The organism is Anabaena sphaerica FACHB-251, assembly GCF_014696825.1.
Taxonomy (GTDB): domain Bacteria; phylum Cyanobacteriota; class Cyanobacteriia; order Cyanobacteriales; family Nostocaceae; genus RDYJ01.
This window is the reverse complement of the sequence record NZ_JACJQU010000014.1, coordinates 1-57671: the sequence shown is the minus strand read 5'-3', so window position 1 is coordinate 57671 and position 57671 is coordinate 1. Positions and strand designations below refer to the sequence as shown.

The 57671-nt window shown below is 39.7% G+C and carries 51 protein-coding genes (1 of these 51 running past the window's edge); 26 read left to right on the top strand and 25 right to left on the bottom strand.

Features of this window, described 5'->3' with window-relative positions; genetic code table 11:
* From pth to psbH, 3 genes are all read right to left on the bottom strand, one after another.
* Positions 1-113 carry the 5' end (the start) of an aminoacyl-tRNA hydrolase gene (gene pth / locus H6G06_RS19695; RefSeq protein ID WP_190563183.1) on the bottom strand. Its footprint begins 523 nt before the window's first position, so the window shows 113 of its 636 coding nt (coding positions 1-113); it begins with the start codon at positions 111-113; its stop codon lies beyond the left edge, outside the window.
* Between the two features lie 20 nt (positions 114-133).
* Positions 134-406, bottom strand: a complete 273-nt coding sequence (locus H6G06_RS19690; RefSeq protein WP_190563181.1) for a TatA/E family twin arginine-targeting protein translocase — start codon at positions 404-406, stop codon at positions 134-136.
* A 147-nt stretch (positions 407-553) separates the two neighbouring features.
* Positions 554-757, bottom strand: a complete 204-nt coding sequence (psbH, locus tag H6G06_RS19685) for a photosystem II reaction center phosphoprotein PsbH (RefSeq protein ID WP_190563179.1) — start codon at positions 755-757, stop codon at positions 554-556.
* A gap of 255 nt (positions 758-1012) precedes the next feature.
* On the opposite strand from psbH, the gene psbN reads away from it, so the two are divergent.
* On the top strand, positions 1013-1150 hold the full coding sequence (gene psbN / locus H6G06_RS19680; protein WP_190563177.1) for a photosystem II reaction center protein PsbN: 138 nt from the start codon (positions 1013-1015) through the stop codon (positions 1148-1150).
* 277 nt (positions 1151-1427) lie between these two features.
* Here psbN and H6G06_RS19675 read toward each other — a convergent pair whose 3' ends face one another.
* The gene (locus H6G06_RS19675; protein WP_190563175.1) at positions 1428-4583 is read right to left on the bottom strand and encodes an alpha-mannosidase; all 3156 of its coding nucleotides are present in this window, start codon (positions 4581-4583) and stop codon (positions 1428-1430) included.
* Between the two features lie 284 nt (positions 4584-4867).
* Between H6G06_RS19675 and H6G06_RS19670 the strand changes: the two genes are divergently transcribed.
* Positions 4868-6334: a hypothetical protein gene (locus tag H6G06_RS19670; RefSeq protein ID WP_190563173.1), complete on the top strand. Its 1467-nt coding sequence runs from the start codon at positions 4868-4870 to the stop codon at positions 6332-6334.
* Between the two features lie 91 nt (positions 6335-6425).
* On the opposite strand, the gene H6G06_RS19665 is transcribed toward H6G06_RS19670, so the two are convergent.
* Entirely contained in the window at positions 6426-7490 is a 1065-nt protein-coding gene (locus H6G06_RS19665) for a DUF6765 family protein (protein ID WP_190563171.1), read from the bottom strand.
* 141 nt (positions 7491-7631) lie between these two features.
* On the opposite strand from H6G06_RS19665, the gene H6G06_RS19660 reads away from it, so the two are divergent.
* A complete protein-coding gene (locus H6G06_RS19660) occupies positions 7632-8558 on the top strand; it encodes a leucine-rich repeat domain-containing protein (protein WP_190563169.1) in 927 nt (308 codons plus the stop codon).
* A 262-nt stretch (positions 8559-8820) separates the two neighbouring features.
* Here the strand turns inward: H6G06_RS19660 and H6G06_RS19655 are convergent, their stop codons facing one another.
* The gene (locus H6G06_RS19655) at positions 8821-10326 is read right to left on the bottom strand and encodes an FAD-dependent oxidoreductase (protein ID WP_190563167.1); all 1506 of its coding nucleotides are present in this window, start codon (positions 10324-10326) and stop codon (positions 8821-8823) included.
* Between the two features lie 1054 nt (positions 10327-11380).
* Entirely contained in the window at positions 11381-12304 is a 924-nt protein-coding gene (locus H6G06_RS19650) for a lysophospholipid acyltransferase family protein (RefSeq protein WP_190563165.1), read from the bottom strand.
* A gap of 210 nt (positions 12305-12514) precedes the next feature.
* On the opposite strand from H6G06_RS19650, the gene H6G06_RS19645 reads away from it, so the two are divergent.
* The 7 genes from H6G06_RS19645 (at position 12515) to H6G06_RS19615 (ending at position 20130) form a co-directional block, all read left to right on the top strand.
* Positions 12515-13402 (top strand): alpha/beta hydrolase, encoded by an 888-nt coding sequence (locus H6G06_RS19645; protein WP_190563163.1) that lies wholly within the window; start codon positions 12515-12517, stop codon positions 13400-13402.
* Positions 13403-13525: 123 nt separating this feature from the next.
* A complete protein-coding gene (locus H6G06_RS19640) occupies positions 13526-14386 on the top strand; it encodes a Tab2/Atab2 family RNA-binding protein (protein ID WP_190563161.1) in 861 nt (286 codons plus the stop codon).
* A gap of 197 nt (positions 14387-14583) precedes the next feature.
* Entirely contained in the window at positions 14584-15897 is a 1314-nt protein-coding gene (locus H6G06_RS19635) for a TldD/PmbA family protein (RefSeq protein WP_190563159.1), read from the top strand.
* Positions 15898-16049: 152 nt separating this feature from the next.
* A complete protein-coding gene (locus H6G06_RS19630; RefSeq protein WP_190563300.1) occupies positions 16050-16277 on the top strand; it encodes a COP23 domain-containing protein in 228 nt (75 codons plus the stop codon).
* A gap of 72 nt (positions 16278-16349) precedes the next feature.
* Positions 16350-16583 (top strand): hypothetical protein, encoded by a 234-nt coding sequence (locus H6G06_RS19625; RefSeq protein WP_190563157.1) that lies wholly within the window; start codon positions 16350-16352, stop codon positions 16581-16583.
* Positions 16584-16839: 256 nt separating this feature from the next.
* On the top strand, positions 16840-17487 hold the full coding sequence (locus H6G06_RS28050; RefSeq protein ID WP_338422965.1) for a WD40 repeat domain-containing protein: 648 nt from the start codon (positions 16840-16842) through the stop codon (positions 17485-17487).
* 21 nt (positions 17488-17508) lie between these two features.
* Entirely contained in the window at positions 17509-20130 is a 2622-nt protein-coding gene (locus H6G06_RS19615) for a chloride channel protein (RefSeq protein ID WP_190563153.1), read from the top strand.
* A 331-nt stretch (positions 20131-20461) separates the two neighbouring features.
* Here the strand turns inward: H6G06_RS19615 and H6G06_RS19610 are convergent, their stop codons facing one another.
* Entirely contained in the window at positions 20462-20671 is a 210-nt protein-coding gene (locus H6G06_RS19610; protein ID WP_190563152.1) for a hypothetical protein, read from the bottom strand.
* Positions 20672-20910: 239 nt separating this feature from the next.
* Between H6G06_RS19610 and H6G06_RS19605 the strand changes: the two genes are divergently transcribed.
* From H6G06_RS19605 to H6G06_RS19590, 4 genes are all read left to right on the top strand, one after another.
* Positions 20911-23070: a Tex family protein gene (locus H6G06_RS19605; protein ID WP_190563150.1), complete on the top strand. Its 2160-nt coding sequence runs from the start codon at positions 20911-20913 to the stop codon at positions 23068-23070.
* Positions 23071-23209: 139 nt separating this feature from the next.
* Positions 23210-23539 (top strand): 2Fe-2S iron-sulfur cluster-binding protein, encoded by a 330-nt coding sequence (locus tag H6G06_RS19600; protein WP_190563148.1) that lies wholly within the window; start codon positions 23210-23212, stop codon positions 23537-23539.
* 309 nt (positions 23540-23848) lie between these two features.
* Entirely contained in the window at positions 23849-24235 is a 387-nt protein-coding gene (locus H6G06_RS19595) for a phage holin family protein (RefSeq protein ID WP_190563146.1), read from the top strand.
* Between the two features lie 99 nt (positions 24236-24334).
* Positions 24335-24523 (top strand): YqaE/Pmp3 family membrane protein, encoded by a 189-nt coding sequence (locus tag H6G06_RS19590; protein ID WP_190563144.1) that lies wholly within the window; start codon positions 24335-24337, stop codon positions 24521-24523.
* Positions 24524-24571: 48 nt separating this feature from the next.
* On the opposite strand, the gene H6G06_RS19585 is transcribed toward H6G06_RS19590, so the two are convergent.
* A complete protein-coding gene (locus H6G06_RS19585; protein ID WP_190563142.1) occupies positions 24572-25369 on the bottom strand; it encodes a hypothetical protein in 798 nt (265 codons plus the stop codon).
* Positions 25370-25975: 606 nt separating this feature from the next.
* Positions 25976-28792, bottom strand: coding sequence for a cation-translocating P-type ATPase (locus H6G06_RS19580; RefSeq protein WP_190563140.1), 2817 nt, complete (start codon positions 28790-28792; stop codon positions 25976-25978).
* Positions 28793-29388: 596 nt separating this feature from the next.
* Here H6G06_RS19580 and H6G06_RS19575 point away from each other — a divergent pair.
* On the top strand, positions 29389-29586 hold the full coding sequence (locus H6G06_RS19575; RefSeq protein ID WP_190563138.1) for a hypothetical protein: 198 nt from the start codon (positions 29389-29391) through the stop codon (positions 29584-29586).
* A gap of 57 nt (positions 29587-29643) precedes the next feature.
* On the opposite strand, the gene H6G06_RS19570 is transcribed toward H6G06_RS19575, so the two are convergent.
* A complete protein-coding gene (locus H6G06_RS19570; RefSeq protein ID WP_190563136.1) occupies positions 29644-30402 on the bottom strand; it encodes a Uma2 family endonuclease in 759 nt (252 codons plus the stop codon).
* A gap of 220 nt (positions 30403-30622) precedes the next feature.
* On the opposite strand from H6G06_RS19570, the gene H6G06_RS19565 reads away from it, so the two are divergent.
* Genes H6G06_RS19565 through H6G06_RS19550 form a run of 4 tightly spaced genes read left to right on the top strand, consistent with a single transcriptional unit; the run spans position 30623 to position 33992 of the window.
* Positions 30623-31333: a hypothetical protein gene (locus H6G06_RS19565; RefSeq protein WP_190563134.1), complete on the top strand. Its 711-nt coding sequence runs from the start codon at positions 30623-30625 to the stop codon at positions 31331-31333.
* 3 nt (positions 31334-31336) lie between these two features.
* The gene (locus H6G06_RS19560) at positions 31337-31978 is read left to right on the top strand and encodes a hypothetical protein (protein WP_190563133.1); all 642 of its coding nucleotides are present in this window, start codon (positions 31337-31339) and stop codon (positions 31976-31978) included.
* Positions 31975-32244 (top strand): ABC-three component system middle component 6, encoded by a 270-nt coding sequence (locus H6G06_RS19555; protein WP_242039783.1) that lies wholly within the window; start codon positions 31975-31977, stop codon positions 32242-32244. The genes H6G06_RS19560 and H6G06_RS19555 overlap by 4 nt, the downstream gene beginning before the upstream one ends.
* Complete coding sequence (locus tag H6G06_RS19550; RefSeq protein ID WP_190563131.1) at positions 32241-33992, top strand: ABC-three component system protein; 1752 nt, start codon at positions 32241-32243, stop codon at positions 33990-33992. The genes H6G06_RS19555 and H6G06_RS19550 overlap by 4 nt, the downstream gene beginning before the upstream one ends.
* A 173-nt stretch (positions 33993-34165) precedes the next feature.
* On the opposite strand, the gene acs is transcribed toward H6G06_RS19550, so the two are convergent.
* Positions 34166-36136 (bottom strand): acetate--CoA ligase, encoded by a 1971-nt coding sequence (acs, locus tag H6G06_RS19545; RefSeq protein ID WP_190563129.1) that lies wholly within the window; start codon positions 36134-36136, stop codon positions 34166-34168.
* Positions 36137-36585: 449 nt separating this feature from the next.
* Between acs and H6G06_RS19540 the strand changes: the two genes are divergently transcribed.
* The 3 genes from H6G06_RS19540 (at position 36586) to H6G06_RS19530 (ending at position 38841) form a co-directional block, all read left to right on the top strand.
* Positions 36586-37278, top strand: a complete 693-nt coding sequence (locus H6G06_RS19540; RefSeq protein ID WP_190563127.1) for a hypothetical protein — start codon at positions 36586-36588, stop codon at positions 37276-37278.
* Positions 37279-37344: 66 nt separating this feature from the next.
* Positions 37345-37767, top strand: a complete 423-nt coding sequence (locus H6G06_RS19535) for a hypothetical protein (protein WP_190563125.1) — start codon at positions 37345-37347, stop codon at positions 37765-37767.
* Positions 37768-38091: 324 nt separating this feature from the next.
* Positions 38092-38841 carry a TerC family protein gene (locus H6G06_RS19530; RefSeq protein WP_190563124.1) on the top strand — a complete coding sequence of 250 codons (750 nt, stop codon included), beginning with the start codon at positions 38092-38094 and terminating at the stop codon, positions 38839-38841.
* A 95-nt stretch (positions 38842-38936) separates the two neighbouring features.
* Here the strand turns inward: H6G06_RS19530 and ndk are convergent, their stop codons facing one another.
* Positions 38937-39386, bottom strand: coding sequence for a nucleoside-diphosphate kinase (gene ndk / locus H6G06_RS19525; RefSeq protein WP_190563296.1), 450 nt, complete (start codon positions 39384-39386; stop codon positions 38937-38939).
* A 271-nt stretch (positions 39387-39657) separates the two neighbouring features.
* Between ndk and speA the strand changes: the two genes are divergently transcribed.
* Positions 39658-41670, top strand: a complete 2013-nt coding sequence (speA, locus tag H6G06_RS19520) for a biosynthetic arginine decarboxylase (RefSeq protein ID WP_190563122.1) — start codon at positions 39658-39660, stop codon at positions 41668-41670.
* Between the two features lie 70 nt (positions 41671-41740).
* On the opposite strand, the gene H6G06_RS19515 is transcribed toward speA, so the two are convergent.
* The 3 genes from H6G06_RS19515 to H6G06_RS19505 form a co-directional block, all read right to left on the bottom strand.
* Positions 41741-42910, bottom strand: coding sequence for a nucleotidyltransferase family protein (locus H6G06_RS19515; RefSeq protein WP_190563120.1), 1170 nt, complete (start codon positions 42908-42910; stop codon positions 41741-41743).
* A gap of 111 nt (positions 42911-43021) precedes the next feature.
* Entirely contained in the window at positions 43022-43837 is an 816-nt protein-coding gene (locus H6G06_RS19510; protein WP_190563294.1) for a segregation/condensation protein A, read from the bottom strand.
* Between the two features lie 102 nt (positions 43838-43939).
* The gene (locus tag H6G06_RS19505; RefSeq protein WP_190563118.1) at positions 43940-45034 is read right to left on the bottom strand and encodes an AI-2E family transporter; all 1095 of its coding nucleotides are present in this window, start codon (positions 45032-45034) and stop codon (positions 43940-43942) included.
* A 176-nt stretch (positions 45035-45210) separates the two neighbouring features.
* On the opposite strand from H6G06_RS19505, the gene pdxH reads away from it, so the two are divergent.
* The gene (gene pdxH, locus H6G06_RS19500; RefSeq protein ID WP_190563116.1) at positions 45211-45855 is read left to right on the top strand and encodes a pyridoxamine 5'-phosphate oxidase; all 645 of its coding nucleotides are present in this window, start codon (positions 45211-45213) and stop codon (positions 45853-45855) included.
* Between the two features lie 35 nt (positions 45856-45890).
* Here the strand turns inward: pdxH and H6G06_RS19495 are convergent, their stop codons facing one another.
* From H6G06_RS19495 to H6G06_RS19470, 6 genes are all read right to left on the bottom strand, one after another.
* Positions 45891-46616, bottom strand: coding sequence for a Uma2 family endonuclease (locus H6G06_RS19495; protein ID WP_190563114.1), 726 nt, complete (start codon positions 46614-46616; stop codon positions 45891-45893).
* Positions 46617-46828: 212 nt separating this feature from the next.
* Positions 46829-47671 (bottom strand): DUF3153 domain-containing protein, encoded by an 843-nt coding sequence (locus H6G06_RS19490; RefSeq protein ID WP_190563112.1) that lies wholly within the window; start codon positions 47669-47671, stop codon positions 46829-46831.
* A 40-nt stretch (positions 47672-47711) separates the two neighbouring features.
* Positions 47712-48233: a tetratricopeptide repeat protein gene (locus H6G06_RS19485; RefSeq protein ID WP_190563110.1), complete on the bottom strand. Its 522-nt coding sequence runs from the start codon at positions 48231-48233 to the stop codon at positions 47712-47714.
* Between the two features lie 157 nt (positions 48234-48390).
* Entirely contained in the window at positions 48391-49281 is an 891-nt protein-coding gene (gene argB, locus H6G06_RS19480; RefSeq protein ID WP_190563108.1) for an acetylglutamate kinase, read from the bottom strand.
* Positions 49282-49364: 83 nt separating this feature from the next.
* Positions 49365-49931, bottom strand: coding sequence for a shikimate kinase (locus H6G06_RS19475; protein WP_190563106.1), 567 nt, complete (start codon positions 49929-49931; stop codon positions 49365-49367).
* A 40-nt stretch (positions 49932-49971) separates the two neighbouring features.
* A complete protein-coding gene (locus H6G06_RS19470) occupies positions 49972-51558 on the bottom strand; it encodes a helix-turn-helix transcriptional regulator (RefSeq protein ID WP_190563103.1) in 1587 nt (528 codons plus the stop codon).
* A gap of 399 nt (positions 51559-51957) precedes the next feature.
* On the opposite strand from H6G06_RS19470, the gene H6G06_RS19465 reads away from it, so the two are divergent.
* Positions 51958-52182: a hypothetical protein gene (locus tag H6G06_RS19465; protein WP_190563101.1), complete on the top strand. Its 225-nt coding sequence runs from the start codon at positions 51958-51960 to the stop codon at positions 52180-52182.
* Between the two features lie 29 nt (positions 52183-52211).
* Here H6G06_RS19465 and H6G06_RS19460 read toward each other — a convergent pair whose 3' ends face one another.
* The 3 genes from H6G06_RS19460 to H6G06_RS19450 all read right to left on the bottom strand — a co-directional run bounded on the left by H6G06_RS19460 (position 52212) and on the right by H6G06_RS19450 (position 56013).
* On the bottom strand, positions 52212-52880 hold the full coding sequence (locus H6G06_RS19460) for a LapA family protein (protein ID WP_190563099.1): 669 nt from the start codon (positions 52878-52880) through the stop codon (positions 52212-52214).
* Between the two features lie 136 nt (positions 52881-53016).
* On the bottom strand, positions 53017-53637 hold the full coding sequence (locus H6G06_RS19455; protein ID WP_190563097.1) for a UbiX family flavin prenyltransferase: 621 nt from the start codon (positions 53635-53637) through the stop codon (positions 53017-53019).
* Between the two features lie 21 nt (positions 53638-53658).
* A complete protein-coding gene (locus tag H6G06_RS19450; protein WP_190563095.1) occupies positions 53659-56013 on the bottom strand; it encodes a ribonuclease R family protein in 2355 nt (784 codons plus the stop codon).
* Between the two features lie 752 nt (positions 56014-56765).
* On the opposite strand from H6G06_RS19450, the gene H6G06_RS19445 reads away from it, so the two are divergent.
* Complete coding sequence (locus tag H6G06_RS19445) at positions 56766-57545, top strand: hypothetical protein (protein WP_190563292.1); 780 nt, start codon at positions 56766-56768, stop codon at positions 57543-57545.
* Positions 57546-57671: the final 126 nt, after the last annotated feature.

Here is a 57671-nt window from a genome sequence, read left to right as displayed (position 1 = left end):
ACAGCCGCAAAGCCAATATTATGGCGCGTTTGGTCATACTTAGCCTCTGGATTCCCCAACCCGACTATTAGCTGGGGAATTACCAAAGCTGGTTGGTTAACAGCTTCTGTCATTTTTGCTATACAATATTTTCCTAGCTCGTGGCAGAGGAACCAGCATTATCCTGCTGCGATTTAGCAGATTCAATTTGCTTAGGTTCAATTTCAGCCGTAGTTTTCACAGTTTGTTCCAATTGTTCAGCTTCCCGCTTGAACTCATTTTGGAATTCATTGGAAGCTTCTTGGAAACTGCGAATGGTTTTACCCAAACTGCGACCAATTTCTGGTAGTTTCTTGGGGCCAAAGATTAATAGCGCCACTACCATAATTACAGCCATTTCTGGCAGACCGATCCCAAATATATTCATTTCAACCCGCCATAAATCTTGACATTACATCTGTAGTTTAATCAATAGTTAGGCTTGATTTCGTCATCACAACCGACAGTAATCAAAAACCCGGACAAGCCGGGTCTATGGTAACTTGTGATCCAAGTTATGATGGCTGTACAGCAGTTAGCCGCCTAGACTGCGCCAATCAACAAGTACATCCTGAATTAACAGTGACTTATTGTAAACTTGCAGAATAATTAGCAAAAACACGAAAAATAACGCCATAAAAACACCCATTAAAGGTGTTGTACCCCAACCCGGAGCTACTTTACCATACTCAGCGTTTAAGGGTCTGAGGATATCTCCCAACCTAGTCCGTTGTGCCATAGTTCACCTAAAGTTGCCAAAGCTTTTTTAATCTTCTTTTACATTCCCAAGCCCTACTAACAGGGTTTGGATTTTTGGACTGAACTTTACTGTGTTCGGGTTGCCCCACTTACAGGTCTGACAGTTCTTATTTATCCGTTCTATATATTACCATTTACTTCGTCCCCACCTGCCTGATATATCGTTACTTATGCAATTTAGTTTAAGTTTTGTAATATTCTATAAACATAGCTCTCATAATATAACCCTAAATTTATGGATTTAGAACCCGGTTTAGTGCTTGGTGTTTCCTTCTGTGCCATTCTGGTTGCCATCACTGGCATGGCAGTTTACACCTCGTTTGGACCACCAAGCAAGGAATTAGGCGATCCTTTTGAAGATCACGAAGATTAGAAACGTTATTAATTTGACTTAAGGTGGGCTATGCCCACCCTTCGGGAATTAAAAATTTGTCAGAATCAGGATGTCCAGGATTTGAGGATGTACAGATGTTATTGAATGGTTGTTTGTTGTGAGTTGGGGATTTTGATAATTAAAATATTCAGATCCCCGACTTCTTTGATTAATATTATCATTTATCAACATCAATTATCTCACAAATCAGGGATATTTGATCAAAAAATAAAATCCTGTACATCCTTTAATCCTGGATATCCTGATTCAGACAATCCTAAATTTTTGATATGATTTCAAAAGTCGCAATTTTCCAAGGTGCGATTTTTTCAACTTCTTCATTTACCTTCCTTTCCAATAAATCAACTGCTCTTCCTAACCTAAACAAATCACTTTCTAAACCTAACTCTGCTGTTTTTCCGTGACATTCATAAAAGCGGATAATAAATTTTTGTGGATGATCTTCACTGGGTTTTAAAGCCATTACAATTAAATGATCTGCTGATAACTTGAGAAAACTTTTATTTTGAGAAATACTAATTTCAGATGTTTGAATTTCTGGATTTACTAACACCTGTAATGGTACATTCAACTCATAACCTTTTTTAACTGTATCTGCTTCTTCCCAACTACCGACGTGAGGGTATAAACTGTAAGTAAATTCATGTATTCCTCTATCAGCTTGAGAGTCTGGCCAGTTTGAACTTCTGAGAAGTGTTAAACGGAGTTGATTGGTTTTTGCATCGTAACCATATTTACAATCATTGAGAAGACTAACTCCGTATTTTCCTGTTTCTGTGTCTGCGCTTAAATCTGCCCATCTTAAAGCGGGTACTTCCCATTTTGCTTGTTCTGCGGGTGTTTGGGGATTTGTGGAACGACGAATAGCACCGCAGGGAATTTCATAAGTTGCAAATTCGGCGTTAAGATTGAGAGGAAATGCTGTTTTAACTAATACTTGATTTTCTTGCCAATTTACAGTATTCTTAATTTTAAGAATTGGGGAAGCGGTTTGTAAAATGTAATCTTGAAAAAATTCCGATTTCCCAAGTTGACGAACTACCCGCAAACGTTGTTGTATTTTTCCATGTTCTAGCCATTGAATTGATTTTAATTCTGTTGGAGGTAGAGGTTTTGTGATATAATTGGGGTCGATATTCCACGCGTCCCAATATTGTCCACTATCTTCAAAAGCTTGAAGTTGGTTTCCCGCAGCGGTTAAAATTTCCCGTTGTTGGGTTTTGTCAAAAATGCTTTCTAAGTCTCCGGTTTCTGGGTTGACTTGAACTCGCAAATATTCATTTTCTAATTTCCAGTTTTGGGGAAGTTGGGAATTTTCAATGTTGGGATTTTCAGATGTAGGAGAAAGCCAATATATTTGATATCCTATGGATGGAACGGTTGCGAGAAATAATAGAGAGTTTTCGCTTTGTTGCGATGGAAGTTGGTTTCCGTCAAAGTCGTAAATTTCCCATGTTAGATTATTTTGAAGTAAGGTAACGCTGACGACTTCGCAACGTTCCCAGTTGAGAGAGTTAAAAATTATGACGGGTATGCTGTTGGGGTGCGGTGGTTGTGGTAAATTGATGTGAGATGCGATGATCGCTCTTAAAGATTCATCTAATATTGTCGTTCCCACTTTTTCGACTGCTTCCCATTCCGGTAAAGCATCTTCGTAAACTTGAGTAATGGAAGAACCAGGAAGAATATCGTGAAACTGGTTAAACAAAACTTGTTTCCAAGCGGTTTCTATTTCTGCTTGGGGATATGTTACCCCACAGAGAACAGTTGCGAGAGTTGCGAATAACTCAGCTTGATATAATAGATGTTCAGATTTTCGATTCCAGCGTTTTTGATCTGCGTGAGTAGTATAACATCCGCGATGAAATTCTAAATATAGTTCATCTTCCCATATTGGCAGATTTTGGGGCAGATTTTGGGGCAGATTTTCCGACTGGGATTTTATTTGCTGTAAATAATTTTCTGCGGTTGTAAATTCCAACTTAGGAAAAATGGGAGAATGTTCCCAGCGTCGTGCTACTTCTAGCATATCACGACTTGGACCACCACCATGATCACCGACACCAGGAAGCCAAAACGCATCATTTAAACCTGTTTGAGTTTTCCACTCACACAGATAATTAGCCATTTTAACCGGGTCGATAGTTTCGCCGATCAGGGCAGACATATAACTTAATATTTGACTACCATCGAGCGATCGCCACCAAAATAAACCATAATCAAACTTAGTCGTATCATTCCAGCGTAGCTTTTGGGTGACAAAAAACTCAATTCCCGCATTCACCAAAAACTGGGGTAACGTCGCACAAAAACCAAAAGTATCAGGAACCCAAACCACAGAAGAGACTTTCCCGAACTTCTCTAAAAAATAACGCTGACCATATAATAACTGACGAACAATAGACTCACCAGAGGGTAAATTTAAATCTGGTTCTACCCAAAAACCACCCAAAACTTCCCATTTACCCGATTTTACCTGATTTTGAACTTCTCGAAATAGATCAGGACGGTGTTTTTCAACCCAAGCATACAAAGCTGGTGTAGTATGACAGAATATTAACTCTGGGAAATCTTGTTGTAAATTTAAAACCGACTCAAAAGTATTTTGTGCTGCTTTCCAAGTTTCCTCAACAGTCCATAACCATGCTAAATCTAAATGAGCATGACCCAATAAAAAGATTTTATAATTTTGAACGCAGATGAACGCAGATGAACGCAGATAGACTTCTCGTATTTTCAGCAGAAAACTTTTCCAACCTTCTTCTTTTTCTTCCTTCGTGTCCTTCGTGCCTTCGTGGTTTATTGCATCTTCCAAACCTGCAACAAAACCAGCCAACCTTTCCGGTGCGAACTGCTGCAAAAACAGATGAACAACTGCCAACTCATCAGCAACAAAACCAGCATCAGGAAGATTATAATCTGTAGACTCGTAAATTACAAGCGATCGCACCAAAGCCCCATCACAATGTCCTGGACTCACCAACCGCACAGCAACAAAAAACTCATCTCCAGGATTCACCCCTTGACTTAGAAGCACTCTCGGTGAACAATCAAATAAATCACCTGTTAATACCAACTTACCATTAACGTAAACTTCCGCAGCATCAGCCCACCAGACCAAAGCCAACCGCAAACATAACCCAGTTAAAGGATAACCTTGTAAATCTTCGGGAACAACGAACTTTTGGGTTAACCATAGAACCTGATTTCCACCTGTCCAAGCAATATTTCCTTTTTCATTTACCTCTACAGATTGCCAATCAGACAAATCTGAGTTTATCACCTCAGTAATTCCCCAGTCAACTCGGTGATAAAGCCAAGAAGATTGGCTATTAAATTGACAACAAGAGCGTAATTTGTCAATTGTTTCTGATATAAATTGGGTATGGCATGGAGATAGAGGAAAAGTCATAAGCAATAAAGATTAACAATTAATGTAAAAATTGGATTTGGGTTTGGGATTGTCTAAATTAAACTTACTTGAGCTTATTTTCCATTATCATGATGTTATATCAAGTCCGGCTCATTAGTGATAATATCTGTTTTCCTCTTATCTTACCTATTCCCTATTCCCTATTCCCTGCCCCAACAGATATGATAAATATTCAAACGGACTTGATATCACTGACCAACGTTAACTAACAGTTTTGTGGGAGTCTCAAAACTCAAGAACATTCAAACTAACAAATTTCTACCATGTCTTCTGGTTCCTCTAGTCGTTATCAAAGTAAAGTATTTAACTTTATCAACCAGCATTCTCAGCGGTTGACTCAACAGTGGGAAAACACCATCCGACATTTGCAAGTTGCTACAAAATGGAGTGTGGAGGCGCTACTTTACCCACTTTACCAGATGTTTCAGCCAGATGAACTGGCGGGTAAAAGGCTACAAACCAAAGCCCCAAAAACCCAACTACAGTTACAACCAGAAACTCCCCCACCTGCTGACGCACCTATTCAGCACGTCTTAGAGTTAGTTAAAAATCTACCATCTGCTGCTGCTTCGCAAACACAAACTTTACAAAATGTCAACCCTTTAGGTTTCTTGGGTGATACATGGAGAGAAGTCGCTACCCGTTTAGGGTGGTTAAAATCTCATACTTCTGAGACTCCACAGCCAGAAAATACCCTACAATACCATATACCAACGGTACAGGGAATTGCTGTCAAATTGGAAAATCGCAATTTGGTACTTGTTAGCGACAATAACAAAGTTTTGGATGTTTTGACAATTCAACAGCAGGGAAAATTAGCCGATAGCATTAATAGTGAAGTAGCTGAATATTGGCATTCTTTAAAGTTAGCCGAAGTCAAAAAAGAGCAGGAATTATTACCAGAAATTGATCGCATTTTGACCAAGCTAACTTGTAATACTAATCCCAGTATCATAGATTTACCTGAAAGCAGGGTTAATTTAAATATACAATCTTATCCTGGTAAGTTTTTGGCATTTATAGATACAGCTTTAGCTAATTTAGAAGCTCAGGCTTTAGTGCCTGTACAACAAAGCACCCAGGAACTTATTAAAATTGCTCAAACTCAATTAGATATATTTATTTATGGTAGAGAACAAGTAGAAGCTAGAGGAGATATTACAGTTAATGCTGATGGTTTGGAAAATCGAACTTTGGATATTTCAGCATTAATTGAAGCCGCAATCAATTACTTTTTTGGTGGTAGGAAAATCCAAAAACTAGAAGGGAATCCAACTTCCCAAAAACTACCAGGTAAACCTGTCAATAGGGTTTATCAAAATAGTCAGTTGCAAACAGCAGATTTAATGACAGATTCTTGGCTAAGTTGGGGTGATTTATTTGGGAATTTAGAAATTAATGCTGATGATGCAAATTTGCGTTTAACTGCTAATTCATTGACAAAGGAAGATACTCAGCAAGAACTATTACCCAAGTCAGGACGGCGTTTATTTAAACGTAAACAATCAACCAAAGAAACTCCTCATTCCCCTATTGAAAATGAGAGAGAAACGGAAAAACATCAAAATCAATTACAACCAGATTGGATAGAAACGACTGCAACATTTTTAGGTTATGAAAGACACCCCTTAGAGCAAATTTTAGCATGGTTAGATCATGTGATGCTCTGGATAGAAATGATATTTATGAACATGATTTATTTCTTTAAAGGATTGTTACAGGTGAGGTAATTTTAGATCCCTCTCTATCTTCAGATCCCCGACTTCTACCAGAATGTTACATTTAATAAACATAATTTTTCAAAGAAGTCGGGGATCTATTTCAAGCTACACAAATTCCATATTGGGGTAGTAAATCATGAATAATGTAAAATTGATGTGCTTGTAAAGCATCGTGAAAGAGTTTCCAATTGCTGACCAAGAAACTGGGATGATAGGGAAAAATTTCATTATCTTTGTCAACGGGGCTTTCAGTTCCCAAAGCGAGGTATTTCCAGGAACCTTTACCTTTAGGAATATAGTTAATATTAGCTGCACCAAAACTGAATTTACCTCGTGCGATCGCATTTATCCATTTTTGATGACGTACACTACCTTTAGCATCTTTAATATTTTCCAGCATAAAGGCAATTAAACTTTTATCTGGTTCTGGCAAACCTGGTACAATCGCATCAGGATCACCTTTTAAATAACGCTGCATAGCCTTACACATATTATCCGCAGCTTCTAGAAAATCTTCAGGATTATTACGTTTAATGTTTTCACCCCTACCGTTAATATAACCCCAACGTAAAAACGGCTTATCAGGATGACTCAAAACTGCACCATGTCCTAAAGGTAAAGCCTCACTGACAAAATAATTCTTCAATCTATCCATCAAATTACGATCAGGTTGTTCATTTTCATCAAGTAGTTTTTTCGCTTCATTTACCCGATGATTAACACCAGCAAAACCTTGATGCGCCCAGGTATCAACATAAACGTGCATTGTAATACCCAGACGATGTAAACTATAAGCACTTTCACGACGTTGAATACACTCTCTCACCATCTGCTGTGCAACATCACTGTTAGGACGACAAATCAATTTTTCAATAAACTTCCCTTCCGGGTCTTCACCTGCTGGTTTTCCGCCATTTCCTGGTAAAAAATGAAAAGGAATCCAAACATGATGAATTGCTAACTCCTGAAAGTTGCGATAATCTAACATTTTGTGGGCAGAACTGATGCGGGTAAACATCGCACCATTATCGAATCGGATTAAACCGCTGTTGATAGCATCATCTACGTACTGGGCGCAGTAAGCAACGATACCAGCCTCTTCGTGGTCAAAACCCGCTAGTCGCGCTACAACGTAGGTGACACCATGATGAAAGTCTATTTGCATCTTGAGACAGTTATGAGTTAGGGAATTTACGTATAGACTATAACGATTTGGGTACAGTTGCGTAAATTTTTACTTGATGGCGGTTCTCAAACTGCAAGATTTGTTTGGTAAAATCCAGTCATCAAGGTTCGGTAATTGTTTATGGCTGATGCAAAACTACTACAGATAATTAAACAAGCAGCAAGAGATGGTGTAACAGAACTTGACCTCAAAAGTAATCAACTCGAAAGTCTACCAGCGGAAATAGGACAACTCACCAACCTTCAATCCCTCAACCTCAGAAGCAATGAACTCAGCAGTCTACCAGCGGAAATAGGACAACTCACTAACCTTCAATCCCTCAACCTCAGTTACAATGAACTTGAAAGTCTGCCAGAGGAAATAGGACAACTCACCAACCTAGAATCCCTCAACCTCAGAAGTAATGAACTCGAAAGTCTGCCCCAGGAAATAGGACAACTTACCAACCTCCAAGACCTCTGCCTCAACAACAATTACTTCAGAAGTCTACCAGAGGAAATAGGACAACTCACCAACCTCCGATACCTATTCCTCAGTGAAAATCAACTCAGAAGTCTGCCAGGGGAAATAGGACGACTCATCAACCTCAAATGCCTCTATCTCAATAACAATAAACTCAGCAATCTGCCAGGGGAAATAGGCCAACTCACCAACCTCCGATACCTATTCCTCGACAACAATTACCTCAGCAGTCTACCATCAGAAATAGGCCAACTCACCAACCTCCAAGACCTCCACCTCAACAACAATAAACTCAGCAGTCTGCCAGAGGAAATAGGACAACTCACTGACCTCCAATACCTTGACATCGGTGAAAATGAACTCAGCAGTATTCCACCGGAAATAGGACAACTCTCCAACCTGCAAACCCTCTACCTCTTTAAAAATGAACTCAGCAGTATTCCACCGGAAATAGGACAACTTTCCAACCTGCAAACCCTCAATCTCAGTGACAATCAACTCAGCAGTCTGCCACCGGAAACAGTCGAACTTACCAATCTGAAATACCTCCAGATCAACAACAATCAACTCAGCAGTCTACCATAATAAAAAATAGGATATCCAATATGAAAGTGCTTAGGTTGCGTGGTAATTAATCTAGTCACTATTACAAATCTTGCTCATCCTGTTTTTAGTATTCCAGCAGAAACTATCAAAGGATTTTTGGAAGCCTAATAAATCACTTTGTTTATCTCTAAAACAAACTTTCAAATACTGTTTTATAGTAAATTATCCATTGGGTGAATTACATCTCGGAACCTCACCCCCAACCCCCTCTCCGTAAACAGAGAGGGGGCTACTGTTTCCTCTATAACTTAGTTAAATCTTTCACTGTCGGTCCATGCAAAACTTCCCCATTACAACTGAAACGCGAACCGTGACAGGGACAGTCCCAACTTTTTTCGGCGCTGTTCCAAGCAACAACGCAACCCAAGTGAGAACACACCGCAGAAACAGCGTGTATTTCTCCTTTTTCATCGCGGTAAGCAGCTACCTTCTCACCATCGACAGTGACTAGTTTTCCTTCACCAATTGCTACATCTGACAGAGATTTATTCAATCCTTTGAGGCGATCGCCTACCCAGTGTGCGCCAACTTCTAAGTTTTGCTTTATACCTTGTGGGCTAACAAAAGGAGTGGCACGGGTGGCATCGTATAAATCTGCCGCAGGATTTTCAATGCCTAAAATATTATCTGCAAGTATCATTCCTGACAGGGTTCCTTGAGTCATACCCCATAGACTAAACCCAGTTGCTACAAAGGTATGCTTGCTTAAGGGAGTTAATTTTCCCACGTAAGGTATCTTATCAAAAGATACAAAGTCTTGGGTAGACCAACGATAGTCAATGGACTCAACACCAAAGCGAGAACGGGCATAATTTTCTAAATCTAGATATTTTTCCTCAGTATTTTCCACTGTTCCCACTTTATGTCCACCACCACCAACGAGTAGCAATAATCCACCATTGACAGGAGTAGTACGAATGGAATAGTATTTTTCCCCTGAACCTATGTACATTCCTTGAGGTGCTTTATCTTCCGCAATACGCGCACCAATTATATAAGAACGTTTAGGGTAAGTTTTCGCAAAAAATAATCCCTCATCGGTAATAGGGATATTAGTTGCGACTATGACATCTTGTGCCTGAATAATTCCCTTGTTGGTAATGACTTGGCAAAGATTATTTTCCTCTACCTTCTCTACTCTTGTATTTTCAAATACGTAACTTCCATTACCAGGAATCTGCTTGATCAGGTGTAACAGGTATTTGCGAGAGTGAAATTGTGCTTGGTTGTCAAACTTAACAGCACCAGCAATAGGGAAAGGTAGGGAAGTTTCACGCACAAATGTGGCAGGTAATCCTATTTTTAGTGCTGCTTCTACTTCTTTTTCAATGTCTTTGAGATTCTCTTCGGTTTCAGCGAAAGTATAGGCACTTTGACGACTAAAGTCACAGTCAATTTGTTCTTCTCTAACCGTTTTAGCAACAAATTCTAGTGCTGCTTGGTTGGACTTTGCATATATATGTGCTTTTTCTTCACAATGATTTTTAATTAAATCTGCATAAATCAATTGATGAAGCGAGGTAATTTTGGCTGTAGTATGACCGCTGACACCAGTAGATATTTGTCGCGATTCAATTATTGCTACAGTTTTACCTGCACGTTTCAGTAATGTAGCAGCAGTGATTCCCGCAATACCAGCGCCGACAATTGCAACATCTACCGTTAGATTATTGCTAAGTGGTGGAAAATTCGCTGTGGGTGTTGAATCAATCCAGTAAGAAATGTGTTTTCCTGATAGACTAGGCATATTTTTCTGGGATACTGTTGGATAAATGCGATACTTTGATGACAGGACTAGTCTTTAGGAACAAGACTGAAAAATTTAGTTTTGCTGACTACTAATTTAGTCGCATTTTTGTGTGGAAATTCTAATTTATAGAAACAATTATTTTCTTTTATAGATGTTTGGGGATGGAAAATAAAACTATCTTACGGTTAATGTTGACTAAAAATTCGGAAGATATATTAGTCTTAAGGTATAGATGGAGCATTTCTTGATCTAATTTTCATAAAATCAATATAATGGTTTTGAGACAAAAACGAGTCCATTGAGCATCAATACTGTTCGGTTAAGGATTTTAGTAGGTTGGGTTGAACAAAGTGAAACCCAACAAACCCTTGTAAATGTTGGGTTATGCCTTCGGCACACTGCGTGTATGCTTACAGCACACTTTGCGAACACGTAGTGTTCCGAAGGGATAAGTTCCATTGCTCCGCGAACGTTCACGTTCCACAACCCAACCTACATAATTTCATTGTCTTGAGCTTAACCGACAAGTATTAGACCTCTCCGGAAATATGGTAGAGACGTTCCGGCGGAACGTCTCTACAAGGGTTTCAAACCACGCACATTTAATTACCGGAGATGTCTATTGCATTGAGCATGATTGCTTTGATTAAGTCTCCTGTATTGATTTTTTCCCATTCTCCATTAAGAATATATAATAATTGATTTTTTCTACAATTACTGTTTCATCAATTATTACGCTACTATTCCCAAGTAATCCAAGTTTTTACTCTCAAACTCTACTTTTTAATAATCCATATTTTTAGTTCAAAATGTGGGTTTCACTTTTTCTTTTGCCCCCTAATTCATTGAGGGATTGGAGGGTTCAAGAGCCTGTGAGGCAACTCTACAAACAAGAGTGAGATTGAATTTAAATAGTCCAGGACTTATGCAACTGGCATAGTTAGTAGGGTGCATTAGATGTCACAAATCTGTTTAATAACAGGATTTATGCAGTCTGATACACCCTACAAGAGATGTTTGATCTGACACTGCCATAAGTCCTACAAGCAAATCACCACAGCATCCGATTCAGGAAATGCTGTAACAACTTTATCCCTTGTGGTTCTTGATAATCTCTAGGCAACAAAGCCTGTATCGCTTCTTGTAATGCTTCCGCAGCTGTATCTATTTCTGGACGCTTTGGCCTAGTAGTTGCAGAAAAATATAAAGGTTCACCCACCCGAATTGTTAACTCTTTCCTCAAAAATAAGTCATGAGTACCAATTAATGCTATGGGGACAATTGGTACTCCAGCCCGCAACGCATAAATTACAGTTCCGCGTTTCAGGGGATGTAAATGACCCTCAGCAGTTCCCAGTCTACCTTCGGGAAAAATCATCAACCCATCCCCACTGGCTAAAATTGCCGCAACAATGCGGTCTATGCGGCGGATTGTGTGGATATCTCCACCAGGATTAACGGTATCTTTAATAACTTGAGCAAGTTCCTGTAAATCATCTCGTCCGGCTTTAGCAGCAGCAATAACAGCCTGTTCTTCTCCCCAAATGCGTTCTAAAGGGATGACACCACCTGCAAAACCTAAAATCAGGCGTTTCCACCATTTGTTATAGAGAGTGCGGGCATCACCGAGAATATAATAATGGGGCTGAGTAGGTATTTCTGCGAGTAAAACTAAGGGGTCGATGTGGTGAAGATGGTTAGCAGCTAAGATTGCTGGTGTGGGTGGGATATTTTCAATGTTTTCAACTTTGACACGGAATAGAGAATGAATGAGCGATCGCAACACACAACGTCTGATATTAGCATTAACTCGCGGTTCCCAATGTTCCTGATCAATAGCCGATAGCCCATTGAGAGTAGTTTCTATAGTATGACGAATAGTGCGATCGCTCGCCGCCCCCACACCTTCCCATACCCGCTTAATAGCCGCCTCCGTCACAGGTGGTAAATTTTCTGATCCGTTAGTATTTTCCATTTCGTGCTTTAACAACAAAATAAGGAGTTCAAGGAGTCAGGAGTTAAGGAGGAAAGAATTTTGAATTTCCTGTCACCTGTCACCTGTCACCTGTCACCTGTTACCTGTCACCTAAATTTCTGTAATTCCTCCCACAGTTAGAAGCAATTTTCCCTACAATGTACGTTGATAGGCTAATAGCTTGCTGGGAAAGTAGGTAAAAAATTAACCATGAAAATTTACCACAGCGTAGGCACGTTTAAAGGTGTTGGGGGACTTGACCTGTATTATCAAAGCTGGAATCCAAGGGGTAAAATCAAAGCGATATTAGTTTTGGTACATGGACTTGGAGGACACAGCGGACTTTACAAGAATATAATCGAGCATTTGTTACCTCAGCAATATGCTGTTTATGGCTTAGATTTGCGTGGTCATGGACAGTCACCCGGTCAAAGAGGTTACATCAATACTTGGGCTGAGTTTCGTGATGATGTGCGAAACTTCTTACAAATGATTCAAAAACAGCAACCAGGATGCCCAATTTTCCTTTTTGGTCATAGCATGGGCGGAATGATTGTCTTAGAATATGTTTTGCGTTATCCAGAAGATACATCTGCATTACAAGGAGTAATTTCTGTTGCACCCAGTATTGGAGAAGTGGGAGTATCACCTGTGCGCGTGCTATTAGGAAAGATGCTTTCGCGGGTGTGGCCTCGTTTTTCCTTAAATACCGGACTTGACGCAGATGCTGGTTCACGAGATCCGCAAATTGTAGCCACCTACGCCAAAGATTCTTTACGCCATACCCGCGCCACAGCCCGTTTTTCTACAGAGTTCTTTACTACACTAGCGTGGATTAATGCCCATGCTCATGAATGGAAAGTACCGCTGTTGATTTTGCATGGTGGTGCTGACAGGGTGGTTTTACCTGGAGGCAGCGAACTTTTTTACCAGCGTGTGACTTACTCAGATAAGCTACGCATTGAATATCCAGGAGCCTATCACGATTTACATTGTGATATTAATTATTGTGAGGTGCTAACTGATTTAAGTAGTTGGATGGAAAAACATTTACCTGCTGAAGTGGGACAGTTAGAGGTGGTAATGAGTAACGAGTGATGGATCATATTCCCAACCCAAAATCCAAAATCCAAAATCTAAAATTGCCACGGTTAATACTCCTGTAGATTGGTAGAGTGGAAACATAACAAAAGATAAACTCGCCAGATTTCACCGCATAACATGGGCAGTATTTGGGAACTCGATTTTTACTCTCGTCCGATTTTGGACGCAAATCAAAAAAAAGTTTGGGAAATCTTAGTGTGTGAAAGTCCTGTGGATGTCCGCACTAAAACAGATTCCTTGTTTCGCTATGCTCAATATTGCCCTAGTAATCAGGTAAATTCGGGTTGGTTGCGGACAGCATTACAGGAAGCTATCAATAAAGCTGGGGAAGCACCCATCAAAATACGCTTTTTCCGTCGCCAAATGAATAATATGATTACTAAAGCCTGTCAGGATGTGGGTATTCCTGCTTTACCTAGTCGGCGCACTTTAGTTCTCAACCAATGGCTACACCAGCGGATGGAGGAAGTGTATCCCCAAGAATCAGGATATCAAGGGGGGGCTAATCCTTCAGTGCGGTTAGATAGACCTTTACCCCAACGTTTACCAGATGCTTTGGAAGGCAAGCAATGGGCATTTGTGAGTTTAGAAGCAGGGGATTTTGCGGATATGCCAGATTGGGAAATAGGGTTTGGTGAAGCTTTCCCCCTCGATTTAGCCCAATTATCGCCAGAATCTCGCATTCCGGGGATTTTGATTTTCTCACCTAGAGCTTTACCCATTGCTGGGTGGATGTCTGGTTTGGAAATGGCTTATTTGCACTTTGACACTAAGCAAGGAGACAGACTGATTTTAGAAACCGGTGCAACGGAAAGCTGGGTTGTGGCAAATATCAGAACACCCCAACTTCTCAAAGAAGCTCAAGGTTTTGAACAAGCAAAGCAACAAGCTAATGGTGTGCATTTTGTTGGTGTGCAGTCCGATCCCCAAGCTCAATCTTTTGCAGGTTTTTGGCTGTTACAAGAGGTGAATCTGTAAGAAGAGGGAACAGGGAACAGGGAACAGGGTGCAGGGGGCAGGGTGCAGGGTGCAGGGGGCAGGGAGATGATTTTTCCCAATTACCAATTACCAATTACCAATTACCACGAAAATTACAACTGTTGATCCACGCTGATGGGATAATGGCTAGGTCTATCTAGGCTTTACAATCCAAAATCCACAATTGATCAAGGAAAATGGGTTCTGCAAATTTGTCACAAGATACACTAGCGGAACAGCTGCTAGAACTTGCCTTAAAATCTGGCGCAGAGGCTGCGGAAGTGTATCAGTCGCGATCGCTTTCTCGTCCTGTGTTTTTTGAGGCCAACCGCCTGAAACAACTAGAAACCAGTCAATCTGAAGGTACAGCATTGCGACTATGGCGAAACGGCCGTCCTGGACTAACTGTGGCTTACGGTTCTGTAGATCCGCAAGGGATGGTAGAACGGGCATTAGCCCTCAGTCAACTTAATCAACCGGAACCTGTAGAATTGGTGACTAACTCCAAGCCATCCTACCCGGACTTGGGAAAAGCTGTACCAGTAAAGATACTCATAGAATGGGGTAAACAGGCGATCGCTCTCATTCGTGATGTCTATCCTGATGTTCTCTGTAACAGTGACTGGGAATGTGATGTTGAAAATACTAGATTAATCAACAGCAAAGGTTTAGATTGTCACTATAGTGATACTACTCTCAGCTGCTATATGTCCGCAGAATGGGTCAGAGGTGATGATTTTTTAAGTGTTGCTGATGGACAAACCCAACGGGGTGAACTCGATCCCTATAGAGTAGCTCACCAAATTTTACAGCGATTAAATTGGGCAAAAGAAAACGTTTATACCCCTAGTGGTCGAGTTCCAGTTTTGTTCACTTCCAAAGCTGCGGATATGCTTTGGGGAACTGTACAAGCTGCTTTAAATGGGAAGCAAGTTTTAGAAAAAGCTTCCCCTTGGGCAGATAGGTTAGGTAAACCGATTGTTGCACCCACTCTCACCCTTTACCAAGACCCACAAGCTGGTCCTTACAGTTGTCCTTTTGATGATGAAGGCAATCCTACTAAGTCTTTGGTATTTGTCGAAAACGGAATTCTACGGAATTTTTATAGCGATCACACCACTGGACGACAATTAGGTATTGGTAGCACAGGTAATGGTTTTCGTCCTGGTTTGGGTAGCTATCCCACTCCTGGTTTATTTAACTTCCTGATCCAACCTGGTACTGCATCCCTACAAGAATTAATTCAAGATATGGATGAAGGTTTAATTGTCGATCAAATATTAGGAGAAAGTGGTGGAATTTCGGGTGATTTTTCTATAAATGTTGATTTGGGGTATCTGGTAAAAAAAGGCCAAATAATGGGCAGAGTTAAAGATACAATGGTTGCCGGTAATGTTTACACAGCCCTTAAACAAATAGTTAAACTTGGTGGTGATGCAGATTGGAATGGGTCTTGCTACACTCCATCTTTAATAGTTGAAGGACTTTCTACTACTGGGAAAAATACTTGATTTAAGGTGACAGGTGACAGCAAGAAGGGGATAGGAAAAAAGTTATTATCAAAATCCCGGAATTCTTTGAGAAGTCGCCAAGATATAGCAACAGACAAGGGGGTTAGGACATTAATTGACGATAAAACCTAGACACAAATAGACTTTCAACTCTGTCACCTGTCACCTGTTCGCAGACAAATAATAAAAATAAACGTTTACCGACAACCTTTGCTTGGACTAGCAGAGGTAAAACCGCCATTGTTCGCTGGGAAAAAAACTTTGGTAAATATTCTCCTCAAGAACGTTGTCAGTCAGTAGCTCCTCGGTTTCAAGAAGCCTATGATAATGGAACTTTACAGATGATTACTAATGGTAAAATCAATGGTCAACCTGATTGATGGATGAGTTTCTGCGTAACGCTCCTGTAGAGAAGGAATAATCAAAATATATTTATTCCCTCATTTTTGCAAATGAAAAACTTTTGTTTATCGCTGCTGATAATTAACACATTGTTATTCTCTGTCAATTCACTACTATCAACAGCTATTTCTCCTCCTATAAACACCATTCAACAACTAGAAAATAACTCAAATTCACAGCTAAATTTTGTCACTAATGAGATTCAAATTATTGGGGATGAAATTTTGTTCAGTGAAAACTTGCAAAATCAACTAGAAACGGAAATATTAGAAGCTCAAAAATAACTAGATAGATTTAAGACTTACGCAAGATTGAACTCAAAACCTGATTCCTGCGTAGGGGTAATTCATGAATTACCCCTACTTCAGGCATACAATTTTCCTCAAGATAGCCTTACTAATTATAGTAAAGTAAGTTGTTAGTTAAGCAAGTACAAAATTGATTTACTTTCCCCATACAGTCATTTGGTAGGGGTTTAGCAATGCTAAACCCCTACAGATTGCCATAATTTTCTCGTTCCCATACTCTGGATGGAAATGAATTTTAGAAGGCTCTGCTTTCAATTTTAGCCCTGATGGAAAAATGCTGGCTTCTGGGAGTTTAGATAATAGCATCAAACTTTGGCAACTTCAAGATTTACCAATAACTCATATTTCCGCGCATGAAAGTTGGATAAACAGTATCAGTTTTAGTCCTGATGGTCAAACTATTGCTTCTGGCAGTATTGATGGCACAATTAAACTTTGGAAAAACAATGGTAAATTAATTAAAACTTTGACTGAACATACTGAAGATATTACCAAAATCAGTTTTAGTCCTGATAGCAAAATGTTTGCTTCTAGCAGTAAAGATGGCGAAGTTAAGATTTGGAAAAGCGATAGAAAAACCATAACTTTATCTAAAGATAAAATTGAAATTACAAGTGTTAGTTTTAATTCTAATGGTACAATACTTGCATCTAGCAGTATTGATGGAACAATTAATCTCTGGAAAAACGATGGTACACTAATATTGACTTTCAATACTGATGATGAAATAAGAAGTATCGGTTTCAGCCCCGATAGTCAAACCCTTGTAACTGGAAACAAAAAGGGTAGTTTGAGTTTATGGAATTTAAATATAGATAATTTACTTACACAAAGCTACACTTGGTTACAAGATTACTTCAAAAATTATCCTCAATCTTGATAGAATTAGAATTTAAAATTTATGATTTCCCTGACCATGCTAACCCAAAGGTTTCGCAACTTATGGCAGTCTAAAAAAGGTTTAGCGATATCCTTAATAGGCAACCCTAACGCTGAAGCTTGTATGATTGGAATTGTCGCTGCTTTATCCGCAGTGTTACTCAAACAAGGTTCAGGTTGGTTGGGAACATGGCGCGTTCACAGCACCCAATTTTTACCAGCTTGGCTAACCTTACCCTTAATTGGCATGACCTTTGGGTTTTTTGCTGGTTGGTTGGTGCAAAGGTTAGCACCAGAAGCCGCAGGTAGCGGTATTCCTCAAGTCAAAGCCAGTCTCGCCAATATACCTATCAAGTTATGCTGGCGGGTGGCATTTATCAAGCTAATCAGTGCTATCATCGCCTTGGGTTCGGGTATTACATTAGGAAGACAGGGTCCCACAGTCCAAGTCGGGGCAGGTTTAGCAGCAGGAATGAGTCGTTGGGTTCCCACTTCCCCAGACCATCGTCGCCAAATGATTGCTGCGGGTGCGGGTGCTGGTTTATCCGCTGCTTTTAACGCCCCCATTGCTGGGGTATTATTTATTATTGAAGAGTTACTACAAGATTTATCAGGACTGACTTTAGGAACTGCAATCATCGCCTGTTTTATCGGTGGGGTAATTTCCCGGTTGTTAGGCGGTGGTAGTTTGCAATTGAACCTGGAATTAATGAACTATTCTAGCCAGTTCTCTCTGCTAGAAATTCCTATTTTTTTACTATTGGGTATTTTGGCAGGGTTGCTAGGTGCAGTATTTAATCGTGGGTTAATTTTTAGCATTAAAACTTATCGTAGGTTACACATTAGTTTAGCCCTACGGGTGGCTTTAGCTGGCTTTGTTTCTGGTGTAATCGTGGCCTTACTCCCGGAATATTATCGTGATAATGCTGGTTTACGGGAGTATATGATTGTTAGTCAACCTAATCTTTTATTTGCAGTGATCACTTTCATTGCTCAATTTATTTTAACCTTAATTGCCTTTGGTTCGGGCGCACCAGGGGGATTATTTGCACCTAGTTTGATTTTAGGTTCTTGTTTAGGTCACATAGTTGGGGTGTGTGAGTTACAACTTTGGGGTTTAGGTTCTCCTACTACCTACGCTTTAGCAGGAATGGGGGGATTTTTTAGCGCGGTTTCTAAAGTACCAATTACAGCTATTGTGATTGTGTTTGAAATGACGACAGATTTCAATTTAGTATTACCTTTAATGATTGTTTCTGTCACATCTTATTTAGTAGCAGATAAGGTAGTACCTGGTTCTCTATATGACAAACTTTTACAATTGAATGGCATCGAAATTCAAAAAAAAGCTCCCCTAGAAGGAATATTAACTCAGTTAACAGCCCAGGATGTGATGCAGCAACGGGTGGAAACTCTAGAGACAGAGATGTCTATAGATGAAGTTATTCAAGCGTTTTCTCGTTCTCATCATCGGGGTTTTCCGGTGGTTGAAGAAAGCAAATTAGTAGGAATTGTCACTCAATCAGATTTACAAAATCGTTACTCACCTAATCTTTTTGCTTTAAGGGAAATTATGACACCGGAACCAGTGACAGTTAAACCCAAGCAAACATTAGGTGATGTTTTATATTTATTAGACCGCTATCAAATTAGTCGTTTACCAGTGGTGGAAAGAAAAAAACTAATTGGCATTATTACCCGTGCAGATATAATTCGAGCAGAAGCAGATCATCTTAATTGTGAAAATGGAGTTTCTGGACCCCAACCAGAACCTTCTTATGTAGTATACCAAACGCGATCGCCTAATATTGGTAGAGGTAGATTATTAGTAACAGTAGCTAACCCAGAAACAGCAGATACTTTATTACAAATGGCTATTACTATTGCTCGCGATCGCCATTATGAACTAGAGTGTTTACAAATCATCCTCGTATCTCGTCATAGTTCTCCATCGGAAACAGAAGTAAGAACCACAAAAAGTCGCCGCTTACTCCGACACGCGGAAGCTTTAGCCAAAAAATCGCACATTCCCATACATACACAAATACGAGTCGCCCATGATGTCGCCCAGGCGATTTTAGAGACAATTAAGGAACGTCACATAGACCTAATTTTCATGGGTTGGAAAGGCAATACTTTCACCCCTGGAAGGATTTTCGGCACAGTTGTAGATACCATAATTCGTCAAGCTGCTTGTGATGTTGTCTTAGTAAAATTAGGTAATATTTCTGACTCTAAGCATTTTAACCGTTGGTTAGTACCGATGGCAGGGGGACCAAATGCACCCATGGCCATTAAATTACTACCTGCTTTAGTGACATTGGGAAATGATACCGAAATTCGCCTCACTCAAGTATTTAAACCATCAGAATTAAAGCCAAATATGCAATTCTTAGAAGAATCTACACGTCAGTTAATGCGTCGTCGCAACTTACACAGTACCGTTGTGGCTGAACCTATACAAGCTGATTCTGTTTGCGAAGGCGTAATTAATTTAGTGAAAACAGAAGGTTATGATGTTGTAGTTTTGGGTGCTTCTCGTGAGGGTTTATTACAACAAGCAATTCAAGGTAATATTCCCGAAAATATCGCTTCCGGTATTGAAAGTACAGTGATTTTAGTTAGAGGAGCAATTAATTCATAATTATCCCTCTTCTGTCACTTTCCGGATTTTCCTACTAATAAAAAATCTCAAAGAGAGGTAATATCAATCGTTTGAAGTGTCTGTGTCCACAATTTCGTCATCTGTTCGCCTTGTGGAAATTATATTCCGAAATAACTGAGCGATCGCTTTCCACACAACTGTTCCAGAATTCAGAAATGGCAAGTGTTTTGGGAGAGTGACAGAAGAGGGTTATAGCAGATTGCAGATCAATGAGGTACAGCATTTAAGTTTAAAAGCAGACACCAAGCCAGTTTTATTCCTGCCTCCTGCCTTCTGCTGTAATTACTCCTGACTCCTGAATTCTGTTCTTTTAATAAATTTTCCGCAACAGTTTGTTACTACCGAAAAGTACAAAAACTAACAAACCCAACTGAATTTGCCAAGGTGCTAAAATGAGGCTCAGAATCAGCGTGACAGCTGTAAATACACCTGCAATATAAGCAATCTCATCATTTTTCTTGTTCAAAAAATAACCAGTTATGAAACCAGTAAATAATGGAATCAGAAAAAACAAAGGCATTTTACTAAATCCTGAACTAACAGCCTAATGGTTGAAAGCTATAGTTTCAACCTATATTGGAAATAAGAATTGATTATACACTTAAGTATGTTTTCCTCACAATACTTTGTTTAAACTTAGGATATGAATCGGTTCAGATGAGGTAATTATTTGGTAAATTATCTGAGTTTCCGGGCTTGTACTAGCATACTGATCTAGCATATTACCTTTTTGAGTAGCATTTTTAACTGAAACACCTAATGTTGAACATTCCTCAACTACTAGCAACTGAACTAGAACTTAAACCCCATCAGGTGCAAAACGCGCTGGAACTCTTAGCTGAGGGTGCGACAATTCCCTTTATTGCACGTTACCGCAAAGAACGCACGAACGAGATGAATGAAGTGCAGTTGCGGGACTTAGCTGATAGGCATACATACTTAACAGAATTAGAAGAAAGGAAGCAGGTGATTTTAAATGCGATCGCCCAACAAGATAAACTCACAGACGAACTACAACAGAAAATCGCCTCTTGTCTGCAAAAAACAGAACTTGAGGATTTATACCTACCATATAAACCAAAACGTCGCACTCGTGCCACTATCGCTAGAGAGAAAGGACTAGAACCTTTAGCAGCATTTATTAAATCATTAAATGTTAAAAATGGTGTATCAGCGGAATTAGCAATAGAAGCCGCAAAGTATGTTTCTGAAGAAAAAGGTGTAAAAACTGCCGAAGAAGCATTAAAAGGCGCATCAGATATCTTAGCCGAAGAAGTTGCCGAAAAAGCAGAATTACGCGCCTATTTACGGGATTATTTGTTAGCAGAAGGTGTGTTTATTTCCCGTATTAAAGATGAACATCCCGAAGGTACAACCAAATTTGAAATGTACCGTAACTATCAAATCAAAGTTAAAAACATCGCCCCCCATAATATGCTGGCTTTGTGTCGGGGTGAAGCTGAGAAAATCTTAAACTTTGAAATTGCTTTTGATGAAGATTTTGTTCTATCATACTTAGAATCCCAAGAAATTAAAACCAAAGTTAGAACAATTCGAGATTTTTATCAACCGATGTTAAAAGATGCTTTTAACCGCTTAATGAAAATCTCTCTGATCGGTGAAGTAATTTCTGAGAAAAAAACATATTCTGACATCGAATCTATCAAAACCTTTGAAACAAACTTGCGGGAATTATTGCTATCCGCACCCGCAGGAATGAAACCAACCTTAGCCCTAGATCCAGGTTTTAGGACTGGGTGTAAAGTTGCCGTTTTGGATCAAACGGGTCAATTCTTAGAATATCAAGCCGTATTTCCGCACCAAGCAGCCGAACAACGGAAAAAAGCAGCGCAAACCATCAAAAACTTAATCGAAAAATACAAAATTGAATTAATAGCCATTGGGAACGGAACAGCATCCCGTGAAACAGATGAATTTGTCGCAGAAGTATTAGCAAATTGCGAACGTAAACCAGTTAAAGTCATGGTAAATGAATCTGGTGCTTCCATATATTCAGCCAGCAAAGTGGCACTAGAAGAGTTTCCTGAATTAGATGTTACTGTCAGAGGTGCAATTAGTATTGGTAGAAGATTACAAGACCCATTAGCGGAATTAGTAAAAATCGATCCCAAATCAATTGGAGTCGGACAATATCAACACGACGTTGATCAAAAATTGCTGAAAAAGAAACTTGATGAAACCGTAGAAAGTTGCGTTAATTATGTCGGAGTAGATTTAAACACCGCTTCCAAAGAATTGCTGACCTTTGTTTCAGGGATAACGCCCACAGTCGCTAACAACATTATCGCCTATCGCAACCAAAACGGTGCTTTCAAAAATCGTAAACAATTGTTAAAAGTAGCAAAATTAGGACCCAAAGCCTTTGAACAAGCAGCAGGTTTTTTAAGAATTCGAGATGGAGAAAACCCCTTAGATAACACCGCAGTCCATCCAGAAAGTTACTCACTTGTACAATCGATAGCGACTGATTTACAAGTACCATTAAATCAAGTCACACAAATAGCCGAAAGACTGAAAAAGACAAACTTAAGAAAATACGTCACCGACACCATCGGAGAACCAACACTGCGCGACATTCTCAGCGAACTAGAAAAACCAGGAAGAGATCCCCGTGCAGAATTTAAGTATGCGACATTCAAAGAGGGAATAAAAGAAATTAGAGATTTAAGCGTAGGAATGGAACTAGAAGGAATAGTTACCAACGTTGCTAATTTTGGGGCATTTGTTGATATCGGTGTACATCAAGATGGATTAGTACATATATCCCAACTAGCAGATAGATTTGTGGATGATCCCAATAAAATCGTCAAAGTTGGACAAGTTGTAAAAGTTCAAGTCTTAGAAATCAATGAAAAATTAAAACGCATTGGTTTATCAATGAAAGCAGTCAAACAGTAGAAGAAAATATCACGCAAAGATGCAATCTCCGTCAGGAGATCCTGCAGGGTAGACACAAAGAAAGTTTTTCTTTAATTCTCCCTGCGTCTCTGCGTGAAAAAATCATATCTTCACCTCAATAAAAAAATCCACAATTGATATGACAGTTTATCAAGTTAGATTCATTAACGAAAAATTAGGATTAGATCGGACAATTCCCATACCAGATGATCAATATATAATTGACATAGCAGAAGAAGCGGGTATGCGTTTACCATCAGGTTGTAAACAAGGGGAATGTTCAGCTTGTGTCGCTAAACTCATCAGCGGTGAAATTGATCAAAGTGAGCAAAAATTTCTCCGTCCCCAGGAAATAGAAGCTGGTTATGTCGTTACCTGTGTAACTTATCCCTTATCTCATTGTGTTTTGGAAACTCACCAAGAACAATTTTTATATAAATCCTCCCTTTACTATAGGAATCCTATTTGATTAAGACTTACGCAAGTGCCACATCAAACATCTCTCGTCGGGTGCTTCAGACTGCATCAAACCTTTCAATAAACAGATTTTTCACATCTGACGCACCCTACTAATATGCCAGTTGCATAAGTCCTGTTGATGGTAAAAATTCAGGGTTTTAGATCCCTTACTTCTTCAAAAAGTCGGGTATATTGCTGTTCAGTGACTCTGTATTTTAGAATATCCCCCTTTTGATATACTGACAATCCTATCTATCAATAGAGGTGAAAACTGCAATTTTATTTAAAGATATACATATAAGTTACAGAGGTAAAAATAATGTTGGCGACATTCTTAACCGCACTCGCTACAGCATTAAGCTTGTTAATTGTTGATATCATTTTTCCAGGTGTTGATATCGCCAATTTTCCCGCAGCTTTAATTGTGGCTTTAGCTATTGGTTTAATTAATAGTGGAGTTAAACCAATTATCGCTACCCTATCTTTACCATTGACATTTGTGACGTTAGGTGGATTTTCTTTAGTCGTCAATGGCATCTGTTTTTGGTTAGCATCAGTTTTAGTTCCTGGGTTTAGAGTTCAGGGAATTATCGCTTTTATTCTCGCTCCCGTAGTCCTATCTTTGGCTAATACATTCATCAGTAAATACTTTGCTGAAAGGAATCTGGAATTACAAAGCAATACTAATATTACGACCGAATCTTAATATGATGATAGTCGTCAGATAAATCCTAAGATGGATTTAATTGTTAGATTTGGTTTCCAGAATCAATGTCAGTACATTTGAAAAAATAGCAACTATTCCATGAAATTAACTCGTTTGCTGCTTGGTTTATTCTTACCCCCGGTAGGTGTATTTCTTACAGTTGGTGTTAGTCCAACTTTGATCATTAACATTTTGCTCACCCTTCTCGGTTGGCTTCCTGGAAGTATTCATGCACTTTGGGTAATTACTAAGCATGAAGAAAGACTGAATAGGGGAGAAGGTATTTAGAAAACTTGAATCCTTGCTACGCAAGGATTTAAAATGAAAATAAATAGTTTACAATAACCGTGCAGCAGCTTCTCGTAATTTTTGCTGGCAATTATTAGTGATGGGTTCACCATGTGCAACGGAAATTATTTGTAATGGTTGAACGGTATCAGCTAACTTTTCCAACCATTGACGATAGGCTTTTCTATCATTCATAAAAAAGCTTTTACCTAAAAAAGTAATCCCAAAAAAACCTGCTGCACCTAACCAGGAAAGTATATATTTATTTTTGGGGACGTATTTGGTTAAATATTCATCTGTGAGATTAAAGAGAATATCTGTGAAAATTAAGGCTTTACCTGTAGGTAGGGGTAATTCATAAGCTAATTCTTGGGGGTTTATTCCTGCTGGTTGATGACAGGTAATACCGTATTGGGGAAGAAATTGTTCTGCTATTTCCTCTACATTAACTATTTGTTCTGCATAGGGTTTAACGACTGCGGGGGTAACGACGATTAAATCAGGATAACGTTGTTTATAAACTTTAGCATCGAGTCTATGAATAGGGTTAGGGATAATCATAATTTTGGGATCACCTAAAGATTCTAGTTGTTGTATTGTGGGTTCATCTAAACAAATAGCACTATGAATCAATAAGCTAGAATCTGGTAATTTATAAATGATCATTTCCCTTGGTGCAACAGGTTCATTAGGAAAAATTCCTGTAACGTGCCAAATATTTGGTGCTAACTCTTCAATGGGACTATGAGGTAAAACGTGAGATTCCCATTCGCTACTATTGGTAGTGGTTTTAGCGCGTGGTTCATATCCGGAAAAGAAAGAATAAAAGAATTTGGTTTTATTCATTGGTATTGGTTAAATTAAGTTTGATTACGACCAAAGGACACAGTCCAGTAACTTAGCTTTTCATTGTAGTGGAGAATATTAAACAATACCCACCATTCAGACATTTCATCTTGTGGGAAGTTAAATTCCAGTTTAACTTCTTTATTACCAGTTATCATCAAGATCGCGTAAAGCTCATATTTTCGACCGATATTAGGTCGATTCTGTCAACCCAAATATCTATGTAATTGAGAGACCTAGCTACAAGTTCATCTAAGAGGTTGTTTGAAAAGTATTAGATGAAACCAATAATCTTCAGTAACCTAACCCCCCTTCCCCCCTTCCCTACGAGGGAATGGGGGTTTCAAAGCCTCTCCCCGCGTCGGGGAGAGGTTTGGAGAGGGGTTGATTTATACATTCAAAACTTTTAAAACATCCTCTAATTTGCTAATGATATCTTTTGCCAGCTGAAGGGTTTCTTCGCTGGGAGGATTATCTTGATCACTAAAACAAAACTCAGCTTCGTTGGATAATATGATACTTCATTTACCACTATCATCTTGACATATATCTTCAAGTTTCAGCATGGATGATTATATTAGAAATAAATATGAGTATGACAAAATATTATAAAGAGGGAATTTCCGTTTGAGGGTTGACTCTGCCAATAATTCGCTTTCTTAATTCGTCAGCTATTAAAATTAACGGTGGACAAAACAATAACATCAATAAATAAGATGGTTTTAAAGCTGCTGTCGAGAAGATTTTTTGCAGAGTAGGAGAATAGATAATAGAGAGAATTAATAACCATTCCACCGCAATTCCTGCCCAAATTAAACGGTTAGTAAAAAATCCCAAACGCAAAATTGAAAACCGTTCCGAACGACAAGCAAAAACGTTACCATCTTGACAAGCTACAATAACGGCTAAAGTCATTGTCGTTGCTTGGTGATAAATCGCCATTGTCGCCGCATTAGCTGAGTGTGATAAAATACTAGGACTAAGTGCTTGTAATTGTGGAAGGTTATAACCATTTGTCCACCAAACAAAGAAAAATCCTGCCATACCAGCTAAACCTTCCAGCAGTCCTAAAAAGCAGTAAGCACGCAGCAATAAAGGTAAATCTAACAGTGCTTGGGATTTTTTTCGGGGTGGTAACTCCATTGAACCAGTTTCCGGTTTTTCTGCCCCTAATGCCAATGCAGGTAACATATCTGTACCTAAGTCAATAGCTAAAATTTGCAAAATTACCAGTGCTGGGGGTATTTTCAAAAACACCATTGCTAGGAAAGGTAGAAACTCGGCCATGTTGGAGGAGAGAATATAAGTCATGAATTTGCGGATGTTTTGATACACCGCCCTACCCTGTTCAATTGCAGACACGATAGTGGCAAAGTTATCATCTATGAGAACAATATCCGCAGCTTCACGGGCAACATCTGTACCGCTAATTCCCATTGCAATGCCGATATTGGCAGCGCGTAAAGCGGGGGCATCGTTAACACCATCACCAGTGACAGCGACGATATGACCAAGGGTTTTATAGGCTTCAACTAACCTGAGTTTCTGTTCTGGCATCACCCTGGCAAATACTAACCCGGTTTTGTGCTTGTGGATGATTTGCCGTAATTGCGTATCAGAAAGGTGTCCTAATTGTTCTCCGGTGATAATTCTGGGTTTACCGTTTGCTAAACCAATACGTTGGGCGATCGCAGCGGCTGTTAACCCATAATCACCTGTAATCATAGTAACTTGAATGCCGGCACGATGACAAAGAGAAATGGCATCCGCAACTTCTGGACGTGGTGGATCAATCATCGCCACCAAACCCAAAAAAGTCAAATCCTGTTCTAACAAATTATTATCTAGCTGATTTAATTCCCCCCCACCTTGCCTTGTAGCCACCCCTAAAACACGATAACCTTGACTAGCCAATTGATCATTAGCCGTCACAACTTCCTCGCGCTGAGTTTCCGTTAATTCCAGCTTTTCCCCCGAATGCCATAAATACCGCGAATGCTGCAACACATCTAAAGGCGCACCCTTAGTAAAAATCAAATATTGGGAATTTTCAACATCATCTAACCCTAAATTACCTGCTAACAAAACCGTCATCATCCTTCGGTGAGAATCAAAAGGAATTTCCCGAACTCTTGATGCTTGCTGTTGCAACTCCTCCAACTTCAACCCCGCCTTAATAGCAGCCACCAATAACGCCGCTTCCGTAGGATCACCCACAGCTTGCCATTGATGAGAATTAGCCGGATGATTTAACCGCGCATTAGAACAAAGCGCCGCACCAGCCAACATTAACCGCACCTGAGACTGATTTTCACTAGAGGTAATTTCCACTTCCCCCTTCGGCTCATAACCCACCCCAGTCACATTAATATTAGTATTAGGAATCCACAATTGGCGGACAGTCATTTCATTTTTCGTCAAAGTCCCGGTTTTGTCAGTGCAAATAACAGTGGTTGCACTCAGAGTTTCCACCGCAGACAAACGCCGCACCAAAGCATTTTTTCTGGCCATGCGCCTAACACCAATTGCTAAGGCTAAACTCACAGTAGGTAGTAAACCTTCGGGGACAAATGCCACAATAATCCCAATGGCAAAAATGAAACTTTCCTTCAGTTGCATTCCCACCAGCAACTTAGTTAATAAAAATATCACCACCCCCATACTCAACGCAATGATAGTAATGATGTGAACCACCCTAGAAATCTGCACTTCTAAAGTGCTGGCTTCCCGCTGCACATGGGCTGTAAGATGGGCTACTTGACCAAATTCTGTATGCGTGCCTGTGGCATATACTACCGCCAGTCCTCGACCAGCAGCTACAGTAGAACCTGCAAATACTAAATTACTGGCTTCAGAAGCATGGATATTTGCGGCGGTGACAGGTTCGCTAATACGGGGAACGGGCAAAGATTCCCCTGTGAGTACGGAAGCATCTACATATAAAGATTGACTTTCAATAAGTCTCGCATCAGCGGAGATTTTATCACCTTCTTCCAACTGCATGACATCGCCGCTAACTAATTCACGGGCAGCAATTACAGATAATTTTCCATCACGATAAACTTTGGCTTGGGAAGGTAAGATTTTTTTTAAAGCTGATAAAGCTTTTTCGGCTTGATATTCCTGCCAAAAACTAAAAATAGCATTAATCCAAATTACTGCCCAAATTGCCCAACCTAATTCCGGCGTTTGGGAAATAAAAGCTAATATTCCCGCTACCCACAACAGCAACGCCATAAAATGGGTTAATTGGTCAGTGAAACGGAGTATTAAAGGGCGTGTTTGTGGTTCGGGAAGTTCATTATAACCAAATTGTTTTAATCTTAAATTAGCTTCTGCCTCGCTGATACCTTGGGGAGTTGTTGTTAGTGTCTTGTAGACATCTGTAGGTGTCAGCGTCCAAATATGAAAGTTGGAATTCATACTTTTGGTATCAATCGGGCTTTGATATTTTAGATGCTGAGTCTATACCTATTCATCTGTCAAAGGTATTATCTGAATCAGGATGTCCGGGATTTAAAGATTTACAGGATGGTAATTTTTAGATTGTTTGTTGGTGATGAAGGTTGTATTTGTCAGAATCAGGATATCCAGGATTTTAGGATGAACAGGATGGTAATTTTTAGATGGTTTATAATCATTTAAATAAAATTATCAAAAAACATCCTGAAAATACCCAACATCCTCACAAACAATCATTCAGCAACATCCTGTTAATCCTATCATCCTGGACATCCTGATTCTGACAAATTACAAGATCAGTACATCATTACATCATTTTAATAACTGATATTTTTCTCTGTGTCCTCTGTGTCTCTGTGGTTCGTTTAAAAAAAGTAATTTAACAGTAATACTAGAATAATTGAACGCAGATAAACGCAGATAAACACAGATAAAGATGGACAATCAAAATTCAAAACATGAGACTTTCAAACAACATCCTGTAAATCCTAAAATCCTGGACATCCTGATTCAGACAAATTAAAATATTAGTACACCACAAATAAAATATATAATGTATGAATAACTCAACATTTACCATCTTTATCGTCTTTGGATTTCTTTGGATTTTTATGGCCACTGCTGCTGTAATTGCTCTTTTTAAAGCGGATGGTCAAGAAATTCGCTTTGGTAAAACAGGATTGATCATTGCTATTTCTATCATTTTACCAATTATTATTACCCTTAGTTATGCAGCATTTAAAGGGACATTTTAATAATGATTGTCTGAATCAGGATATTATGATTCTGACAAATTTTTGAAAAATTAGTATTTATTCTAGCATTTCCAGATCAATTCCTAAAGCATGAAGTTGTTCAGGAGAAAGGGAGCGTAATTTTTCCACAAGTTTTTCCCGCTTTTGTTTTTCAACTGCTGCACGTTCTTCACCTGTTAACAATAAATTCCCTGCTTCATCCCACCAACGCAACCAAGGTAAATCAGCATTTTGATATAAACCTTGCCAAATTCCCAACTCGACTCCTAAAGGTTTAATGGGATAATGTCCCTGTTCATTGGGTGTCATTAATTGATAATTATTATCCACTAAATGATAAACTTCGACTTGTGCTTTTGCTACTTCATAAATGGCATAATAAGGAACACGGATAGCTTGTTCATAAACCCAAAATTTACCAACTTTACCTTCATTTCCTTGAGATGGTGGTGTTTTATCTCGTTCTTCTGCACCGTCACCAGAGACAAATTCAATTACTATTAAAGGTGCAATATATTCTTTCCATAACACATAAGAACGGCGGATTTTACCGTTTAAAGTTGGTGGTACATTGGGTACATAAAACCAATCTGGTGCTTCTGCACCTTTTTCTGGTGGATCTGTTAAACGCCAATATATCCCAGAATCTTGACCTATACAATATTGTCCGTCAGGATGCAGTTTTTCGAGAATAGGTTTAATTGAGTCTGTAATTAATATACTTTGGGGATGTTCTTGCAGATTTTTCACAAATGTACCATCGGAGTCTGGTAGCTGGGTGTGGTCTGGTAATGTCAATACTGTGAGGGAAGTCATAGGCATAACCAAGGTTGTATTTATATTTTATTGTATATAAGTAATTTTTTTTGTTTGAGAGAGTTGCACTCAGAGGTTGTGTGGGGAATTGTAACGTTATAAACAGCTTTTATAAATTTGTAGTTGTAATAAATTTTTACTTATTTTTTGTTTAAATTGCTACATTATTACGCTAATATACTAATACTTAATTCTAAGCAAGTAATAAATTTAGATAGCAATGTCCTCCAACTTCGATTTAAGACTCCAACACTTAGAAGATAACATTAGACAAGACCAAGACTTGCTCAAAGAGTATGAAGATACTTTGCGATACGAAGATGAACCACGTCGTAAGGCTAGGTACAGACGAGAAATTGACCAATTGAGGGAATCTGCTAATCGTTATCAGAAAGAATATGATGAATTGCGATCGCAGATAACTGGTGAATCATCTGTACAAATGCAGAATGTAGCTATTGAGTTACAACAAATGAATACTAGATTGGATAGATTATATGCTGGTCAGAAGGCTATCTATGAAAACATTAATCACTTGCGTCAAGGACTACTAGCTCGTTATGAAGCTGGTGAACAGAAAATAATTGCAACCCTCACTGAGCAGTTAGATCAATCTCAAATGGTTATGATTTCTACTGTTTTAGACGCAATAGAAACTAACCAAGTCACAGAAGGAGAAATGCAAAATATTTTACAAGGGATACAGCAAAATATAACTAAATTGCAACAAGAAGGTACTGCTTTACCAACTAGCGAATCAGCTTTAGTGGAAATTATAAATTATCCTGAATTAGATTTTAAGCACAGATTAAAGGTTGCCATACCTCTTATTCCTTTCATTTTGGACTATGAAGGTGAACTAGAACTGGGAACAGGAATAAATTTAAAACAAGCTGTGCAAGCCTTGATGATGCGATTGAAAGGAGAGTAAATTGTGGATTCGCATCAGCAGCGGAAAAAAGATTTAGAAGAACATCTAAAAGAGGATTATAGTTTACTGAAAGAATTAGAAGATGATTTGCGTCTTACAGAAGAAAGCAAACCGAAAATAAAATTAAAAAAGCAGATAAAAGAAGTAAAAACTAGAATTGATGAATACACAAATGAGCTAAATGCTTTACCAAATTCGCTAATAGAGCCAGATTTACTTGCTAATGCAATGACAAGTATCACATTTTATGAATTAGACATAGTTATCAAGGCTATGATTACTTTTCAGGCAAATCCCGCACCTCCAGAAACTAACTTTGCACTTACAAATCCAACAGAAAAAATTGCAAAAAATAGATTTACTAATCATGTTCTTCTACCACTAAATATGGGAATGTCTCAAGTATGGGAAGTTCATAGTCTAGTTAACATTTATGCAAGTCGTGATTCTAGTTTTCCAGAAAGATTGAAAGCGGTGTTTATCCAAGAATACGATAGATTAATATCAAAAGGCATTTCTGGAGATGCTTTATTTGATGCACTATGTAAATTCTCAAGTGGTAATAGTACAGACATCAAACTAATATCAGCAGGTCTTGCTCTTATTACTTATCTTTTTTGGAAATGTGAGGTATTTGAGCGATGACAAATTCAACAAATACTGCTTCTAGTTATCATTCCCCAATGATTTTGCCCACAAAACATATTTCTACTAGTTATTCTTTGTTGGGAATAGGTGCTAAAATACTAGAACAATTGTACCACCCTAGAACAGTTTCATCACTTTGGAGTGTTTGTCATACTATGCCAGAAGTGGCTACATTTGAGCGTTTTGTTTTAACTCTTGATCTCCTATACACTATAGGAGCAATTGAGATGGAAATGGGATTACTTCGGAGGTGTCACCGATGATTCATGCTGTTAGGTGTAATCAGCCATCATTCAAAACAGTTAACTTTAGACCAGGCTTAAATGTAGTTTTAGCAGACCGTACAGCAGAATCTGGGATCAGAGATTCACGTAATGGACTAGGTAAATCTACTCTAATTGAAATTATTCATTTTTGCCTTGGCGGTAACATTGAAAAAGCGAGAGGACTGGGTTCTAGAACTCTTCGTGGTTGGGCTTTTAGTTTAGAAATTACATTAGCAAATAAAATTGTTATCGTTACAAGAAATACTGATGATAAGTCTGAGGTAGTAATTGAGGGTGATACTACTAACTGGCCTATACAACCAAAAGAAGAAGAAGGTAGAAAAGTTCTCAGTATAGATGAATGGAAAGTTGTTTTAGGCAATTTAACATTCGGATTACCCATTGATGATGAAAATAAAAAATATACTCCTACTTTCCGAAGTTTAATTTCTTACTTTATACGTCCTAACAGAGATGCTTTTTCTCAACCATTTGAGTATTTTCCCAAGCAACCTGGGTGGAATACACAAATTAATAATGCTTTTCTACTTGGTCTTAATTGGGAATATTTAAGAGAGTTACAGCTTTTAAAAGATAGACAGAAACTAATAACAGATATTAAAAAACTTAAAAAAGATACAGAACCCGGAGTTTCAATTAGTGTTTTTGGTTCTTTGGGAGAACTTGAAGCTTTAAAAGTTCAGGTAGAGGAACAACTACGCGAAAGAAAAGAAGCTCTTAATACTTTTAAAGTAGAACCACAATACAATGAACTAGAAATAACTGTTAACAGATTAACTTCAGAAATTCATGCAGCAACAAATAAAAAAATTACAGATCAGAAACTACTTGAATTTTATCAATCCAGTCTTGATACAGAAAATGAACCAAGTCCAGAAGATGTTATTAATATATATCAAAAGGCTGGTATTGAATTACCAGGTTTAGTGACTAGAAGGCTGGAAGAAGTAGAAGGATTTCATCGTCAGCTAATAGAGAATCGTAGAGAATTTTTAGCAATTGAAATAAAACGTCTTAGAAGAGAAATAACTGTTACAGAAAGTTATATTAGAGAAAAAACTAATCAGCGCGCTGAATTATTGGACGTTCTAAGAACACATGGAGCTTTAGAAGAATATACAAGGCTACAAGAAATTTATCTTGATAATCTAGCTAATCTCAATGAAATTAATAAACGTATTGCAGAATTAAAACAATTTGAAGAAGAAAAGAGTACCTTAAAAATTGAAAGAGAACATTTGTTACAACGCGCACGTCGTGACCGCGAAGAACGTAACGAGCAAGCTGAACGTGCTATTAATTTATTCAGCACTAATTCTAGATTTCTGTATCGCTTTCCTGGAACATTAATTATTAATGTAGAAAACAATGGTTTTACATTTAGAGTAGATATTAGAAGTGATGGTAGTGAAGGTATAGATAAAATGAAAATATTCTGTTATGACTTAATGCTGGCACAAATTTGGTCAGAACGTGATCCTTCACCCCGCATATTAATTCATGACAGTACAATTTTTGATGGTGTAGATGATAGACAAGTAGCTCAGGCTTTAGAACTAGCTGATAGAGAGTCCATAAGATGTGGATTTCAATATATATGTACTTTAAACTCAGATAGAGTTCCACGCTCAGATTTTGCACTTGATTTTGATTTTGATTCTTTTATCAGATTAAGACTTACAGATGAGGGAGAAGAAGGAAAACTACTAGGTATTAGCTTTTAAAAGAAATGATATTGATTTGTACTTTAAAATTAAGATGTCAAAATACAAAAAACACTTTGCATCTTTGCTCCTTAGCGCCTTTGCGCGAAATAAAATAGGGTAAGCAACATTACTTACCCCATAAATTCTTAATTCAAAACATTTTGAATTCTGAATTTTGAATTTTGAATTGTTTATGCACCTTCCCGCAACTTATCCAAAACACTGCGGTCTTCCAAAGTCGAAGTATCCCCCGACACCTCTTGACCAGCAGCTAAATTCCGCAACAAACGACGCATAATTTTACCCGATCGCGTTTTTGGCAGAGCATCAGTAAACCTGATTTCACCAGGACGAGCGATCGCACCAATTTCTTGAACAACGTGCTTCTTCAGTTCCTTACTCAACTCCTCACTCGGTTGATAAGTCCCCTCTAAAGTCACAAAAGCTACAACTTCCTCACCCTTCAACTCATCAGGTTTACCCACCACCGCAGCCTCAGCCACCGCCGGATGAGACACCAACGCAGATTCTACTTCCATTGTTCCCAAGCGGTGTCCAGAGACATTCAGCACATCATCCACACGCCCCATCACCCAGAAATAGCCGTCTTCATCCTTTCTCGCACCATCACCAGCGAAGTACGTATATTTACCATCTTTGGGCGGAATATGTTCCCAATAAGTCCGACGGAAACGATCAGGATCACCGTAGACAGTCCGCATCATTCCCGGCCAAGGATGACGTACCGCTAAATAACCACCTTCATTTTCTGGAACTGTGTTACCGTCTAAATCTACGATATCTGCAATAATGCCAGGAAAAGGCAGAGTTGCAGAACCGGGTTTAGTGGGAATTGCACCAGGTAAAGGTGTGATCATAATCCCACCTGTTTCAGTTTGCCACCAAGTATCCACAATTGGACAGCGTTCACCACCAATGATTTTGTGATACCACATCCAAGCTTCAGGGTTGATAGGTTCACCGACAGTTCCCAGTAAACGCAAAGAAGAAAGATTCCGGGCATTGGGTAAATGTTCACCCATTTTAATAAAAGCGCGGATGGCAGTGGGAGCAGTATAAAAAATTGTTACGCCGTATTTTTCAATCACATCCCAGAAACAACCAGGATTAGAAGTACGAGGCGCACCTTCATACATGACAGTGGTTGCACCGTTGGAAAGGGGACCATAAACAATATAGCTATGTCCAGTAATCCAACCTACATCAGCAGTACACCAATATACATCTGTGTCCTGGAGGTCGAAAATCCATTTGGTGGTAAGATGGGTGTATAGGTTATAACCGCCTGTAGTATGCACAACGCCCTTTGGTTTGCCGGTACTACCGGAAGTATAAAGGACAAATAGCATATCTTCGCTGTCCATTGGTTCAGCAGGACAATCTGCGGAAACACCTTTTTGTAAATCGTGCCACCAGTGGTCTCGTCCTGGTTCCATCTGGGTTTTTTGACCTGTGCGTTTGACAACTAGCACATCTGTTATACTGGGTACGGCGTTATCAGCTAAAGCTTTATCTACCTGTTCTTTCAGAGGTACGATCGCATCTTTACGCCAACCACCATCTGCGGTGACTACTAATTTAGCTTCTGCATCGTTCAAGCGATCGCGCAAAGCTTCAGCACTAAAACCACCAAAAACAACGCTGTGAGGTGCGCCTATTCTCGCACAGGCTAACATGGCAATGGCAGCTTCGGGAATCATCGGCATATATATTCCCACGCGATCGCCTTTTTTCACACCCAACTGCTTGAGGACATTAGCAAACTGACAAACTTCTCGATGCAATTGGGCATAAGTTAGCGTCCGTGAATCTCCTGGTTCACCTTCCCAGATCAACGCTGCCTTATTTTTACGCCAAGTAGTTAGATGTCTGTCAAGGCAGTTGTAAGAAATATTAATCTTGCCATTGACAAACCACTTCGCAAAAGGAGGTTGCCAATCTAGCACATTGTCCCATTTTTGGAACCAATGTAACTCAGTTTCGGCTAATTCTGCCCAAAATGCCTGTGGATCAGCCTTAGCTCTATCGTAGATCCGCTGATATTCTTCCAGACTTTTAATATTAGCCTGTTGGGAAAAATTACTTTGAGGATGAAATAGACGGTTTTCCTGTAGGATGGATTCTATAGTCGGTTGAGACATGGTGATGTATGTAAACGATATGGTGACTGAAAACTATTGTTAACAAACTTTTGACAAACAGTGTTTAGATTTTCGTTAAGCTGGGAGTAGATATCCAAGTTACTCAGTTTACACCAATCGCAAGTAAGCAAGAATGAGCAGCTTAGGACAGATTAAAGCTGAAAAAATATTAAGTGTGATTGAGGAAATCAAAAACTGTACATTTTGTACCTTGTCAAACGGTAAGATAACAGTGTATTACTGAGTTAATAGGTATTTTGCACCAACTAACTGGGTAACAACCAGGGTTGTCGAATCCTCAAACTTTGGCAAATACAACATTTGGGATAAATTGTCAATGAAATTTCTTTTTAAACCCAAATTTTAACACTAAACCATGATTCATATACTCCTGTTAAAAGGTATAAGTTTTTAACAAAATCGTTAGTTACTGAAAAGTAGGGCGTAGTTTGCAAGCAAAAGAGATAAAGGATAAACTAAAGTCATTAACCGAAAAAGCCTCAACGATAGATCCTCAGTTAGCGAAAAGATTAAATGAGATCAATCGTTGGGTAAAATATACTCGCCCTGGTTCCCTGACTGCTAAACCATTTGTCCTTGGCTTTCTCTTAGAGGTAATTACAGACTCTACAATTTGGTTGATAATTCAATCATTACCTTCCCAAGCAGCACGACAAGCAAAATTTGAGCAAATGACGGCCAATGAAAGGTATTGGTATGGTTATTTATTTCCTAAGTGGATAAACTCAACAGATGCCAAATTTTATATTTGGAAGAAAAAAATGATGGCAGGCGAGTTTAATCAGTTTGATGATGATATTATTAAATTAATAGCTCAAGATGTTGTTCGTCGTGAAGGTAGTTTTTGGCAGCGTTATATTGCCGACCTTTCTATGGCAACAGATTTAATCATCAGTAATCATCAACAGAAACCACTTTGTATTCAAATTACCAGTGTTAGCAAAGAATTTCATGGCCAAAAATATGAAAAGTGGCAAAATGCACTGCAAATGTGGGAAATAGAAAGAGGATTGTTCTTAAGTTACAACCCCGGTGAGAATGATTTTATCAACCAGTTAGTAAATGTGGCGCTGTATAACAGTGATCATCTTCCCCAAGGAAAGTATATCAACTTTTCCTGAACTCAAATTTTCGATATTGAACACCTGAGTCCTTGCCTACATCGTTACCTGCTTACGACAGCATTTATGCTTAACCAAAAAGAAATGAACAGCATTACTCAAGTAGATGAATTTGCTGAAATTTTAGCAGCAGCCCGCAGAATGCAACAAGATTGGTTAGAATATGGGGTAAATTATGTTCATCTTTATGTTGAAGATGCAGATGGAGATTGGCTAGAAACGTGGGATAATGATGCAATATTAGGTGATTCCTTATTAGATTCTATTAAAGAATTTTTGGTTAGTAATGATGATGTAGCGGTGAAAATCAGGCAGAATTTAAAAGATCAGCCCCTGTTTGATTTAGCAGTAGATTTGGAAGAATGTTTGAGGATTTCTAGAGAAGATGAAAAAACATCTGCTGTCAGAGATATTTTAGTTCGTCGTCTTCATGTTTGTGATATTGATTTACTTGAGTTAGCAAATAGGTTGTTGGAAAAGTTGTTTTAACAATTTGCGGAAGTCCCCACCTTCAATGTACTCATAAGGTGGGTTTGATGTATCAGACATAGGACCAAGCTTTTATTTCAAATTTTTTCAATATTATACAAATAACAGCTTTTTAATATACTTTGTCAAGTTAGTTGGCATGACTAATTTCATAGTAATGACAGTCTTGTTTTATACCAATTTTTTCCAAAAACCTAAATGACAACACCATCAAAATCTACCAGAACCGCGTTAAACTGGATAAAAGTAGAAATTTATTGCATTTTCTATAATAAGAATCCCCGTCCCTGTTAATTTAAAATTTTCCCTGTCTGAGAAATTGGAATGCTAGACCAAATTTTTAACTACCTAAACTTTCATTTCAGCATAGAAGCCTCTATAGTCTTATTAATCTTAGTATTTTTAGAGGCTGTGCTATCAGCGGATAACGCGATCGCCCTCGCTGCGATCGCCCAAGGACTAGAAGACAAAAAACTAGAAAATCAGGCACTAAACATTGGTTTAGTCTTTGCCTATGTGCTACGAATTACCCTACTGCTGACAGCCACCTGGGTACAAAAATTCTGGCAATTTGAACTATTGGGCGCTGCTTACCTATTGTGGCTAGTATTCCAACACTTTGCATCACAAGAAGACGAAGACAACCACCATCACGGACCCCGGTTTAATTCTCTGTGGCAAGCTATACCTGTCATAGCCTTTACAGATTTAGCCTTTTCCTTAGATAGCGTCACCACAGCGATCGCCGTTTCTCAGGAAACATGGTTGGTAATTACCGGCACTACCATCGGTATCGTCACCCTGAGATTTATGGCCGGGTTATTTATTCGCTGGTTAGATGAATATGCAAATTTAGAAGACGCAGGTTATATCACTGTAGCTTTTGTGGGTTTACGCTTGCTATTAAGAGTCATCAACGAAGATTTAGTCCCACCCCAATGGCTCATGGTTAGTGCGATCGCCATCATCTTAACCTGGGGCTTTTCCAAACGTACAGAACTAGAACTAAAAACAGAAGAAACCGAAAAATCCGAAAAATCCGAAAAATCCGAAAAATCCGAAATCACAAAATAAGGAACTGGGTGATGAGGTGATGGGGAAATTAACATTCTACCTGTTGCTTCCAGTCCCCAGTCCCCAGTCCCCAGTCCCCAGTCCCCAGTCTCCAGTTACTCTTTCAACCAAGGAGTTAAATGAGGTTGCCAGCTAACTAATTCATCATCCTTAAACCACAGAGCAATTTCTCGTTGCGCTGTTTCTATAGCATCAGAACCGTGGATCAAGTTACGACCAATGCTAATGCCAAAATCACCGCGAATTGTGCCTGGTTCTGATGTTAAAGGATTGGTTGCACCAATAATTTTTCTCGCAGATGCTACAACACCTTCACCTTCCCAGACCATAGCCACTACTGGACCAGAAGTGATAAATTCAACTAACCCAGCAAAAAAAGGTCTTTCCCGGTGAACATCATAATGTTGTTCAGCCAATTCTTTGCTGACTTTCATAAACTTCAAGGCAACAAGGGTAAAGCCTTTAGTTTCAAAGCGACGGATAATTTCACCTACCAACCCGCGCTGGACTCCATCAGGCTTGATTGCTAAAAATGTGCGTTCCAAATCTGTCTCCAAAAGCATAAAAAATTTTCTGCGTTAATTGTCAGTTGTAGGTATGTCTTTTGTCTAGTAGTTCCAGAAATTTCTAACTCAGGAAAGACAGGAATTTACGAGGTATTCATAATTGGTAATGGGTAATTGGAACTATTACCCAGTCCCCAGTAAATCCTTAACTCATTCTTAACCAAGAAAAAATCTTGCTGGGTGCATATCTGTTACTAAACTAATTTGCTAAATTGTTAGTTCGTGGGTGAAACACAGAGGTCAGGAAGAAATGGGTGTCGAGTCAACTACCGATGAGATTGTGAAAATGCCTACTAATGGGCATAAGTCAGAATTAAAAAGCCAAAAGCACAAGAAACTGCTACCACCTAGCACCACGTCAGGAGATTTACCTCGGACTTGGAAAATTGAGGATAGTGAAGACCTGTACCGCATTGAAGGTTGGGGAAGACCTTATTTTTCCATTAATGCTGCTGGTCATGTGACAGTTTCCCCCAAAGGCGATCGCGGGGGTTCTCTAGACTTATTTGAATTAGTCAACGCCTTAAAACAGCGAAATTTGGGACTTCCCATGTTAATTCGCTTTTCCGATATTTTAGAAGATCGGATTGAGCGATTAAACGCTTGTTTTGCGAAAGCGATCGCTCGTTATAACTATCCCGGTGTTTATCGAGGTGTATTTCCTGTCAAATGCAACCAGGAGAGGCACTTAATTGAAGATTTGGTGCGTTTTGGCAAACCTCATCAATTTGGTCTAGAAGCCGGTTCTAAGCCAGAATTAATGATAGCTCTGGCTTTATTGGATACACCAGGAGCGTTGTTAGTTTGCAACGGCTACAAAGACCGAGAATACATTGAAACGGCAATGTTATCCCAAAGACTCGGACAAACACCAATTATCGTCATAGAACAAATTGAAGAAGTCGATTTGGTAATTGCTGCTAACCTGCAATTGGGAATTAAGCCCATTTTAGGAGTAAGAGCCAAATTAAGCACCCAAGGCATGGGACGTTGGGGAACATCAACAGGCGATCGCGCTAAATTTGGGTTAACCATCCCCGAAATTATGGAAGCAGTGGACAAGTTACGAGAAGCTAATTTACTCGATGCCTTGCAGTTGTTACACTTCCATATCGGTTCACAAATCTCCGCCATCAATGTCATTAAAGATGCCATTCAAGAAGCGAGCCGCATCTATGTAGAGTTAGCGATGCTGGGAGCGGACATGAAATATCTGGATGTTGGTGGTGGCTTAGGTGTAGATTATGACGGCTCCCAAACCAACTTCTACGCCTCCAAAAACTACAATATGCAAAACTATGCCAACGATATTGTAGCAGAGTTAAAAGATACCTGTAGTGAGCGACAAATACCCGTACCTACACTGATTAGCGAAAGTGGCAGAGCGATCGCATCCCATCAGTCAGTTCTCATTTTTGACGTTCTTAGTACCAGTGGTGTCCCCCTCGATCTCCCAGACCCACCACAAGAGGGAGAATCACCCATTATTAATTATCTATGGGAAACCTATCAATCTATCAACAAAGAGAACTATCAAGAGTTTTATCACGACGCGGCTCAATTTAAAGAAGAAGCCATCAGCCGCTTTAATTTAGGAATTTTACGCCTCAAAGAACGCGCTAAAGCCGAGCGTCTCTACTGGGCTTGTTGTCAAAAAATTCTGGAGATTACCAGACAGCAGGAATACGTACCCGATGAATTGGAAGACCTGGAAAAAATCATGGCTTCCATCTACTACATCAATCTGTCTGTGTTTCAATCAGCACCAGATTGTTGGGCAATTGATCAACTATTCCCTATCATGCCCATACATAAGTTAGATGAAGAACCCACACAACGGGGAATTTTAGCAGACCTCACCTGTGATAGTGATGGTAAAATTGACCGCTTTATTGACTTGCGTGATGTCAAATCAGTTTTAGAATTACATAAATTCAAACCTAATGAACCCTATTATCTGGGGATGTTCCTAAATGGAGCTTACCAAGAAATTATGGGTAACTTACATAACCTTTTTGGTGACACCAACGCCGTTCACATCCAACTCACACCCAAAGGCTACCAAATTGAACACGTTGTGAAGGGTGATACCATGAGTGAGGTAGTTAGTTACGTACAATACGACTCTGAGGACATGGTAGAAAACATCCGTCAACGCTGTGAACAAGCCTTAGAAGAAAACCGCATTACCCTAGCCGAATCTCAAAGACTGCTACAAACTTATGAGCAAAGTCTCCAAAGATATACTTACTTGAATAGTTAAGACTGGGGATTGGGGACTGGGAAGAAGTTATAGATCATTCCCCTTATTCCCTGCTCCCTACTCCCTGCCTCTAATTGATATTTGCCCCCAACAATTCAGCGATCGCTTGGTGTTCCAAAGGAATTTCCGAAGGTGGGGTTTGACGAGCATCTGTAATCAGCCAGTCCAAAGCCGCCGCTTGAACATCAATCGCGGCTCCTGTCTTATCAACACAATAACGTCCAAATACCAGCTTATCTACCAATCGCACTCCCGGACCTAAGCGTGACCATTCAAAAATTACACTATTGTCCACAGTTGCACCATTACAAATCCAGCAATTAGGTCCAATCATCGCCGGACCGACAATTTTCGCCCCGTCTTCAATCCTGGTCATACCACCAATGTAAACCGGACCAGTAATATCCACTTTGTCCCAATTCACTGCTACATTTAAGCCAGTGTAAATACCAGGAGCAACTTCATTACCAGGAATTTGCACATTTTTAATTTCCCCTAGCAGCACACCACGAATAGCCCGCCAATAATCCGGCACTTTTCCAATATCTACCCATTCAAAATCCATCGGAATGGCATAAAAAGGCGCATTGATTTCCACCAGTTTAGGAAACAACTGGCTACCAATGTCATACTCAACCTCAGAGGGAATATATTCAAACACCTCTGGCTCAAAAATGTAAATACCCGTATTGATATTGGTGCTGAGTGCTTCCTCTGTTGAAGGTTTTTCCTGGAAAGCTTTGATCCGATTGTCTTCATCTGTGACAACCACACCATAGCTAGAAACTTCTTCCTTGGGAACAGATTTGGTAATAATGGTAGCAATTGCCCCTTTAGACTTATGCCACTTTACCGCCTCAGTTAAATCCAAATCAATCAAAGCATCACCGCACAATACCACAAACGTATCATCAAAAAATGGTGAGAAGTCTTGGATACGCCGCATCCCCCCAGCTGAACCAATCGCTTCTCCTACAAGTTTACCGTCATCATCAATTTTCCCTTCAAAAGAATAACCAATCTGCACGCCAAACCTTTGACCATCACGGAAATAATTTTCGATTTCCTCCGCCAAATGGCTAACATTGACCATAATCTCGTCAAATCCATGTTGGCGTAACAACTCCAATAAAAACTCCATCACTGGCTTTTGCAGGATGGGAATCATCGGTTTGGGAATGGTATAAGTAATGGGACGTACACGAGTCCCCTTACCCGCTGCGAGAATCATCGCTTTCATAAAATTTTATTCCTCAGCCACAAGCCAGTTTACTTTTATCAAATGATACTTAATCATCAGTCAGTTATCTTTTCAATTTACTAGGATTCTGGGTTTTGCTGACGCAAAAATTTAGTTGATTGGGTTGCATCTGTTGGCTGAAGTAGGTAAACGGATTTTTATTTCCTGGTAAAATTCTTCTTGAAATAGCTCTACCTTGGATTGTGCAGACAGCAGCAGTAATGCCCAAAAAACGCTCACTAAGCTGCCATTTTTTGATTCATGCTCAGATCCATTCTTATCTGCTTCCTTTGTCTTAGTCCACAGCTGTACCAATTGTTCTAGATTCAAACATTGTTCCTCTAAATTTAGCTCCCTTGCAGAAAGATGCAAAACCTGTTCTAGTTCTAAAGCCACTTCTGTTAAATTTTCTTGGTGAGCTAATTCTAATGCCTCCCGCATCGTTTGCATACTAGGCTGACGCTTAGGACGGTGAGGTTTGGTGGCTTTCTCTACCCGTTTTAGCTGGTTAGCCATAATCTGCAATTGTTCAATTAACTCTTGCAGAGTCACACGACGCTTTGGTGGTGGCATTGCTGCTGGACGGCGGCGCAACTGTCGCTCTAGTTGCAAACGCTGGATGGGATATAATTCCCCATCTGCATCCTCCAGCATTGAATCATCAGACACATTATCTATGATATTATCTACTGTTGACAATTGTACTAAGGTATTAGCTTTAAATAGTACAAGCATGGATGCTGATAAAAAAGCCTGTCCAGATTGAGACAAGTCAGCTTCATAACCTCTAGCTGTTGCTTCTGGTGCCATTAGTTCTAAGTAGCGGTCAATCACCTCAATTACCTGCACATCCCAAGGGTCTATTTCCCCCTTTTGGGCTTGGTCAATCAGGTTTTTAATTGTTTCTAATAGCTTCTGGGCATCCATTAGTTTGTCAGTTGTCAATTGTCAATTGTCAGTTGTTCTTCTCCCCCTGCCCCCTCTTCCCTGCCCCCTCTTCCCTGCCCCCTCTTCCCTGCTCCCTGTCACCTATTCATCTTCACTAAATTTTGAATCATTAACAACTGTATAGCTATATACAGAATTTCCATGCTTGCTGTTTTTAATAGCATCGAAAGTGCCTTTGATAGTACCAGCAATTGGCACAGCAACCAGTGTTCCCAACAAACCAGCAATCTCAAATCCCATCAAAATCGCTACAAAAATCCACAGCGGATTCAGTCCAATAAAGTTACCAAGTAACTTGGGAGCTAAGATATTATCTTTGATTTGTTGCATGATAATTGCCATCATTGCTACTGGAAATGCTAACCACCAAGTCTGTAAGAAAACTAACAACGTTACCAAGCCTATCCCTAAAGTTGCCCCAACAAAAGGAATTAGTTCAGAAATACCAATAATAATGGCAAATAATAGGGCAAATGGTACCCTCAGAAACAAGAAAATGGGAGTGAGAGCTACCACCATAAACAGTCCCAGCAACAATTGGCTTAGGAAAAAGTTCTGGAAATTTAATTGCAAAGACTTGCTGAAGGGGATGCCGAAATGAGATGGGAGTAGATTAATTAGACCATACCACACGCGATCGCCATATAACAGCATATAAAAAGCCAGTACAACTACTAAAACTATGTTCAGTAATGCTGACAACAGGATTCCCGCAAATCCCACTGCACCAGAAGCTATCTGTTGCAACAAGTTCTGCACACCAGCATTGATTTGACTGGTTACTAAGCTCAGGTCAACTTGTATACGTTTTTGACGCGCCAACACCTGCAACTTTCCCAGGTTGTCTTGACTGGAGGCCAACCAATCAGGAATATTATTTAAAAGCTGGATTGTCTGGTCAATTACCATCGGTACAAGAGTAACACCCAAAATAATCAACAAAGTTAAAGTGATAAGTAACACTATGATGACTGACTGAGTACGAGTAATCCGCGCTCTCTCAAATAACTTGACCGGGTAATTGAGTAAAAACGCCAGAATTGCCGCAATACTCAAGATAGTAATTGGATGCTGGAAATAACGAAACAGGACGGACAGTAGCCAGACATTGAGAGCGATAATCGGGCCACTCAGACCATAAATTAGCAGACTTTGTAGAGAGGCTGAACGGCGCATCTGATGTAATGTTTAGGCAGGAGGCAAATTAAGTCAAAAGTCAAAAGTCAAAATTAATAAACTCCTGACTTCTATCCCTCAGTAGCAACTTGGGTTAGTATTACTTCTGTTAATAATCATAAATATTTTTCCCCAATACGTGTATAAGCTTATCTAATGATAAGGAAATAAAAACGATGGATAAAAACATAGCTGACCTTCGCAAAGACTACACTTTGCAAGATTTGAGTGAAAAGGAAATAGACCCTAATCCTTTTATACAATTTAAATTCTGGTTTGATCAGGCTCTAGCAGCACAATTACCTGAACCTAACGCCATGACTCTGGCCACATCTACACCAGATGGCAAACCCTCAGCGAGAATGGTACTACTGAAAGATTTTGATGAACGAGGTTTTGTTTTATTTACTAATTACAACAGTCACAAAGGACAAGAAATAGCTGCAAATCCCCATGCGGCTTTGGTTTTTTGGTGGGCTGAACTAGAACGCCAAGTGAGAATTGTGGGGACTGTAGAGAAGATTTCAAAAGATGAGTCGGATGGCTATTTTGAAGTACGCCCTCATAATAGTCGTTTAGGTGCATGGGCTTCTAATCAAAGTGAGGTAATTGCTGGTAGGGAAGTTTTGGAAGCACAATTACAGGATTTCCAGCGTAAATATGAAAATCAGGAAGTTCCTAGACCACCTCATTGGGGCGGTTTTCGCGTAATTCCCCAGGAGATTGAGTTTTGGCAGGGACGTTCTAGCCGTTTACATGACAGGTTGCTTTATACTTGTGCGGATGATGGAAGTTGGAAGATAGAACGTTTATCACCTTAATTTTTTGTAGCGGACAAGATGCCCGTGTCGTAATTTCATGAGATATTATTAGGATCAATCCCTAGTTCTCGTAACTTAGCTGCTAATAATTCAGCCCGTTGATGTTCCTGTTCTGCTTGTTCACTACTCCACAGCAGCAAATTTCCGTCACTATCCCACCACCGCAACCAATTCATGGTTTGACACAATCTTTCACCAGTGCAAATTCCTAAAAATAACTCTAATTCAGGAATCCAAAAACGTCCATTAGCGTCTGCTTGTTGTTTGGTATATTCTCCATTTTGCAAACAGCGTACTTCTAAACTGGGTTCGTAGGGGTCATAGGTGACATAAGTGGGAACTTGAAGAATATGTTCGTAAAAATACAACTTTCCATAGGGCGGTGTGGAACGCACTGATAATTCTCCACCTTCTGTATCTGAGAGAAATTCCATTACCACAGCCACTGGTTCACCTTCGAGGTTGGGAGTATAACTGCGACGTACCACATCAGCAGCTACAGGATGCACCTGTGGCACATAAAACCAGTCGGGAGCTTTAACAATAATTTTTTTGTTTAAGGTGGCTACAAGCCCAAAATTAGAGCCAATCAGCATTTGTGGGAGAATGCGTCCTGCTGCACCTAAAGCATCAGTTAGTGCAGCAGCTAGAGGCGGTTGTTGAATATTTTCCACTGGGTCGTCAGGTAAAATAAAATCAGCGGGAAGGGCTTCCCAAGTGACAGTTGGTGTTTTTTGAGTTGGGTGAGTTTGTATAATCATAGATTTATTTATAGGTTGTCAGAATCAGGATTTGCAGGATTACAGGATTTACAGGATGCGATTTGATGATGGTTGGTTACGCACAAGTCGCCAAAGAACGAACCACGAAGAACACGAAGGACACAAAGGTAAGAGGTTTTCAGAGAGATTTTCCAATTTCATCCTGTACATCCTATAAATCCTGGTTATCCTGATTCTGACAATAAAATCCTTTAACTTTGCAAATCCTTTAATCCAGATTCTAACAATGTATATCTCAGATAATAACCACCCCAAACAAACAGAATAATTATCAAAGCACCAATACCCAATAAATTAGGAAGCCAAAAAACTACTTCTATATGATTTAACTCACCTGGGTTGAGTTTCCATATCAGTTGTTTACCATTTTTTTCTGGTTGGATAGCATCTTCGGTTTGTTGAATATTCTTAACTCCCCAAGGTGTCTGCAAGCTAAAATCTAAATTGACAATTGAACCAGTACCTGATAAAACGTTTCCTTTGCTGGTAAGCACAGAAAGGGAACGCAAATCTAAATCATAAACTAAATGATTTCTGGATAAAAGTAAGAAGTTGTTATTCTCTACGAATAAGTTGGAAGCAATACTTGGCAATTTTGCATCATCAGCAACGTTCTCAGGTTTTTGAGCAGTGCGGTAGTTGAAGAATCCGCTAAACTTTTCTTGTAATTCCTTGCCATTACTAAAAGGAATTTTGACAATAATTTCTTCTGGAGAAATGCGGTTTGCTGAACCTTCTAATTTACGTGCGCGACGTTCTAAACTATTTAACCATTCATAAACATAATCACCGCTAAAACTGGTTAATTTTTCGGATAATTTAATATACTGTACTAATTCACCATTATTAGCATTATTAAAGTTAATACCTAAGTCATATTGAACACAACCAGATAACATTAAAGACGCAGATATTACCACCAGCAAAAAAATAGGTTTTTGTTTGTTTACTATGCCGATTTTAGTGAAGATAAAATTCCATGGTCTAATCAAGCATAATGCAATTTTTTGTAAGCGTGAATTAGATATATTCATAGATTTTATTCTCCACAACATTGAACTTATCATTAGCTGTTCACAAACTTAACCAGACTAAATAGGAAATTGTTAAAGCAACAGCAGTTAATGCTACCCAGATAAAACGATTATCTTTTGTATTGACTTGGCTAAGATCAACATATTCAGGTTCCACCGACTTCTGCTTTAGGGTAGATTTTTTGGGCTTAGTAGTGACGATTATTTTGGATTCATTATCAGAAATAGCTGCTAAATCGGGAATTTCGGTCATCCACTCCTTTGGTCTTTTGAGTTTGGGTGCTTTTAAAATATAAACTAACCTCTTTGCTTGTAGCCTAGTTTCGTAGTGGGGATGACGGGAGAGTTGTTGACAAAGTGCGATCGCATCTTCTGAACGTCCAGCAGCTTCATAAGCATTCACCAGCCAAATATCTACTTCACCTCCAAAGCGTGTATTTCGAGCTAATAAGGCGCTGGCTTTTTCTAAATTTTCCACAGAGTCCCGATATTGTCCATTTTCAAAAGCTGCTTTTCCAGCTTGGTAACGAGATTTAGCAAGTTCTAAACTTTCTGTAGTCATTAGTCATTAGTCATTGATCATTAGTTATTGGTCAGGGAATAGGGAATAGGGAATAGGGATTAAATTTTGGATTTAGGATTGTATTTAATTAACTCCAAGCTAAAATCTAAAATCTTCTTACCCAGTCCCCAGTCCCCAATCACTAATCACTAATTTATCATTTAAACTGAGAACCAAGAATCATTGTGCCAATCCCTACATCTGTAAAGATTTCTAACAGAAGGGCGTGAGGGATGCGGCCATCAATGATGTGTGCGGCTTTAACTCCTTGAGCGAGCGATCGCACACAACAAGTTACTTTAGGAATCATACCCCCACTCACTACACCATCGTTAATCAATTGACGAGCTTCAGGAATATCCACTTTAGGAATCAAGGTAGATGGATCTTTATAATCTTTTAAAATCCCCCTTGTATCGGTCAGTAAAATCAACTTTTCCGCCCCCAAAGCAGCTGCTATTTCCCCCGCTACAGTATCAGCATTAATATTGTAAGCTTGTCCGTTATCATCAGCCGCAACGCTAGAAACTACGGGAATATAGCCATTACTAGAGAGAGTTTCTAAAATCTTGATGTTGACATTACTGACTTCCCCAACAAAGCCGATACCTTCATCACCTTGGGGACGGGCAGTGATTAAGTGACCATCTTTACCGCAAAGTCCCACAGCCATACCACCGGCTTGGTTAATCAGGGAGACAATTTCTTTATTGACTCGACCGACTAATACCATTTCTACTACATCCATTGTAGGTGCATCGGTGACGCGCAAACCATTCTTAAATTGTGCTTCAATTCCTAGTTTGCCTAACCAACTGTTAATTTCTGGTCCACCACCATGTACTAAAATTGGTCGCAAGCCAACGCAAGATAAAAATACAATATCACGGATGACTTTATCTTTGAGGGTGCTATCTTTCATGGCCGCACCCCCGTATTTGACAACAACGGTGCGACCTGCGAATTGTTGAATGTAAGGTAGTGCTTCGCTGAGGATTTCGACGCGATTGGCTTCAGTTTGCCTGATATACTCGGTATCGTTGATCATTTTGAGAATCTGTCAATTTTGGATACAAGGTTTTTACATGATCAAAACATGAAAGCAACTTACTATCACAAAATTTCCTCAGATCAATTTTGGTGTGGGGAAACTTGAGGGGAAACTTGAGTTTTGAGAACGCTGGGTATTGCTGCTAGGATGCGTGTAACGATTTCTGCTGGTGTTTGCTCCTCAGTGATGGTAATATGTAAGTCGGCTTGGGAGTAAAGTGGTTGACGTTGTTCGAGGAGCGATAGCAATTTAGCTTCAGGATCGGGATCTTGTAAAAGTGGTCTTGTTTCATCTTCTGCTAACCGCTTTAACAAGACTTTCACTGGTACATCAAGCCACACTATTAACCCGTGATGTAGATAACCCCAGTTTTCTTGTCGCAGGACAATACCCCCACCCGTAGCAATAGTCAATTTGGTATAAGCACAAACTTGAGCTAAAACATCACTTTCCAACTGCCGGAACGCCGCTTCACCTTCATGAGTAAATATGTCATTGATAGATTTGCCAGCGGCTTTAACTATTACATCATCAGTATCTACAAATCCATAACCCAATTCCTGTGCTATTAACCGACCAACTGTGCTTTTACCAACACCCATCATGCCAATTAAATACAGGTTGACTCCTCTTAATAAGTTACTCATTGCTTCTGAAATTTTCTAATTACCAAATGCTGACTTTACTCTAAATTTGGTTGTCGTATTGACTTTTTTTCACATAGTTTTTTAATTGTGCCTCTAAAATCGGATCACGCATCAATAAGCTAGTCTCGGTTTCAGTGGAAGATTGAAAATCTTTTTCTCTGACGCGTTCAATTATATATTCCCTCCAGACTGCGCTGGGGAATAAATTAGCTGCTTGCATATCAAGGAATGAGCGTCTCTGGAGTAATTCTAAAGTTTCCAAAATTAATCTTTGTCTTAATCTCGGCGACCATCCCGGTATCATCAGGCTTGTTAAAGTCAGCACAGAAGTACAATCTGGATTTAATACTAGCCAATACATAATATACTTTTCTAACTCAGACAAGTGATTAAATTGCTGGTCTAGAATTCTGCGGATATCACCAAATACGATAGTACCCTGTTTGAGAAACTGATAAATACTGCCACCGAATAAATTTTGAATTGTGGTAGCAACTAATTTTAGAAACAACGGATTACCACCATACCAGTCTATGAATACGCCATTATCTGTATAGTCTGGTATCAGTAATCCTTTAGCTTCAAGGATAACCAAGCTTTCTGTTTTGCTTAAACCAGTCAATTTTAAAGACCGGACAGGGAGTTTTTCTCCTTCACTGGCTGCAATTTCTGGTGGTTTTTCCCGACTAGTGATTAATAAGCAGCTTTGATGTTGAGAATCTCCTAACCTTCTGATTAACTCACCGTAACCTTCATAACCTGGACGATACTGAGTCTGTGACAGCAGATCAGGTTTACTGGTGGTTGCGAGATTAGCATCACCGCTGCATAAAATTGAGTCAACATTATCTAATACCAAAAGACAGCGCATCTGGCGTAAACTATGTATCAATTGAGAAATTTTGGTATTTAAAGTTGCTGCCTGCTCTATTTGTAACGTTGGTGATAATGTCTGCATAATATCGGTTAACATCGCATCTATCGTAGGGCATAGATGCAGCGATCGCCAAATCACACATTCAAACTGAACTTGAATCTCCTGTGCTAACTTAATAGAAAAAGCAGTTTTACCAATTCCACCCATCCCCAAAACTACAACTAACCGACAGTGCTGCTGCACAATCCATTCTGAGACGGTGGTTAGTTCTGTCATCCGTCCACAGAAGCCACTGACATCAACCGCTTCACCCCAATCTTGAATTTTCGTGGATTCAACTTTGAGTACATTAGGTTCTTGTTCTCTGATATTTTTAATTAACGTGGTTATTTGTTTCACTGCAAACCAATTTTTTTTATACCCTGCTTTTTCTAATAAATGAGTCACATGACTCCAGTTCTTTACCTTAACTGAATATCCCAATTGGTTACTCAGCATATCTTCTATATATTTATATAATCCATTAGACAGATAGACTCTGACAGTACCACTATTGCGACTTTGATAAACTCTCTTGGCTATTTCCGCAGGACTGCAACCGCAAAGCAAACCTCTAAGCAATTTCTTTTCTACAGGTGTTAAGGCTTTCCTCTTTGCAGAACCTAAATCCACATACAATTTTTCTAAGTCCCAATTTTTTTGAGCTTCTATAAATTCTTCTTCTGGTGGTTGGGAATCTGCTACAGACATTATTATTAACGATTTATTTACAGTTAGGTTAGCGATATACTAACGGTTCTTCCGTAAAATCCGCATAAATTAACTGTAAAGTTATAACGAATTTAATAACATTTGTTAGGTGCATTTTCATTTACTACTTAGGTATGCTTATCCTTAACAGAAATTTCATATAACTTGTTTGAAACTTTAAGGAAATAAATGCTGTCAATATAAAAAGGTGAATTGCCCATTGTGATGCTATGAGTAACACAGTATCTTGCTTCCCAAGTTGACTGTCAGCAAACAATCATCAATTCGCTTTTATTGTCCACGTGTAAACAATTACCAAATTTTTCACCTTTTACAAACCAGCTTTTCTCAACTGAGTGAGCCTTCATCAATTAATGTGATATGCATAATGTATCAGCTATGACTCGAATTCGAGACATTGTACAAACAGCTTTAACGACTGGCTATTTAACTGTGGAAGCAGAAAACCAACTCAGAGAACTGTTAACTACCCGATATGACTGTGAGGATTTTAACGCCTTCATGGCTTTGCAGGAAGCGGCGATGACGGGTCAAATTAAGCAGGAGTCACGAGAGTCACGAGAGGAGTGTGGCCCACAAAAGAGACTAGGGGGTAGATTGTAGGCTGAATCAACAACTTTTGTGCCAGAAGCTTACCGACGAGGACGTTCATTGTCATCCGCAAAATCCTCGTCTTCAAAAAAATCCCAATCATCATCACTTTGAGTAGTAGTTGGATTAGTAGTTGGGGGTTGATAAGGAGGGATAATTACTCGGTAATCTGCATCGTAAATCGATTCAGTTTTCCCCACACCAGTATTTTTGGGTTCTTGGGAACTGTAGGAGTAAACTGAATCAGACTGAGAAACATTTTTAGGTGCTTGCTGATTTGGGTAGGTTTTCGGGCTTGGTGTCTGTTGTGGTTCTTCAACATCCCAATCATCACCTTGATTAGCATCTGTTTCCCAATCATCAAATTCGTTACTGGTAGTGTAATCGGTGTCAGCAACTGGTCTGCGTGGATTGCTGGGAGGTGGTATAGTTTCTTTCTTGGGATTCGTCTTGACACGCGGTGCAGTTGTCGTTGATTTGGATGAGGATGCCTGTTGAGTAAAATAATTAGTAAATTTAAACAAGCTGGCGATTACAAAAGATGTCAAACCACCAGCGGCAATGCTAAATAAAATCCATAAAGATAGTGGTAATGGTTGAGTCCGCATCCCCAAAAATACTAGAGGGAGGGCAGGAGAAAAATTTTGGACTAATAAAAGTATTAGTCCTCCCAGCACCACCACCAACAAAATTAAACGAATTCCAGCCATTTTTATAAGTTGTTAGTTATCAGTTGTCATTGGGCATTGGGCATTGGGCAAAATCAAGTCAAAAGTCAAAAGTCAAAAGTCAAAATTAAATAACTCTTTTCTCCCTGCCCCTCTGCCCCTCTGCCCCTCTGCCTCCTTAAAGATGACCTTGCCAGCGTTGAATTGGTATGCAGTCAATATCTAGTTGATCTAAAGCACGGGCAACTACAAAATCAACTAAATCTTCAATGGTTTGGGGATTGTGATACCAAGCGGGAATAGCGGGAACAACTCTAACTCCTGTTTCTGCTAAGGTTGTTAAGTTTCGCAGGTGTATCAAGCTAAAAGGAGTTTCTCTGGGGACAATCACCAGCTTACGCCCTTCTTTAATCTGCACATCTGCTGCCCGTTCTAGTAAGTCTGAACTCAAACCCACTGCCAGTTTGGCTACTGTACTCATGCTACATGGCATGATCATCATCCCCAAAGTTTTAAAGGAACCACTAGCGATACCAGCGCCAACATCACTCCAAGGATGACAGCGTAGTTGACCCGATAGGGTTACTCCGGCTTGAGTTCGCCAAAATTGCTCTTGTGCTTCAGGATCTGCTGGCATTCGGATATTTTGCTCTGCTTGCCAAACCATGTAAGTTGATTTAGAGGCAACCAATTCAATTTTATACTCAGCTTCTAAAAGAAATTTAAGAGCGCGAATGGCGTAAATCAGGCCGGATGCACCTGATACGCCTAAAATAAGTGGCTTACTGTTATTTGACACGCAATTACTTACTCAGAAAATTTACTCATCTTCACTATATGGATCTAAGTCAAAAGATTTGATGTGATTGGGTAAGTAAATATCTGTTGTATCTTCATTGCCAATGCCGACTACTGATCCTTTGACCATACCATCAGCGCCAACAGTAACTAAATCAATTTGCTGACGGTAGTAATCGACACTCTTGACTTGCACAGCTACGCGATCGCCTAATCGATAGGAAGCGCGATTTTTGCGCCCAAACAGAGCTTGTTGTCTAGCACGATATTCATACCAATCATCTTTAAGCGAACTGACGTGTACTAATCCTTCTACCCGCAAAGGTGTACTCAGCTTGGAGCCAATTTCTAACTCTGTGGCTGGGACTTCGATTTCTACAAAGAAGCCGTAGGATTGAACACCTGTAATCACACCGGGAAAGACTTGACCGAGCCGCTGTTTCATCAGTTGGGCTTTTTGCAGTCCGGCCAAATCTGCTTCCGCTTCTTGGACTTCTTTTTCTCGGTCATTAATCTGGACAAGGACTCTAGTTAAATCGCTTTGCAGTTCCTGTTGTAGTTCTGGAGGGAGAACGTTCCAGTTAATTTCCAGATGAGAAGACGAGTGGCGCAAGTTAACACGCTCTTTAACACGAGTGTTGCGGCGATCGCGTCCGTATTCCAGGAGAGCATGATATACCCTTTGCATGAGTAAGTCTGGGTAACGCCGCAAGGGTGAACTAAAGTGAATATATTGTGTCAGAGCTAAACCAAAGTGCGCTCCTTTAGTGGTGCTGTACACAGCAGGTTTAAGAGTATCTTGCAGCAGGTAGGTAAGAACTTGCTCAGATGGTGACTCAGCAAAAGCCCCAGTTAAGTGCTGATAATCTAGGGGTTGAATTTCTAACTCTGGATCGAGTGTTAACTCCACACCTAAATTAATCGCTAGTTTCAGCATTTCCTGAACATCTTCAGGATCGGGTGTACCTTGAACTCGCCAAATCGCCGGAACGCCCAAGGCGCTGAGGTGATCTGCCATCAGTTCATTTACCATCAAGACAAACTCTGTTAAGAGCGATCGCACTGGTGAGTCATTTAGTACCACCGCCCCCATAGTCCCCTCATCATGATAAGGATTTTGGCTAGGTGGTAAATTCAACTGCAAGCTACCACGAGATAACCGAGCTTGTTTGGCTGCTTTGGCCAAAGTTGCTAAATCACGCAATGTTTCCACACTCTCAGTAGATGCTTTTGTTGATTCACCACTGAGGACTGCTTCGGCTTGCTCTTTGCTGACAGCCTTATCTACATTAATCACACTGGGTTGAATTTCCCATTCCAAAACTTCTCCCAGCTGGGGATCAATCGTGATCACAAAGGAGAGAGCTAGGCGATCACTACTCGGTATTAAAGAACAACGTTCTCCTAAAGCATCAGGTAACATCGGCAAAATTAAGTCTCCGAGATACACTGATTTCCCCCGCTTGAGTGCTTCTCGGTCTAATATCTCGTCAGCCTGAATATAGTGAGATAAATCAGTGACATGAACAATCAACCGCCATGGACCACTGGGGTTTTTCTCTAAGCTAAAAGCATTTTCTATTACCCTATCGTCACCGTTTACCCCTTCCATTGTCAGAGTAAACAAATTGCGTAAATCTACGCGATCTTTCAAATCTGCTTTCAGCAACTTTTTGGGTAATTTTGCTGCTGCATCCAAAACATTTTCTGAAAAAGTTCGAGATAAATCGTGTTTGCACGTTACTAAATCTATATCAGCAGCGGCTTCCGCATCACTACCCAGAATTTGCACCACCCGCCCCAAAGGTGGATACTGAGCTAAGGGATAACGTAGGACTTCTACATGAGCCAAGTGGTCGATAGCTTCTTCTAATTTGATTCCATTGGTGAGCAGTTTCAATTCAAACAGCAAACGATCATCCAAAGGCACAGCACGGAAACCCCCTTCTACTTGCTTAATCCGTGCCAGTAATGTGTGATTAGAACGCTCCAGAATCAACTTCACTTCGCCTTCAGGAGAACGCCGACGACTACCTTCTTTCAGCACTCTCACCAAAACGCGATCGCCATTCCAGGCATTACTGAGATGGCTTTCCCGGATATAAATATCCTCCGAGCCTTCCACATCCTGAATTGCAAAGCAAAACCCCTTACTAGAACAGCGGAGTTTGGCTTCAATTAGCCCCTCTTCTGATACACGCCGATACTTACCACGTTCTTTTACTAACAGTCCAATTTTTTCCAGCACCTCCAAAGCAATATAAAGTTTTTCTAAACTATCTTCATCTTCACAACCAAGTTTTTTTTCCAAAACCTTCCGAGCTACCAATTTATCATCAGTAAAATTGGCAAGGAGTGTAGCGATTGAAAATTCCATGCAGTGAACCGACCTTTGGTCAAAACATCATTTTTCGTGTAATCTGGTTCTTCCCTGTATATCCTCACAGCCTACAGACACTTGATGCCAACGAATTACCCGTTTGCGTAGCCTCTCGTAGAGAAGGCAAGGCTGCTGAAGTTCATCTCAGAGCCTTGCTCTGCTTGGACTTCTCACTGCTCAGACTTCTCACTGCACGACACTCTCAGAGTTCACTTGGGTTCAAATTTCTTCACCTAACCAATCTTATACAGCACTCCTGATACTCGATTTCCACCTGGTAATTACGCAATGGGTTCTTGAGATGTTTGGTTTGGAGAACTCTCCATATCACCCACAAGCTTATACACAAGGCAAGTAACAGGTGTTTGATTGTCTAGATTTCAGGTAATTTCACACCATGAGAATTTGAGTTTTAACTAGGAGAAACTGCCGATTAACCTAATTTTACCATCTGTAGAATCGGTAATAATTAGGTAAGCAGCTTAACAAGCAATGAGGGCGAACCTTATCTTTATTATTGTAGATTTAGAGCGCACTTCCAGAAAATACTTCTAGATATCGATTTGGGTAATTAGTATAGCATTGAAAGGAAGAACAAGCTGATTCAGTCAGCGGCAGCTAAGAATTGGTGTCAATTATGCAAAAATCTGCTGCTGCTACAATCGTGACTGATAATCATAGCGCAAAAGTGCCTGGAAGTTCTACAAAGTACAAATAAAGTTAAACAGATTGAGATGGGTAGCACTATTATGTTGGCTCAATTCCAGAGCTTGTATCCTAACGGCAGTATTATTTCCGAATTAGTACAGATTTTTCAAGGCAAATATATCGTCCGAGTTAGCCTGCAAATTGAAGGTGTCACCCGCGCCACTGGTATGGCAGGAGCAGATACTGTAGAAATTGCTGAAGACCAAGCCCGAAATCGAGCGTTGATGGTTTTGGGAATCACAAATGCAACCGGGGAAACAGAGGCATTTTCCCCAAAACCCATTTCCCCAGTGACAGTGAACCCAACCGTAAAAACCGCAACTCTCTTAAATGAGTATGTCCCCGAAATTGGTGATGTTGTCAGCAGTCAATGGCCACAGGCCAGCAACACTAAAAACGATACCTCCAACCAAGCTTTAGATCAAAGTTTTTCTGCAACTACTACCAGACAAGAACTATTTGATACGTCAGCACCCAACCTGGAAATCGTAGCTAGTCCAGAACCTGAACCTCAGCCCTTCCCAGAAATTACTAACAGTAATGTTACCCCTTTTACTCCACGCAGTTATTCTCCTCCGGAAGACGCTGGCTTGCGCTCAGGGATAGCAAAAAGCAAGAGGAAAAGCGAACCAGTCAATTTATCTGATGTTATTGCTCAAACAGATGTGCAGATAGAACGTTTAGGCTGGACAAAAGAACAGGGTAGAGAACATCTCAAAAAAACCTACGGTAAGTTAGGGCGTTCTTTACTCAGTGAGGAAGAGTTACTCGATTTTCTCAACTACCTCAAATCTCAACCTGATCCTATAGCTGGGTTTTAAGAAGGTGACAGGAGACAGGGGAGCAGGGGAGCAGGGGAGCAGAGGAGCAGAGGAGCAGGGGAGCAGGGGAGCAGGGGAGCAGGGGAGCAGGGGAGCAGGGGAGCAGGGGAGCAGGGGAGCAGAGGA

What these genes read in the sequence shown, in the direction of transcription:
- psbN (WP_190563177.1), top strand. Translation starts at nt 1,013, where the DNA reads ATGGATTTAGAACCCGGTTTAGTGCTTGGTGTTTCCTTCTGTGCCATT.
- H6G06_RS19445 (WP_190563292.1), top strand. Translation starts at nt 56,766, where the DNA reads ATGTTGGCTCAATTCCAGAGCTTGTATCCTAACGGCAGTATTATTTCC.
- H6G06_RS19665 (WP_190563171.1), bottom strand. Translation starts at nt 7,490, where the DNA reads ATGCAAATAGACTTTCATCATGGTGTCACCTACGTTGTAGCGCGACTA.
- H6G06_RS19635 (WP_190563159.1), top strand. Translation starts at nt 14,584, where the DNA reads ATGGGTTCTGCAAATTTGTCACAAGATACACTAGCGGAACAGCTGCTA.
- H6G06_RS19510 (WP_190563294.1), bottom strand. Translation starts at nt 43,837, where the DNA reads ATGGATGCCCAGAAGCTATTAGAAACAATTAAAAACCTGATTGACCAA.
- H6G06_RS19655 (WP_190563167.1), bottom strand. Translation starts at nt 10,326, where the DNA reads ATGCCTAGTCTATCAGGAAAACACATTTCTTACTGGATTGATTCAACA.
- H6G06_RS19595 (WP_190563146.1), top strand. Translation starts at nt 23,849, where the DNA reads ATGTTGGCGACATTCTTAACCGCACTCGCTACAGCATTAAGCTTGTTA.
- H6G06_RS19490 (WP_190563112.1), bottom strand. Translation starts at nt 47,671, where the DNA reads ATGAATATATCTAATTCACGCTTACAAAAAATTGCATTATGCTTGATT.
- H6G06_RS19605 (WP_190563150.1), top strand. Translation starts at nt 20,911, where the DNA reads ATGTTGAACATTCCTCAACTACTAGCAACTGAACTAGAACTTAAACCC.
- H6G06_RS19515 (WP_190563120.1), bottom strand. Translation starts at nt 42,910, where the DNA reads ATGAAAGCGATGATTCTCGCAGCGGGTAAGGGGACTCGTGTACGTCCC.
- H6G06_RS19600 (WP_190563148.1), top strand. Translation starts at nt 23,210, where the DNA reads ATGACAGTTTATCAAGTTAGATTCATTAACGAAAAATTAGGATTAGAT.
- H6G06_RS19625 (WP_190563157.1), top strand. Translation starts at nt 16,350, where the DNA reads ATGAAAAACTTTTGTTTATCGCTGCTGATAATTAACACATTGTTATTC.
- H6G06_RS19640 (WP_190563161.1), top strand. Translation starts at nt 13,526, where the DNA reads ATGGGCAGTATTTGGGAACTCGATTTTTACTCTCGTCCGATTTTGGAC.
- H6G06_RS19565 (WP_190563134.1), top strand. Translation starts at nt 30,623, where the DNA reads ATGTCCTCCAACTTCGATTTAAGACTCCAACACTTAGAAGATAACATT.
- argB (WP_190563108.1), bottom strand. Translation starts at nt 49,281, where the DNA reads ATGATCAACGATACCGAGTATATCAGGCAAACTGAAGCCAATCGCGTC.
- H6G06_RS19470 (WP_190563103.1), bottom strand. Translation starts at nt 51,558, where the DNA reads ATGTCTGTAGCAGATTCCCAACCACCAGAAGAAGAATTTATAGAAGCT.
- H6G06_RS19570 (WP_190563136.1), bottom strand. Translation starts at nt 30,402, where the DNA reads ATGACTTCCCTCACAGTATTGACATTACCAGACCACACCCAGCTACCA.
- pdxH (WP_190563116.1), top strand. Translation starts at nt 45,211, where the DNA reads ATGGATAAAAACATAGCTGACCTTCGCAAAGACTACACTTTGCAAGAT.
- H6G06_RS19485 (WP_190563110.1), bottom strand. Translation starts at nt 48,233, where the DNA reads ATGACTACAGAAAGTTTAGAACTTGCTAAATCTCGTTACCAAGCTGGA.
- H6G06_RS19660 (WP_190563169.1), top strand. Translation starts at nt 7,632, where the DNA reads ATGGCTGATGCAAAACTACTACAGATAATTAAACAAGCAGCAAGAGAT.
- H6G06_RS19535 (WP_190563125.1), top strand. Translation starts at nt 37,345, where the DNA reads ATGCTTAACCAAAAAGAAATGAACAGCATTACTCAAGTAGATGAATTT.
- H6G06_RS19590 (WP_190563144.1), top strand. Translation starts at nt 24,335, where the DNA reads ATGAAATTAACTCGTTTGCTGCTTGGTTTATTCTTACCCCCGGTAGGT.
- H6G06_RS19610 (WP_190563152.1), bottom strand. Translation starts at nt 20,671, where the DNA reads ATGCCTTTGTTTTTTCTGATTCCATTATTTACTGGTTTCATAACTGGT.
- H6G06_RS19615 (WP_190563153.1), top strand. Translation starts at nt 17,509, where the DNA reads ATGATTTCCCTGACCATGCTAACCCAAAGGTTTCGCAACTTATGGCAG.
- speA (WP_190563122.1), top strand. Translation starts at nt 39,658, where the DNA reads ATGGGTGTCGAGTCAACTACCGATGAGATTGTGAAAATGCCTACTAAT.
- H6G06_RS19670 (WP_190563173.1), top strand. Translation starts at nt 4,868, where the DNA reads ATGTCTTCTGGTTCCTCTAGTCGTTATCAAAGTAAAGTATTTAACTTT.
- H6G06_RS19575 (WP_190563138.1), top strand. Translation starts at nt 29,389, where the DNA reads ATGAATAACTCAACATTTACCATCTTTATCGTCTTTGGATTTCTTTGG.
- H6G06_RS19505 (WP_190563118.1), bottom strand. Translation starts at nt 45,034, where the DNA reads ATGCGCCGTTCAGCCTCTCTACAAAGTCTGCTAATTTATGGTCTGAGT.
- H6G06_RS19465 (WP_190563101.1), top strand. Translation starts at nt 51,958, where the DNA reads ATGACTCGAATTCGAGACATTGTACAAACAGCTTTAACGACTGGCTAT.
- H6G06_RS19495 (WP_190563114.1), bottom strand. Translation starts at nt 46,616, where the DNA reads ATGATTATACAAACTCACCCAACTCAAAAAACACCAACTGTCACTTGG.
- psbH (WP_190563179.1), bottom strand. Translation starts at nt 757, where the DNA reads ATGGCACAACGGACTAGGTTGGGAGATATCCTCAGACCCTTAAACGCT.
- acs (WP_190563129.1), bottom strand. Translation starts at nt 36,136, where the DNA reads ATGTCTCAACCGACTATAGAATCCATCCTACAGGAAAACCGTCTATTT.
- H6G06_RS19555 (WP_242039783.1), top strand. Translation starts at nt 31,975, where the DNA reads ATGACAAATTCAACAAATACTGCTTCTAGTTATCATTCCCCAATGATT.
- H6G06_RS19550 (WP_190563131.1), top strand. Translation starts at nt 32,241, where the DNA reads ATGATTCATGCTGTTAGGTGTAATCAGCCATCATTCAAAACAGTTAAC.
- H6G06_RS19475 (WP_190563106.1), bottom strand. Translation starts at nt 49,931, where the DNA reads ATGAGTAACTTATTAAGAGGAGTCAACCTGTATTTAATTGGCATGATG.
- H6G06_RS19650 (WP_190563165.1), bottom strand. Translation starts at nt 12,304, where the DNA reads ATGGAAAATACTAACGGATCAGAAAATTTACCACCTGTGACGGAGGCG.
- H6G06_RS19530 (WP_190563124.1), top strand. Translation starts at nt 38,092, where the DNA reads ATGCTAGACCAAATTTTTAACTACCTAAACTTTCATTTCAGCATAGAA.
- H6G06_RS19450 (WP_190563095.1), bottom strand. Translation starts at nt 56,013, where the DNA reads ATGGAATTTTCAATCGCTACACTCCTTGCCAATTTTACTGATGATAAA.
- H6G06_RS19645 (WP_190563163.1), top strand. Translation starts at nt 12,515, where the DNA reads ATGAAAATTTACCACAGCGTAGGCACGTTTAAAGGTGTTGGGGGACTT.
- H6G06_RS19675 (WP_190563175.1), bottom strand. Translation starts at nt 4,583, where the DNA reads ATGACTTTTCCTCTATCTCCATGCCATACCCAATTTATATCAGAAACA.
- H6G06_RS19460 (WP_190563099.1), bottom strand. Translation starts at nt 52,880, where the DNA reads ATGGCTGGAATTCGTTTAATTTTGTTGGTGGTGGTGCTGGGAGGACTA.
- H6G06_RS19580 (WP_190563140.1), bottom strand. Translation starts at nt 28,792, where the DNA reads ATGAATTCCAACTTTCATATTTGGACGCTGACACCTACAGATGTCTAC.
- H6G06_RS19690 (WP_190563181.1), bottom strand. Translation starts at nt 406, where the DNA reads ATGAATATATTTGGGATCGGTCTGCCAGAAATGGCTGTAATTATGGTA.
- H6G06_RS19585 (WP_190563142.1), bottom strand. Translation starts at nt 25,369, where the DNA reads ATGAATAAAACCAAATTCTTTTATTCTTTCTTTTCCGGATATGAACCA.